Origin of the sequence: Steroidobacter denitrificans (assembly GCF_001579945.1) — a bacterium.
In the GTDB taxonomy this organism is placed as follows: Bacteria; Pseudomonadota; Gammaproteobacteria; order Steroidobacterales; family Steroidobacteraceae; genus Steroidobacter; species Steroidobacter denitrificans.
Window position 1 is genome coordinate 827,672 of the sequence record NZ_CP011971.1, and the last position, 57,671, is coordinate 885,342.

Sequence of the window (57,671 nt, forward strand, 5' to 3'; positions counted from 1 at the left end):
TACGCCCTGGTCGGCGACGCACCTGGGGCGAATCGCAAGCGAACATACCGAACTCCCCGCGGGGGTGCTCAATATCGTTGCCTCCGCCGATTCGCTCGTGGGTGAGGCGCTGGTGCGCGATCCGCGCGTCGACATGGTGTCCTTCACGGGCTCCACGGCGACCGGCCGGCGCGTGATGGAATGCAGTGCCGGCAATCTCAAGAAAGTCTTTCTGGAACTTGGCGGCAAGAGTGCCGCCATTGTGCTCGATGATGCCGATCTTGCGAGCGTGCTGCCGGGTGCCGCGGCCACTTGCATCCACGCCGGCCAGGGCTGTGCTCTCACAACGCGCTGGCTGGTGCCGCGCAGCCGCTACGCCGAGAGCATCGAGATCCTGCGCACGGCATTCCAGGCATGGAAGTACGGCGATCCGGAAGATCCCGTCAATCTTCAAGGTCCGCAGATATCGAGACGTCAACAGGAGCGTGTACTCGGCTACATCGAGCGCGGCCGCGCCGAGGGAGCTCGGCTCCTCGTGGGCGGCGGGCGCCCGACACGCCGCGGTTTTTTTGTCGAGCCGACCTTGTTCGTGGATGTCGATCCGCGCGCGACGATCGCGCAGGAAGAAATCTTCGGCCCGGTCTGCTGCGTGATCCCTTATGACGGTGATGAACAGGCCGTGCGCATCGCCAACGATTCCGTCTACGGGCTTTCGGGAGCGGTATATTCGCCGGATGAGGCGCGTGCGCTGCAGGTCGCGCGCCGCATCCGTACGGGCACCATCTCGGTGAACGGCGGACAGTGGTTTCAGGTCGATGCACCCTTTGGGGGTTATCGACAAAGCGGTATCGGCCGTGAGAACGGCGAGCAGGGCTTCGAGGAACATCTGGAGACCAAGGTGATCGCGCTGCCCGGTACACCGCCCGGTTGAGGTTCGTTTGTGCGTCGATCCGCCCTTCTGCCTGGGTGCAGGCAAGGAGAAAGAGATGTCATCGCCCGTGCTGCTCGTCGAGAAAAGTGGTGCTGTTGCCATCCTCACGCTGAATCGCCCGGATGCCATGAACGCACTGAGCATCGGGCTGCGCTGCGCCTTCAGCCAGGTATTTCGCGATATTCAGGCAGATCCGCTGATACGCGTGGCGATTCTCACCGGCGCCGGACGTGCGTTTTGCGGCGGTATGGATTTGAAGGAGCTGGCCGGTGGAATGAATCAAACGGGCGATGGGGATGCGGCCTCCGGTTGGGACATGATGGATGCCATGGCAGCCTTTGAAGGTCCGATCATCGGCGCCATCAACGGACCTGCCATCACGGCAGGATTCGAACTGGCACTTGGCTGCGATCTCATCATCGCCTCGAGCGAGGCGATGTTCGCTGACACCCATGTCCGCGTCGGGATGCTGCCCGGCTGGGGCCTGAGCCAGCGACTGCCACGCCTGATCGGTATCGCCCGCGCCAAGGAGCTCAGCTTCACCGGCAACTTCCTTACGGCTGAACGCGCCTGTGAGTGGGGTCTCGTGAATCGTGTAGTGGCCGCCGCCGACTTGCTGCCCGTATGCCGCTCATTGGCCGCCGAGATGGCTTCCACCGTGCCGGAGCTGCTCAAGGCTTACAAGAAGTTGATCGATGATGGCTATGGAATGCCGCTGGCGGAGGCCATGGGCTACGAAAGATCACTGGCGCTGGCTTACGCGCGCACTGTCTCGCCGGCCGTGATTGCGACGCGGCGGACGAGCGTACAGGCGCGTGGCCGCATGCTGAGCAAGGACGAGACGGATTAGAGATTCGTCCCGAAAGGGCGTCATTGACGCTGGCGGTTGCGGAAGTTGCTCGGCGTCTCACCGTAGGCACGACGAAAGGCGACCGAGAAACTGGCAGGGTGACGGTAACCCAGCTGCAAGGCGATGCGTTTGAGGGGCAGATCCGTTTTTGCCAGAAACACACGCGCCTGTGCCAATTGTTGTGCCGTCACATGCTCATGTACCGTCTTGCCGGTGGTGGCTTTGAAAGTACGCATCAACTGGCGCGTACCGATGCCACATGACGAGGCCAGTTCGGTCAGACTGGGGACGCCGGCAGCGAGATCGGCCAGGCGTTCCTCGATCCGTCGTAACTGCCAGGCGGCCAGCTGGCCCGTCCTATTCTCAGTGATGCCGTGACGCTCGATATGGCGTATCACATCGATCAGCACCGTGGCGAGTAGCGCTTCGATCAATGCTTCGCTGGCAAGTCCCGGTGCCTGCATTTCTTCCGCCAGACGTTGTAGGTTGACTCGGATGGAGGGATTCGACGACAGATCAGTCGCGGCCAGCAGTTGTCGTGCCGACCAGTCTCCTTGGAGGTGACCGGTAAGCCCATCGAAGTGTTTTTTCGGGATGTGGCAGCAGAGGAGGGATTGTGGGCCGCCGGCGTAGCGTCCAACGAAGGGCATTCCCGAGGGAAAGAGTGCCACCTTGCCGACAGTGGCAAATTGACCCTGCGGCCAGATACCTTCATAGCTGATGTGCGAAGGTTGCCTGGGCGCGGTCAGCGAGAAGGACAGGACATGTCTTTCTGGATGAAAGATGCGAATGTCCTGGCGCTTGGGCCACTCGGCATGGCCGATCTCGATGACGGCATTCCCGACAGAGTGGGCGGTACAGCTTGCGCGAAAAATTCTGCCTGTCATCACTGACCTGATTTCCTTCTCACGCCCTTCGTGTGGTCGTGCCATGTCGGTCTCTCTAAAGTCATGTCGTATTTGTCAGGCGATCCTGCTTGAGCCGTTCGGATCGGGCGCACTATGCTCGATGAAAGAATGAAGCCTGCAGCAGTCACAGGCAACTTTCGTGGGAGGCGCCAATGCCGCCTCGGGCATGGGGCACTACGGGGGGCGCGAGGGCTTTCTCGAATTCAGCCATGCTCGCACCATCTTCCGGGCCGGCTGGTGGGATCCGCGCCGCGCCCTGGGTCTCCACCCGCCCATTACCAGGAAGACGGAATTCCTGGCCGAGAGAGGCGTGAGGCGCTGATTTGGCTATGCGACATCGCGAGGCCGACGAGAAGGGCGGTGCAATATGACGAACCCTGCATTGGCGGCAGTCCTGAACGACAAGGAGACGCTCGAACTGCGAGAGTTGCCGCTGCCGCCCATAGGCGATGACGACGGTTTGTTGCGTATCGAGGCTTGCGGTATCTGCGGCAGTGACATTGCGCAGTTTCGCGGTGAACTTGCGTGGGGGCATGGTTACCCCGTTATCCCCGGCCACGAAATCGTCGGGCGGATCGATCAGCTCGGTCGCCATGCGGCGCGACGATGGAATGTTCAGGAAGGCGATCTCGTGACGGTCGATCCTTTCCTGGCCTGCGGTTGCTGCGATACCTGCATGAGCGGTCGTTATATCAACTGCACCAACAACTGGGGCGATAAGCAACAGTCTTACGGCTTCATCGGTACTGAGTACGCACCGGGGCTGTGGGGTGGCTATAGCCAATATCTCTACCTGCATCGCAACGCCCGCCTGTATAAATTCCCTGCGGGCGTCGCCGCCAATCAGGCGGTGCTGTTCAATACCCTGGGCGGCGGCATCCGTTGGGCGGTGACGGTACCGAAACTCGGCATCGGGGACACCATTGTCATCATGACCCCCGGCCAGCGCGGTCTGACCAGCGTCATTGCCGCGCGGGAGGCGGGCGCCGGCAAGATCATCGTTGCCGGTCGCAAGGACAGCTACAAAATGGCCCTGGCCCGCGAACTGGGAGCGGACGTCACCATCAATTTCCAGCGTGAAAATCTGCTCGAACGTGTCAAGGAGGAGACGGCGGGACGGCTCGCCGACGTGGTGCTCGATCTGACCCCGGAAGCGACCCAACCGGTGCTGGACGCCATCGAGATCGTCAGGCCCGGCGGCACCGTCGTGCTGGCGGGCTCGAAGGGTGCCCGCACGGTCGCCATACCGACCGATACCCTGATGTGGAAAGACATCACCCTGCGCGGCGTGGTGGGTGTGGGGCATCGTGAATACCGGCAAGCCATCAGCATCATCGCCTCCGGAAAATATCCTTTGCACCGCTTGATGACGCATCGCTTTCCCCTGCGTGAGGCGGAGACGGCGATACGCACGTTGGCCGGCGAGTCGCCCGTAGAGGAACCCATGTGCATCGCCATCGAGCCTTGGCTCGATGAGCGGCAACATCTGCAAGGAGATATGAAGTGAGCAGGATGAGTTATCGCGAATTGCTGGGCGAGCTTGGCAAACCGGTCGTCAGCGGCGAGATCTGGTCGGCTTTCGCCGAGGCCATCCGGCGGGCGGGCGAAGTCGTCACGCTGCCGCATGCGCCTGATTCACCGTACGATCGCGCCGAGGGCTACCGATATTTGACCAATCTGATCAATGCCGCGTTGATCATGCATGTCGAGTTCGCCGACAAGGACTATCCCGAGTTCGGCCGCTTCATGGATACATCGATCAAGTGGGGACAGGACAACACCGATTGTCTGTACTCGAAGTGCTCCATACGCGGCGATGCGACCTATCGGATTCGCGGCAGTGGCGGCAGTGCTCACTATCTCAGTCTGGTGGCAACCCACGGTAGTTTCGGCGACGAGACGGCCGAGGACAAGCATCCGGGCGGCTCCTGCGGCAAGATCACCAATCTGAATCTCGCCTACGAACCGGACGGCTCTTTCGAAGTCATCGTCAGTCCCGAGCCGCACGAGGGTAACTGGTTGCGCATCGACGCCAGGGCGGACGGTCTCGGTGTGCGCCAATTCTTCTACGATTGGGACCACGAACGGCCGTGGTATCTGGAAATCGAGCGCGTCGGCGCCGAGTATCCGCCGCCGCGGATGACGGCAGAACAGTTCGACAAACGCCTGCGCGGCGCCATGAAATTCATCAGCCCCGGCGCCCAGTATTGGGATCGGACATCGCGCGGGCTATACGCGCAGCCGGTCAATCAGGTGCCGATGATCGAGCGTGGACGCTCAGTGACCGATCCGGAGCAGCATTATGGTTTCGGCTGGTATCGAGTTGCCGAGGACGAGGCTTTGATCGTCGAGCTTACACCGCCGGCCGATGCGCATTACTGGGGTTTCCAGGTGTACAACTGGTGGCAGGCAAGTTGGGACTACACCTACCGACAATCCAGCCTCAACGGTCATCAGGCACGCCCGGATGCCGACGCCAAGTATCGCCTCGTACTGGCCCATAGCGATCCTCGCGTGCACAACTGGATCGATCTGATGGGACACATCGAGGGTCTGCAGACCATCCGCTACCTTCTGAGCGAAACCGGGCCGGAACCGGTCACCCGGCTGGTCAAGCTCACCGAGATATTCCAGCATCTTCCCGCCGGCACACCGAGGATCGATGCGCAGGCGCGCGCCGAAACGCTGCGCAGACGCCGCCAGGCGGTGTGGCGGCGTTTCAGGGGTTGAAGACATGTTTTTCTACTTCGATTTTGCCAACTATTTCACCTTGCTGCGGCTGGCGCTGCGCGAGCAGGGCCGAACGCGGCGGCGCCTGCTGCGCCGCTTGCTTATCCGCGTGCCGCTGGTGGCGCTGTTCCATGCCGTGTGCTTCTTCCTCGACGGCATTTTCTTTCCGCGCCTGCACCGGCTGGAGGTGCGCGCGCCGGTGTTCATCGTCGGCCATCCCCGCAGCGGCACCACGCTGCTGCATCGCCTGATGTGCGGGGACCACGAGCGCTTCAGCTACTTCATGCTCTACGAGCTGTGGTTTCCCTCGTTGATTCAGAAAAAAACTATCCGGTTCATTGCGCGTCTGGACGAGCGCCTGGGAGATCCGCTTGCCCGACGCATCCGTGCTTGGGAGGCGCGCAAGTTCAAGGCTACTCAGGGCATGCACACGATGGGCCTGACACTGCCGGAGGAGGATGATTTCGTGCTCACACCCTCCTGCGCCTCAGGGTGGTGGATGGTGATGTTGCCCTACCTCGATGAAATGGATTTTTATTACATCGACGAGCCGCCGCCGGCCCGCCGGCGGCGGCTGATGGCTCATTACCGCGAATGCGTCAAGCGCCAGCTTTATTTGAACGGTGCGGGCCGCACGCACCTGAGCAAGAACCCGGTGTTTTGCGGGCGTATCGAGAGCCTGCTGGAAGCTTTTCCCGATGCCCGCATCGTCGTCGCCATGCGTCATCCCTACGAAACCCTGCCGAGCAGTCTGAAGTTGATGAAGAACGCCTGGAAGTACCGCGGCTGGGACGAGGCACGCATCCAGCGCAATCTCGATAACCTCGCTGCGAAATCGTTTCACATGATTCGTTACCCGCTCGAGGTGCTCGCCCGCCATCCCGAGACGCGGCAGGTAGTGGTCGATTATCACGATCTTGTCGCCGAACCCAAACGTACCGTCGAGCAACTCTATGCGCAACTCGATCTGCCCGTGACGCCGGCTTTTGCAGCGACTCTCATCGAGGAACAGAGCCAGGCGAAGAAGCATAAAACCAGCCATACCTACAGCCTGAGCGAATTCGGCCTGGACGATGCCCGTATTCGCTCTGAGCTGGCAGATCAGTTTGCCCGCTTCGCCTGGGAGGTGCCGGCCGTGGCGCCGGCCGCTGGTGTAAATGCCGGCGTGCACACCGACTGAGAGACATCATCGCCATGGAAATTTTTGCTTCCACCCCGGAGCACTGCGGCATCGAGGCCATCGGTGACTTCGCGCGGCGCGCAGAGAGGCTTGGCTACAACGGCATCTTTGTTGCCGATGCAATTCATGACGGTCTGCTGCTCGCCTGCCAGGCGCTGGCGGCCACGACGCGCTTGAAGGTTGCCATCTCGGTGCTGGTGGCTTTTCCACGCAGCCCGATGAACGTTGCGCTTGCCGCCTGGGATTTGCAGAAGATGTCGGGTGGGCGATTCGAACTCGGGCTGGGTAGCCAGATCCGGCAGAATATCGAGGAGCGCTATTCTGCGCGCTGGCGGCCGCCGGCCGCCGGCATGAAGGATTACATCGGCGCACTGCGGGCTATCTTTCGCAGCTTCCGCAATCCGCGTGAACCGCTGAACTTCATTGGAGAGTACTACCGCTTCACACGTCTACAGCCCTTTTTCAATCCCGGTCCCATCGAGGCGCCCGACATACCGATTGCCCTGGGCGCCGTGGGGCCGAAGATGCTGCGCTTGGCAGGAAACGTGGCCGATGGTCTATACACCCATCCGACCAACACCTCGCCGCGCTATTTGCGCGAAGTCATCCTGCCTGGGGTGGCGGCGGGTGCGTTCGATCGAGACGCGGCGCTCGCGCCGCCCAAGATCAGCGTTTTGCAGTTGACGGCCATGGGGCCGGACGCAGGAGCGGTGGCTGCCGAGCGCCAACGTCTGCGCGGGCTGCTCGCCTTTCTTTTTTCCACGCCGGCCTACTGGCCCAGTCTTGCACTGTTCGGCTGGCAGGATGTGGGACCTGACCTGCAGCAGCTGACGCGCGAGGGGCGCTGGCAGGACATGGCCGCTGCGCTGCCGGAAGCCCTGCTCGATGAGTTTCTGGTGTGCGCGACATACGAAGACTTACCCGAGGCGCTGGCCGGGCGCTTCGCCGATCTGGCCTGTCGTATCACGCTGCCGCTACCCGACGATGTCGACCAGGATGCGGTATTGACGCGAGTCGTCGCGGCGATCCGCGCGCGCTGGGTTGCAAGGTAAGCGTTATTGCCAGGCCCATGCGATGCCTGGGCCCTCCGAGGCCGCCAGAATCGGGCCGTCGGATCATCATGAAACTTGGACGGTTGGGGCTCGGAGCGGATCGTACCGCACCGGGCCTGTAACAGTATTTGGCACCAGGGGGCTGCCGGAGGTTTTAATGACATCCGGCGCCGGAAATCCAGCGCCGGATGTCGTCCAGTCGGTCGCGATCAGAAATCCAACGATACGTCCAGGCCGTAGCTGCGCGGCGCACCGAACATGGCAGTGGGCACGATGTAGCTGAAGTGGAAGGTATAGTAGTTTTCGTCGGTCAGGTTCTTACCCCAGAGCGAGAAACGCAGATTGCCGCCGTTGACGGGGATATCCGTCAGACTGAGACGCGCATCCAGCAGTCCGTAGGTATCGATATAGAGACCGCGTTGATACGAGGCCACCATCTTGTGTAGATAGTTGTAGGTCACCGAGGCCGTGGGCGTACCGAAGCTGGTATGCGGCCATTCGTATCCGGCGGTGGCCGACGCCTTGTGCCTGGGCGCCTGATCGTAAACGAATTGACTCTTTACATCATCGCCCACGCTGTTTCGAATGCTGTCGAAATGTGCATCCAGCCAGGCATAGGACAGGGACAGATTGAGTGCCGGGATGGGTCGGGCCGTGATATCGACCTCGGCGCCATTCACCGTCGCTTTGCCGGCATTGAGCATATCCGTGAGGCTGGGGGTCACCGGATCCATCACCGACACCTGCATGTCCTTGCGGTCGGTGGTGAACAGCGCGGCGTTCACCCGCAGCCGGTTGTCCAGCCAGGTGGACTTGAGGCCGAGTTCATAGCTTTCAGCGAATTCCGGCTTGAAGCCCGCGGAAAAGCGTTGCGGAGTGGTCGCAGTCAGGTTGAAACCGCCGGTCTGATAGCCCTTGGTCGCCTTGAGATAGACATTCATGTCATCGGTGAGATCGTAGGCGATGACACCGTTCGGGCTGAATTCGCTGAAGTCGCGATCGCCGAACTCACGTGGAGCCGGTGTCGCTGCGCCCGAGACTGTGGTCGTCACTTGCCGGGTAGCCTTGCGCTCGTCCCAGGAGTAGCGCGCCCCGACCGTCAGGTGCAGACGCTGGGAGAACGCTGCCGGCGTATAGGTGGCCTGGCCGTAGACGGCATAGGCGGTGTTGTCCGCCGAGGTGTCGCGATCGATGTACATATTCGACATCGGTATCTGATTGATATCGTAGCTGGTGGCGCTTTCGTCAAAATAAAACAGGCCGCCGACATACTGCAGGCGCGAGTCCAGGGCTGTACCGATCAGTTGCAGCTCCTGTGAAAACTGCCGCTGATGGGTGTCGATGATGTTGACGAGCACCGGGTCTGGTCCAAGCACCCCAGGGTGGTAGGGCATATAAGTGAAATTGTCGAGTTCGCGATAGCCGGTGATCGATTTCAGCTGCAGCGAATCGTTGATGTCGAAAGTTGCCGTGAGGTTGTGGCCCTGACCGGTGATGTCATTGGGAATCAGATCCTTTACGGACGCCGAGCCTGTCTTGGGCCGGTGCGCTGTCACCGGATAAAGCGGCACCTGTCCCATCCAGACCGGGGTGTCTTCTATCTCGGAGCGATCGAAGCTGTAGCGCAGATCCAGGCGATCGTTCGGCTGCCACAGCAATGCGGCCCGCCAGCCGCGCCGATCCTTGTCGCCGAAACGATCGGCGCCGCTGCCGATATTGTTGATGTAGCCGTCCTCGGTCAGCCGCAGGTACGACAGTTCTGCCGCTGCCGTATCCCCCAGCGGAATATTGAGACGGGTCCGTGAATACTTGCGATCGCGGTTGCCGACCGTGAGATCCTGGCGAAAGTTGAAGCTGCCCAGCTGCGGGGCCTTGGTGATGAAATTGATCGCACCACCGGTCGAGTTACGGCCGTAGAGCGCACCCTGAGGACCACGCAATACTTCGATGCGCTCCAGATCCGCCGTTTCGGCGGATAATCCCTGGAAGCGGGCCATGTAGACACCGTCGACATAGATCGACACCTTCGGATCGTAGGTGATCTGGTCGTTGGCCTGGCCGATGCCGCGCATGATCAGGCGTCCGGTCGAGGCGCTGTTCGGGTGTTCGTTGATGATCAGTCCGGGTACATCGGTTTGCAGATCCGTGACCGCCTTGATACCGCGGTTCTCCAGGGCTTTGGTGGAAAACGCGAGGATGGAGATCGGCGTATCCTGGAGCGATTCTTCGCGCTTCTGGGCCGTGACGATGACTTCTTCAACGCCGGCGCTGGTATGCTGGTTCTGTGCTACGGCAGGTAGTGCGACAACAGTTGTCAGGGCCGCAGCGAGCGTCAGATTCATCAAGGAAGGAGAGGAGTGCATGAATTTATTTCCTTCAGCCTTGCAGGCAGGTTGTGACGTGTTGTGTATTAGCAACGATTAATGTAGCGATCTGTTATTTAATGTCGCAATTAAGCCAAGTCTAGGAAGCGACATTGTTTATTGCATCGTCCGAGCGGACTACGACCGTGAGACCTCGGCGGCGCTACTGTTGCGCCCGCCGCAAGCCGCGGTCGGTCATCCTATGAGCATGAGTCCCACACAGTCTGGAGTCGAGTCTTTTTTTCGCCACATCGAGACGATCTGGACGCTGGATCCCGAGGCGAGAGCCATCGAATTCGGCGGACAGACGTTTACTTGGGGCGAGCTGCGTTCGGCCGTGACGACCATCGACGAGATGCTTGCCGAGGCTGGTATCGGGCCGGCAGCCGCCGTCGGTGTGCTGTTGCGCAACCGCCCCGGCATGCTTGCGGCGCTTCTGGCACTGCTGCTCTCGGATCGTTGCATCGTCAGTCTGAGTCCCTTCCAGCCCGAGGGCGATTTGCAGAAGGAGCTGCGTGAGCTTCGTCCCGATGCCGTGATCGCCGACGCCCAGGATTGGAAGGACGGCACGGTGCGAGCTGCCCGGGAGGCCGGTATCGTCGGCCTGTGCCTGCCCGATGGGAGACTTGGACCGCTGCAGCGGGTGGGGCATCTCGGCCGATCCGAGAGCCGGCGGGGTAGGGAACTTGCCGGTACTGCGCTCGAGATTCTTACCAGCGGTACCACGGGAAAACCCAAGCGTATCCGCATCGGCCGGGCGACGATGGCCGATGCGATCCTGGATGGGACCAGGAGCGGCGGCCAGTCCGCGGCGCCTTCGCTCAAGACGACTCCCAGCGTGATGTTTGCGCCGTTGATGCACGTCAGCGGCATGTTCGGTGCGCTGCTCTCGATCTATGAGGGCCGTCCGATCGTGCTGCTGGAGAAATTCTCGGTCGAACAATGGGTGGCGGCCATCAAGCAGCATCGTGTGCGTTTTTCCAGTCTTCCGCCGACGCCGATGAGCATGGTGCTGGAAGCGGATGTGCCACGCGAGGATCTCGCCAGCCTCATTGCCGTGCGGGCAGGCACTGCGCCGCTGCCGCCGGAGACGCAGCGCCGCTTCGAAGCCACCTATGGCATCCCGGTGCTCGTGCAGTACGGGGCGACCGAGTGGATGGGCGGTCTTGCCGGCTGGACGCTCGAGGATCATCGCAAGCATATTGCCACCAAGCTAGGCAGCGTCGGCCGGGCGCGTGGCGATGTGCGGCTGCGGGTGGTGGACGCCGACAGCGGCCGTGAGCTGCCGGTTGGCGAGATCGGCGTTCTCGAGGTGCTGCCGCGCCAGCGTCTGGGCGCCGATGCGTCATGGACCCGTACCAGCGATCTCGCCTCGCTCGATGCCGATGGATTCCTTTATATCCACGGCCGCGTGGACGACACCATCATTCGCGGCGGCTTCAAGGTCGATACCACCGCCGTTGCCGCCGTGCTGATGCAGCATCCGGGGGTGAAGGATGCTGCCGTGGTCGGTCTTTCCGATGAGCGGCTCGGTCAAATACCCGTGGCGGCCGTCGAGCTGCGTCAGGGAGTGGCGGCGCCAACCGAGGAAGAACTGCGCGCACATGCGCACCAACATCTCAGTCCTTATCAGATTCCCGTTCGTTTCAAACTCGTCGCGGCCTTGCCGCGCACGGTATCGATGAAAATCAGCCGCCCGGATGTGCTGGCGCTATTTGCTTGAGGAATTCCATGGATATTACCTCCTACCCGGGGCTCAGCCTGACGCGCTCCGGACGCATCCTTACGGTGACCCTCGATCGGCCGGAGCAGCTCAACGCCGCCGATGAGGGGATGCACAGCTCGATCGCGCGAGTCTTCAGCGACTGCGCCGACGATCGCGACACCGACGTGGTGATTTTGACCGGAGCAGGCAAGGCGTTCTCCGCGGGCGGGGATTACAACGCGATGCAGCTGTCCATCGACAACCCGGCACGCTTCGATCGGCTGGCGGTGGAGGCCAAGCGCATCGTTTTCTCGATGCTCGACTGTCCCAAGCCCATCATTGCCAAGGTGAATGGACATGCCGTCGGTTTCGGCGCCACGCTGGCACTCTTCAGCGATATCGTGTTTGCCGCGAATCACGCCAAAATCGGCGATCCGCACGTGCTCGTCGGCTACGTGGCCGGAGACGGCGGCGCGGCCATCTGGCCGCAGCTGATCGGCTACGCCAAGGCCAAGGAATTCCTGTTCACCGGTAAACTCCTGACGGCGGTGGAGGCGGAAAAGATCGGCCTGATCAACTATGCGCTTCCGGCCGAGGAACTCGATGGCGCTGTCCAGTCCTTCGCGGAGCGCCTGGCGGCCGGCGCCGCGAAGGCCATCCAATGGACCAAGCTCTCGGTCAATGTCGGTCTGAAGGCGATCGTTCATCCGGTGATGGAGGCCTCGATGGCCTACGAATCGCTGTCGGTACGCACCGAGGATCATCGCGAGGCGGTCGCGGCCCTGCGCGAGAAGCGCTCGCCCGTGTTTCGCGGGTGCTGAAGCCGGGTGGCTCGCTGAGACCGCGGTGAGCACGACGTCCGTAACGCCCATTTGTCTCGATCCGTTCGAGACGGGCGGTTATCCCATCCATTGCCGCACACTCATCGTCGAGGTGTTTCAGGACGAGTCTGTTCAGGGTGAATCCGGCCGCGTGCGTGCATTGGCAACGATTCTCGATCTGCGCAAGCAGGGCTGGCTACCGACGGGAGGCGAACTGCAGACGGCGGGCATCATTCATCACATGTTGCTGGACGTGCTCGTGGATACGGTCAGCGGGCGCATCGAACGCTTCGAGCCGGGCCAGCAGGTGGTTGCCTTCGAGGCAAGCGAACGAACCGCGGGCGACAGTTGCCGCGATCCGATCCATCTGCTGCGCGGCATGGTCGGCGAGACGCTTGCAACCGGCAATACGCGGCGGTTGCGCGAGATTTTCGGCGGACCTCTCGGGTGCAGCCATCTGCTCACGCTTGCGCAACTGGTGGTGTCCTTCCTGCCCGAGGTGATCGAACGCGAAAGGCGGGAGGCAACCGCGCGGCAGCATTGCCGCGAACGGGGCGAGCGTATTGCCAAGCGCATCATCGTCATCGATGGATTCGAATACGGCGACGGAAATCAGGAGGCGGCGATCCAGCTGACGGATGTGCATACACTGCCGTTTGCAGCCATGACCGGGCCGCTGGATCGATTCGGCGCCCAACATGAGGTGCGCGCGATCATCCGGGTCGATGCCGCCGCGATGACGATCAGCGCCTTCGATGCGGCGGAGCGCATGCGGACGCGCACCGATCTCGGCACCGCGGGCTGGCAGAATCGGCACGAGGAACTCAGCTGGCTCGATGGGCACCCGGTGATGCAGGGACTTGCGCCGGCACTGCTGCACCGCTACGCCGCCGATACCTCTCGCGAGCCGTTGCTCGCCGCCCTGATCAACGTCGCTCCAAGTCTGGTACAGAGTCTGTCTGCGCGTGTTACGCGCATGATCGAGCTGGAGGCGCGCAGAGGCGGCCGTCTGAGCCTCGAGAAGGGGGCGGGTATCGGCGGCTTTCCGGATTCCTGCTATATCTGGCGTAGTGGTGGATGTATGACCAAGATGCGCCAGGCGCTTGAGCAGGCGAGCGATTGACGATGAGCACACCGCGCCGTTCACTGCGTGACGCGCTGCGATCCTCGCTACCGGTCTAGATTCACAAGACAGCCGTTCGCGAGGTCAAGATGTCCAGGCCGACCTACTTCGACAAATATGCCACCATCGCCTTCGAGCGGGACGCACAGGGCATCCTGGTGATGCGGCTGCACTCGGACAACGGTCCGGTGGTCTACACGCCGCAGCATCATGCCGATTGGACCGGCGCCTTCTACGACGTCGGTGTCGATCGCGATAATGCCGTCGTCATCATCACCGGCACCGGCGATACTTTTATCGATGACATCGCCTGGGACAAGGACGCCGCCCGTCCGCTCCAATGGGAGGACGTCCATGCCGAGGGCAAGCGTCTGATGCGCAACCTGCTCGATATCGAGGTGCCGGTGATCGGCGCGGTGAATGGCCCGGCCACCATCCACGCCGAGCTGGCGTGTCTGTCCGATATCACGCTGGCGGCCGAGGAGGCCACCTTCCAGGACAAACCGCATATTCCCTTCCACACCGTGCCGGGCGATGGCGTGCACATCGTTTGGCAGGAGCTGCTGGGAACGAATCGCGGCCGCTATTTCCTGCTCACCGGGCAGGTGCTCGATGCGCGCCAGGCGCTTGACTGGGGTGTGGTGAACGAGGTGCTGCCGAGGCAGCGCCTGATGCCGCGTGCCCTGGAACTGGCGCGCCAGCTCGCCGCCTTGCCGCCGCTCACACGGCGCTACGCGCGTACGGCCTTGATCCAGCGTTTAAAGCGTCTGATGGACGAAAATATCGGCTACGGCCTCGCCCTGGAGGGGTTGGCCGCCGTCGAGATGATCGCTGCCCGCAAGGAGATGGCTGCCAAATAAGCCGTTTCTTGTCGACTGCCAGAAGTATCCGGTATGTCGTCCTGTGCGTTCGTGCAAGTCGTGACGTAGGGCTACAGGCGGCGGCCAAGCCCATCATGCCTGACCGTCATGCCTCGATCGAATCGCGTGCCGCCGCGCGGTGTTCTGCGAGGATCTCCCGGGTCACACCGACTCGATCGATTTTGTCGCTAGGCGTGCGCGGCAGCGCTTCAGGACGAAAATAGAACGCTTGCGGCACCTTGTAAGCAGCCAGAAGTTTTTCGGTATGGGCGCGTAGTTCGTCGGCGTCTAGGACGTGGCCGGGCTGGGGAACCACTACGGCTATCGGCACTTCGCCCAAGCGGCTATCAGGAAGACCGATCGCCAGAACTTCCCGCACGCCCGGGTGTTCCACCAGCGCGCGTTCCACCTCGGCACAATAGATGTTTTCACCGCCGCTGATGATCATCAACTTCTTGCGGTCGGTGATGTAAAGATATCCCTGATCGTCGAACCTGCCGATATCCCCGGTGTGCATCCAACCGTGCTTGAACGTCGCCGCCGAGTCGGCCGGCAGTCCGAAATAGCCGCTCATCAACAGAGCGCCGCGGACCACGATCTCGCCTTGGGCGCCGGCGGGTAGATCCCGGCCATCCTCGTCGATCACCTTGACGTCGGCGATCGGCAGTATTTTTCCCACCGACTCGGGTCGCGCGAAAAAATCCTCACCGCTGACGCTGCAGACGGAACCATTGGTTTCCGTCATGCCATAACCGGTAGCGAAAACCACATGCGGCAACACCTTATGAACATCGCGCAGGAGATTGGGCGGAAAGAAGGCACCGCCGGTTCCCACCACGGCCAGGGAGGACAGGTCGTGTTTGTGAAAGTCGGGTGAGCGCAGTAGATCCCAAAGCATCGAGGGCACCGCGGATATGGATTGGACACCCTCGGCGCCGATCAGCCGCAAGGCATCTTCGGGATTCCAGCGATTCAGGATGACCAGCTTGCCGCCGGACGACAAGGCGGCGAGCACGCCATTGTGGCAACCGGAGACATGAAACATGGGCGCAACTATCAGGGATACCGCTTGGCGAGTCGCGAATGCGGTTGCGGCTTCCGGACCTGCCAGCGCCTGAAACTTGGCGAACGACAGCGCGGCGCCGAACGTGGTGCCGCTCAGGCCTGCCAATACGCTGCGCTGGGTGAGCATGACGCCCTTGGCGAAACCCGTCGTTCCGCTGGTGAACATCATCAGTGCGATGTCCGCGCCATCCACGGGTGCGCAACTGAGGCGTCCCGCCGACTCCCATCCGCGGATCAGCTCATCGAAGGAACTGTCCTTTGAGGAACGCAGCTGCTGCGCATCGTCGGTCAGCACGATCCTTGCCAATCGCTGACTGGCGCCATCGGCTGCCTGCAGGCGCTGGGCCCGCTTGGCATCGGCGATGATCAGGCTGCAATCGGTGTCGCCGATCGCACGATCCAGTTCCGTGGGTGCGCCGCGGCTGTTGACCAGGACGGCGACGGCACCCGCTGCGGTGACGGCGAGGAAGGCGATGATCCACTCGGTGGAGTTTTGCATCACGATCGCGACCCGCTGACCCTTGTGTACCCCGAACCGCCGCGTCAAGGCTTGGGCGAGCTGCTGTGCCTTCTTGAAGACTTCCTCGAAGGTGTGATGTTGGTCGTTCTCGACCGTGAATACGCGTTGCGCGAAGCGCTCGGCCTGCCGATAGAGTTCGGGCAGCGTTTGCGGACAGTTCCCAAAGATTCTGCAGGGCGTCCCGTCGATCTCGATGGTCGTCATTTCGAAGGGAGCGCCGGGAGCGGTCAATGCCGCCCTGATCGCGTCGTTGTCGACCTGTTTAGTCATTCGGAAAAGCCTCTCATGGGTCGATGGGATCCGGAACTCGACGATTCTCAAACGACGGACGTCGAAAGAGGGTGGGTCTCGAGATATTCAAGAAGAAAGTCGTTGAATGCCCGCACGCGGCGAGGCAGCTCGCGCGTGCCTGGCCGGATGATGTACACATAGGATGCGAGCGTGTGATACTGGGGCAGGACAATGACCAGGCGGCCTCTCGCCAGGTCCTTGTCGACCAGGAAGGTAGGGATGACACCGATTCCAGCCCCGGCACGGACAGCTTCCCGCACAAAAAAAATATCGTCGCAACATATAGGGCCCTGCGGCCGAAAAGTCGCTGAGCCTCTCTTGCTTTCCAGCCGGATGGAGGGCAGGCCGCGTTGCATGACCCATTTGTGGCCGGCCAGGTCGGCCGCCTGCCGCGGTACGCCGCTGGCCTGGAGATACTCCGGGGAAGCCATAAGTCTGGCGTGGATGGGGCAGGCCGGCCGTGCAATGAGCGATGAATCCTTCATTCGTTCGGGCCCCGCACGCAGGGCGACATCGAAGCCCTCTATTGCGAAGTCCATGGGCTGACTGTTTAGATAGAGATCGCAGTGCACGCGCGGATAGCGCTGGGTGAACTGCGTGACCGCATCGGCGAGGAAGGCGGTACCGAAGTAGTTCGGCGCCGAGATACGCAGTTCGCCGGTCGGCTCGCCGAACTGGTCCGGAGACTCAACGGCTGCTTCCTCCAGAGAAGCGATCAAGGTGGCGACACGCTTGTGAAGCGCAGCGCCTGCCGGGCTGAGCACGACCCGTCGCGTGGTACGGTGCAGAAGCGGCACACCCATGGCCGCTTCGAGTTCCGAGACGCGTCGGCTCACGGACCATTTCGGCAGATTCAGCTTTCTGGCCGCCGCCGAGAAGCTTGCCGCATCCGCCACGGCAACGAACATGCGTAAAGCATTGAAGTCGATTCCTGCTCCTTGAGTTTTCTTGGTATCCATCGCGGCGTTGATTTGAGATATCGCTTGCAGCGCAGAACCCACGAGGAGGGCGCCTGAGGGCATTCTGGAGCACAGGAGCAGCCCAGGCAAGGCGTTCGGATGCGTGGTCGGACTCCGGCTGCCGCGATAAATAGTCTGTTTGGCCGATGAGTCGTCAGCCCGCAGCAACGACAGTGGTATATTTCGACGCCCTGATGCTGGAGGAGTTGCAGATGAGTGGCGAGGAGACGGTTTCCGCAGAAGGCAGGATCACCGCGGAGGATATCGAGCGGGCGCAGGCGCAGATCGGGATACCGCAGTATGAGCGCAACCCGGTATTCAATCGGGTAGCGGGCAGCGACACCATCAGTCACTTTGCCTTCGGGATCGGCGACGACAATCCTCTCTGGCACGATCCGGACTATGGCCGCACGACGCGCTGGCGCGGTCAAATAGCATCGCCGTTGTACGCTACCACCGTCGGCCTGGACGATACGCCTCGCCCGACTCCCGAACTCAAGAAGCTTTTTCGCGGCTTGTTTCGCGGTGTCGGCAAATACTACTCCGGCGCAACCTGGGAATGGTACCGGCCGATCCGCCCTGGCGAGGTGATCTATCGGGAGTACACCACCTCCGATGTACAGGTAAAGGAGAACTCGAGTTTCAGCGGCGGATTGACCGTTATCGACAGTTACCGGTACTTCTATGTGAACGCCAACGGCGAACCGGTGGCGACGCATGAGTTGAGCTTCGTCAACGCCGAACGCCAGGCATCGAAGAAGCAGGGACGCAACAAGGACATCCAGCGGGCACGTTACACGCCCGAAGACATCGAGCGGATCGATGCGCTCTACGCGGCCGAGGAAGTTCGCGGTAGCAACAAGCGCTATTGGGAAGATGTGCAGGTCGGCGATGAACTTGCTCCGGTGGTGAAGGGACCGCTGCGCGTGACCGATGTCGTGGGTTTCCATATCGGCTGGGGATTCGGCCAGATGTATGGAGCCGGGCCGTTGCGCTATGGCTGGAAACAACGGCGGCGAACACCGGCGTTCTACACCACGGATGAGTTCGGCGTGCCGGATATCGTGCAGCGGCTGCACTGGGATCCGGCGCGAGCCCGGGAACTCGGGCTGCCGGCACCCTATGACTATGGCACGATGCGCACCAACTGGCTGGGGCATCTGCTGACGAACTGGATGGGGGATGACGGCTGGCTGGTGCGTCTCAAGACCGAGATGCGCTCCTTCAATTTTGTCGGCGACACCACGATCTGCTCGGGCGTGGTACGGGCCAAGTCCATCGAGGGTCCGCGCCGCCTCGTGGAAATCGAGGTTCGGACGACCAATCAGCGCGGCGAGGTCACAAGTCCGGGTACGGCTACCGTGCTGCTGCCCTCACGCGAAGCGGGGGCCGTCGCTTTGCCCGCACCGCCCGAGGCGCTGATCGCGCGTGGCGCGAACATGATGGCCGAAGCTGCGGATCGCGGCAGGGGTGGCGAGAGCAGCCGTTAGGGCGCAGTGACCGGCCAAGGCGCTCTGCGAGGTTTCCATAAGGCAACATGAAGGCAACATGCTTCCATCTCATAAGGAGCGTACGGCGTGCCGGCAGTGCCGATGCGGCCGAAGGTATCAAGGCGTTCCTGGAAAAGCGCAAGCCTGTTTCCGTGGGGGTCAATCAGGCGCTGGTGCATGTGAAATTTCACATATTCCATTCATGCCTCGCTCAGCCGTCCTGATCGGCTGGAAGCATTGCCGCCGTCAGCTGGACATCAGGGATTGAGACGGCTATTTTAAAGCGTTTACCCATGACGACGCTCAATGCCGGTACGGGGTAAACACGTTGGGCGGGGATCCGCGTGCCGGTACCGGGAAGCGTTCGAACAAACAGCGATCCGCTCCGGTGTCGGCGCATGCCGTACGGTCCTACTACAGTTCATCACTGTCGTGCATCCTGGATGCGGCAGCCACGCGAGCTCGTTCATGAAACGCAGCCGTATGGCTGTGCCTGTGTGTGCTGTTCGGCCTGGTGACTTGAACCCGCAATCCATTGCAAGAGAAATCCCTCCATGTACGACATCATCGAACAGCTCGAGGAGAAACGCGCTGCGGCACGTTTGGGCGGCGGCACCAAGCGTATCGATGCCCAGCATGCCAAGGGCAAACTCACCGCACGCGAGCGTCTGGAGCTGCTGCTGGACCCCGGCACGTTCGAGGAATGGGACATGTTCGTCGAGCATCGCTGTGCGGAGTTCGGCATGGCCGACAACAAGATTCCGGGCGACGGGGTGGTGACCGGCTACGGGATGATCAATGGCCGACTTGCATTCGTCTTCAGCCAGGATTTCACCGTTTTCGGCGGTGCGCTCTCGGAAGCGCACGCGGAGAAGATTTGCAAGGTCATGGATCAGGCCATGAAGGTCGGGGCGCCGGTGATCGGCCTCAACGATTCAGGCGGCGCGCGCATCCAGGAGGGGGTGGCCTCGCTGGGCGGCTATGCGGAGGTCTTCCAGCGCAATGCGCTGGCCTCGGGCGTCATTCCGCAAATCAGCCTGATCATGGGCCCTTGTGCCGGCGGCGCGGTGTATTCCCCGGCGATGACCGACTTCATTTTCATGGTGAAGGACTCGAGCTACATGTTCGTGACCGGGCCGGAAGTGGTGAAGACGGTGACGCACGAGGAGGTCACCTCCGAGGAGTTGGGCGGCGCCGGTACTCACAGCACCCGAAGCGGCGTTGCGGATCTGGCATTCGAGAACGACGTCGAAGCGATCCTCATGCTGAGGCGTTTTTTCAACTACCTGCCGCTCAACAACCGGGATAAACCTTCGGTGCGTCCGGGCAGCGATCAGCGCGACCGGGTGGACATGAGTCTGGATACGCTCATGCCCGATAATCCGAACAAGCCCTACGATATGAAGGAGCTGATCCTGAAAGTCGTCGATGACGGCGACTTCTTCGAGTTGCAGCCCACCTTTGCTGCGAACATCGTCATCGGCTTCGCGCGCATGGAGGGTGCGACGGTGGGCGTGGTGGCGAACAATCCGATGGTGCTGGCCGGCTGCCTGGACATCAAGAGCAGCATCAAGGCGGCACGCTTCGTGCGTTTCTGCGATGCCTTCAATATTCCGGTGATCACCTTCGTCGATGTGCCCGGCTTCCTGCCGGGTACCGCTCAGGAATACGGCGGCATCATCAAGCACGGCGCCAAACTGCTCTACGCCTATGCCGAGTGCACGGTGCCGAAGGTCACGGTCATTACGCGCAAAGCCTATGGCGGGGCGTATGATGTGATGAGCTCCAAGCATCTGCGCGGTGACGTCAACTTCGCCTGGCCGAGCGCCGAGATCGCAGTGATGGGCGCCAAGGGAGCGGTCGAGATCATTTTCCGCGATTATAAGGGCGATCCGGCCAAACTGGCCGCCCGCGAAGCCGAGTACAAGGCACGCTTTGCCAATCCCTTTGTCGCCGGCGCGCGCGGCTACATCGACGATGTGATCCAGCCGCATGAGACGCGCAAGCGCATCTGCCGCAGCCTTGCGATGCTCAAGGACAAGAAACTCGAGAACCCCTGGCGCAAGCACGGAAACATTCCACTCTGACAGGGGTACGGAGAAGACTCGATGTTCAAGAAGATTCTTATCGCCAATCGGGGCGAGATCGCCTGCCGCGTCATCAAAACGGCGCGCCGCATGGGCATACGGACCGTGGCTGTTTATTCCGAGGCCGACGCCGACGCGCTGCATGTGTCGCTCGCCGACGAAGCCGTTCTGCTCGGCCCGCCGCCGAGCCGCGAGAGCTATCTCGCGGCCGACAAGATCATTGCAGCATGCAGGGCGACCGGCGCTGAGGCGGTACACCCGGGCTACGGCTTTTTGTCCGAGAACGAGGGCTTTGCCAGGCAGGTCGAGGCCGAGGGTATCGTCTTCATCGGACCCAAGCACGCGAGCATCGCGGCGATGGGCGATAAGATCGCCTCCAAGAAGCTGGCTCAACAGGCCGGCGTCAACACCATTCCCGGTTGGAACGACGCGATCGAGTCCGCCGAGGCGGCAGTGAGCATCGCTGGCAAGATCGGCTATCCGGTGATGATCAAAGCCAGCGCCGGCGGCGGCGGCAAGGGCCTGCGCGTCGCCTGGAACGATGCGGAAGCCTTCGACGGTTTTACCTCCTGCCGTAACGAGGCCAGGGTGAGCTTCGGTGATGAGCGGGTCTTCATCGAGAAGTTCGTCGAGCAGCCGCGCCACATCGAGATCCAGGTGCTGGGCGATGCGCACGGCAATGTGGTCTACCTCAACGAGCGCGAGTGTTCGATCCAGCGCCGGCACCAGAAAGTCATCGAGGAGGCGCCGTCGCCTTTCATCAGCGAGCAGACCCGCAAGGCAATGGGCGAGCAGGCGGTGGCGCTGGCCAGGGCAGTCGCATATCAGAGCGCCGGGACGGTCGAGTTCGTGGTCGGCAAGGACCAGGGTTTTTATTTCCTGGAGATGAACACACGGCTGCAGGTCGAGCATCCGGTCACCGAGTGCATTACCGGCATCGATCTTGTGGAGCAGATGATCCGCATCGCCGCGGGCGAGAAGCTGGCATTCACGCAAGCCGGCATTCCGCGCCGCGGCTGGGCGATAGAGTGTCGCATCAACGCCGAGGATCCTTTTCGTAATTTTCTGCCCAGCACCGGACGGCTCGCCCGGTATCTGCCGCCGGCGACCACGATGGAAGCCGCGGCGCCGGTGCCCGAAGGCGGCGGTGTGCGCGTCGATACCGGTGTCTATGAAGGCGGCGAGATCCCGATGTATTACGACTCGATGATCGCCAAGCTCATCGTCCATGGGTCCGACCGCGATGAGGCGATACAGCGCATGCGCGAGGCCTTGAACGGCTTCGTGATTCGCGGCGTCGCCAGCAATATCGCCTTTCAGGCCGCGCTGCTGGCGCATCCGCGGTTCATTGCCGGTGACTTCGATACCGGATTTGTAGCGCAGCACTACGGCGGCGGTTTCAAGGCCGAGGATGTGGCGCACGATGACCCTGACTTCCTGGTCGCACTGGCTGCGGCCACCTATCGCCGCTACCGCGAGCGCGCGACGCGTATCAACGGTCAGTTGCCCGGCTACGAGATGCGTATCGGCGAGGATTTCGTGGTCGCCATCAAGCACGAGGGCGGCGCGCATGAGGATGTGCCGGTGCGCGTGCGCGTCGAGGGCGCGACCCTGGTCGAGGTGCGCGGCAAGACTTATGCGATCACGCAGGAGTGGAATTTCGGCAGCATTCGCACCAGCGGCAGCTGCAACGGCCGGCCATTCACCGCACAGATCGAGCGCAACGGCCTGTGGTCCCATGTCACGCACAACGGCTGCCGCATCGAAGTGCTGGTGATGTCGGCGCGCGCCAGCGAACTGTTGCGCGTCATGCCCTTCAAGACACCGCCGGATATGAGCGGTTTTCTGCTCAGCCCGATGCCGGGTCTGCTGGTGGAAGTCGCGGTTGAGCCGGGCCAGACGGTACGGGCCGGAGAGCGCCTGGCGGTGGTCGAGGCGATGAAGATGGAGAATGTTCTCGTTGCCGGCCGTGACGGCAGGATCAAGGAGATCCTGGCCAGCGAGGGCGCCAGTCTGACCGTGGATCAACCCATCCTGAGTTTCGAGTGACGGCTGGCTCGCGACTTCCGACATCCCCACGACCGGTCACACGGCGCTATGCCAACTACGTGCTGGCGCTGCTGTCGCTGGTATACGTGTTCAGCTTCATCGATCGCCAGATCCTGGCGATGCTCATCGAGCCGATCAAACAAGAGTTCGGTGTCTCGGACACCGAGATGGGGTTCCTCACCGGCATTGCCTTCGTGCTTTTCTACACGCTGGCCGGTATTCCCATTGCGCGCTGGGCCGATCGGGCGTCCCGCAAGTTCATCATTGCTGCATCGCTCACGATCTGGAGTGCAATGACGGCCGCTTCAGGCCTGGCACGCAGCTTCGCCGAGCTGGCGATCACCCGCGTAATGGTCGGCATCGGCGAGGCAGGCTGCAATCCTTCCGCGCATTCCCTGATCTCCGACTATTTCCCGCCGCAGAAGCGTGCCACGGCGCTGTCGGTGTACGCCTGCGGGGTGTATCTGGGCTCGGCGCTGGCCTTCCTGGCCGGCGGCTGGCTGGTGACTCGTTATGACTGGCGCACAGCCTTTTATCTCGTGGGGCTACCGGGCGTCGCACTCGCCGCCATCGTGGCGCTCACCGTGCGGGAACTCCCGCGCGGCGCTTCCGAGCAGCGCACCGTCGAGGAGGCCGCACACGTGCCGCTGCGCGAGGTGCTGCGGTTCTTGCTGCGCCAACGCGCTTTCGTGCTCATCGCGGCCGGTTCATCGATCCAGTCGCTGTCGGGCTATGGAGTGATCACCTGGGGACCGACCTTCCTGGTACGCGTGCATGACCTGTCCCTGACCGAGATCGGCATGAGCATGGGCTGGATCGTCGGCGTGGCAGGATGCGGTGGTGCGCTCACCGGCGGGTGGCTCGCCGATCGCATGGGCCGGCGCGATGTGCGCTGGTACATGCGGCTGCCGGCGCTGCAGTCGGTGATCGCGATTCCCTTTCTGGTCGGATTCGCGCTGCTGTCGCAGCCGGCCGCTTCACTTGTGTGCTTCATCCCTTTCTATGCACTCGGTGCGATGTATGTGGGGCCCATGTTCAGCATGGTCCAGGGACTGGTCGAACTGCGCATGCGCGCGACCGCCGCGGCGATCCTGATGTTTCTTGTCAATATGATCGGCCTTGGATTGGGGCCCTTGCTGGTTGGATTTTTGAACGATCATGTCTTCGGCCCGCTGCATGGAAGTGGAGCCATCCGCTATTCCATGCTGGTGGTTGGCGTACTCGGCGGATTTGCCAGCGTGCTCTTCTGGCTGGCATCGCTGCGGCTGGGCAATGAACTCACGGACGGCCCTGCTTCGCTTCTGCCGGCAGGCACGGCGGTACCTGATGATCATTGCAACGAGCCGCGTGAAGTTCGTGGCACGTTGCACTAGCCAATCGGCAGGATGACATTCGAATTCCGTACAGGAACGGGTGCTACATCGTATCGCTTATATCGCTGTGCGATCAGGCGTCGTACTTTATCAATGCCGCCTCAAGTGAGGTTATTACATATTCAAACGTCTTTTATTCTAGGTGAAGAAAAATACTATCGGGGCGAATCACTGGTTAGTGTGTATAACCTGCCAGTGACTAAGGCTCGGGTACGAGGAGAGGCGAGTTTTGTCCAAGGGGAGGCTGCCTGAGGATCGGCTGGGATGGCGCGCTCTAGTGCGCCGTGTGGGGTGGGCAACCCGTAGGCCAGGACAAGCCGAAGATCTACTGCACTCGGCATTTTTACGCCTCGAGGAGTACCGCTCGCGTCATACAGTTGAGAATCCAGCGGCCTTTCTGGTGCGGGTGGCGGTCAATATGGCCATTGATGAGCGTCGGCACGAGCGGATACGCGCCGAGACTCCTGAATCGATTCACGATTTGGTCGATCTTTCAGACGACCAACCGCTCCAAGATGAGGTTTTGGCCGCTCGAGAACGTCTGGAAAGAGTGAAGGACGGACTTGCAGAGCTGAGTCCGCGCACCCGTGAGATTTTTCTGATGCATCGGATCGAAGGGCTGAAATACCGAGAGATTGCCGCACAGCTTGGTATTACTGTCAGCGCAGTTGAGAAGCACGTTGCCCGAGCCGCACTATTCCTGATCGAATGGATCGAGGGTTGGTGAGGTGAGCAACATACAATCGAGAAGAATTTCTCCGGCTGTTAAAGCCGAGGCAGCTGTATGGTTCGCACGTCTACGCTCTGAAGAGCGCAGGCGCGAGGACGAGGTAAGCTTTCGTGCATGGCTATCGGAAGATGTTCGTCACCGGGAAGCCTTCGAACTCGTCACGATGGCGTGGGATACAGCCGGTGAACTGGTTGTTCCTATACGGCTCTATCGGCACTCACAACGACTACAACTGATGAGTCGGCGTGCGTTGACGTTGGGTGGCGCGGTGGCCTTAGCATCGTTCGCTGGCGTCGGACTATGGCGAATAGTAGCTGCTGATGCGTATGCTACGGGGGTCGGTGAACAACGCCGTATAGCTCTCGACGACGGCTCTTATGTAATTCTCGATACGAACACCCGCATCCGCGTGGCATTCACCAAGACACGCCGGGATATCGAACTGATAGAAGGTCGGGCCTACTTTGAAGTTGCAACTGATCCGCTGCGACCGTTCCTTGTGCGCGCAGGAGATAGACAAGTTATCGCCATCGGCACGGCCTTTGACGTTGCTTTTGAGGAAAGTCGATTGGCCGTAGTGCTCGTGGAAGGCCGTGTGGCGGTGCAACCTATTACGCTGTCACCGCAGCCGGTGACCCGAGTGTTGTCACCTGGTGAACGAATCGTTTTTGATCGCGCTCGTGAGATCATTAAGGATCAACCCGATCTTGCGCAGGTGACTGCGTGGCAGAGCGGCCGTGTAGTCTTCGACGATCAGACGCTTGCTGAAGCAGTGACTGAGATGAATCGCTACAGTCGGCGGCCTATTGTGATTGCCGATGAACAGCTGGCGGCCTTCCGTATCAGTGGCGTCTACAGCACTGGGGATCCCGAGTCCTTCGCCCGCTCCGTGTCCATCCTGCTGCCGGCGCAAGTGGAACTCACGCCAATGCAGATCGTGCTTCGTGCTGCTGAGGAAAGTTAGTCTTGACTCGTCATCTTTATTATGAAGGGTCATTCGGGTGCGATAATTAAAAAGAGGGTGGTTCATGAAAATCGACCGTATGATGTCGCGCTACATGTCGGTTACAGTGGGGATCGCTCTTGTGGTGCTTTTGGCTGGGAGTCCAGCTAGGGCGCAACAGCCGCTGACAGCTGTCAATATTCCAGCCAAACCGGTCGCTCTGGCGCTGACCGAACTCGCACAGGAAACGGGCGTCAACGTGCTGTTCTCGCCGGAAGCAGTACGCGGTTTGCAATCCGTCTCCGTCAACGCAAAAGTGCCACCCGATACGGCCGCACGACTGTTATTGGCCGGCACTCGGCTTGATGTTTTACAGGATCAGACTGGTACGCTCATTGTCCGTGGTCGTGCGGCAGTTCGTAGCGAACCGGCTTTGATGATGGCTACGGTAGTATCGGAAGGGGCGAATGCAGATTCGGTTGTCCTGCCCGCTCCGCGGTCCTGGCAGCTCGCTAATAATGATGAGCAGCAAGTGGTCGAGCACATCCATAACACAGGTGATCGTACGCAAGAAGATAACTCGACCACATCGGTACGAGCTGGTCTGGAAGAAGTAATCGTGACTGCGCAGAGGCGAGAAGAACGCTTACAAGATGTACCGATTGCTGTCACCGCGCTCTCCAGAGCAGAGATCGAAACACGCGGTATTAGTAATGTAATTGATCTGAAGTCGATCGCGCCGAATCTTCTCGTGAGTTTGATGCCGAATAGTAACGTTGTTTCTCAGGTCTCGCTACGCGGTGGGGTAACTATCAACGGTGGATTGTACTGGGAGCCGAGCACTGGAATGTATCTCGATGGAGTGTATCTCGGCAAGGCGGTGGGATCCGTCTTTGACGTGGTAGATCTGGAACGTATTGAGGTGCTTCGAGGTCCCCAGGGTACTCTCTACGGGCGTAATACTATGGCAGGAGCCGTAAATTTCGTCACACGTAAACCATCGGGTATATTCGGTGGCTCCGCAAGCGTAGAGTTTGGTAACTACGGCGGGCATGTCGAGAAGCTATCGCTTGATTTGCCGCGTTGGGGTATCGCACGCCTGTCGCTTGCTGCACGCAAGGAGGATCGTGATGGATTGGTAAAGCTCACCGATGGAGGGGAGCTCGACAGTCGCAATAAACTCGGCGCGCGCGCGGCTCTTGGCCTTGATTTTAGTGATAACTTTATAGTCGACTATCGCTTCGACTACACGAAAATCGATCAGGCACCGCCACATAATCAGCTCTACTATGTCACTCCCCAAGGGCCATTATTCACTGCTGCCGCTGCCTATGCCTCTCGGGATCGTCTCAGCACGGTGAGTACCAATTGGCCAAGTTATGAACAACTGGACCTCCACGGACACGCCCTCACCCTCACCTGGGACGTAAACGAGCGCAACCAACTAAAGTCTATTTCTGCTCGGCGCACTCTTCGAAATGATGACTCGGTAGATCTCGATGGCGTTCCGATCACCATTTCTACAGCCAAACGGATTTCGAACTTGGAGCAAAAATCTCAGGAACTTCAGTGGGTGGGACGCACGGAGAGACTCGATTACGTAATGGGCCTTTATTACTATGAAGACGACGGTCAAACGATCAATCCACATGAATTCTTTTTTGGCAGTGACAACTCGCAATATGGCTTTGGTGTTGAAGCAAAGTCGGCCTATGGTCAGATCGATTGGCGTGTAACGGACGCCTTAACGCTTACTGCTGGCCTCCGCCGCACAAAAGAGGACAAGACGACGTGGCGATTCAAGTCGGCAACACCAGTGTCACTCGGCCCCATCCCTTGGGTTAGCGCTGAAGCGTCATTTGCAGCAACGACACCACTAGCAACTATTGCCTATAAAGTTAATGATCGCTTGAATATTTATGCGAAATATTCAGAAGGCTTCAAGAGCGGTGGGTTCCAGGGTGAGGCAGGCAGTGCAGACGAAGCAGTGATTCCCTATGATCCTGAGGATCAGAAAACCTTCGAAGTTGGCGCCAAGTTTACCTCCGAGAATGGACGGTTGCAGTTGAATATGGCGGTGTTCCACAACAATATCGAGAATATGCACGTTAATCGCTTTACCGGAATTCCCGGCGTATCGGTGATCCGGAATGCAGGTCAGGCTACCACCAAGGGCTTCGAACTCGAAGGTATGTGGGTACCGAGCGAGGCACTACGTTTGCAAGTAAGCTATGGCTATCTTAAAGGCGAGTATGACGAGTTTATGGAGGCGGCAGCTCCAGGGCAACCGATCACTAACGTTGCGTATAACCGCTCCTTTCCACATGCGCCTGAGCACACTTTTAACGTAAACGTGAACGCGCGTTTGGCACAGACTGTCTGGGGAGAGTTGCGCGGTTCTGCAGATTATGGCTACACAGCTTCCTTTTACGCTTATCCGTATCAGATCGTGACCGTCGATCCATCGAGAGCAACAGCCGGTAATACGAAGGTGGATAGCTGTGGACTACTCAATCTACGTCTCGTACTTGCCGATATTCCTTTAGGTGGATCCGGGCAGGCGGAAGTAGCGCTATGGATACGTAATGCAGCGGATGAGGACCAGCCCGTAAACTTCATTGACTTTGGGCCTGGTTTCTTCGCTGACTATACGCTGGCGTACTATCCAGAGCCGCGTACTTACGGCGCAACCTTCACTTATCGTTGGTAAGGAACGCTGGCTGATAGCGCATCTAGCCAACTGCGCCGTAATGCTTTTGAGGTGATTTAATAGTCATGTTCTCGGTATCCGTAGTCATATCGCATCCTGAATTCTCGGTGCTCGAAGCTAGCGTAGTTGGTGAAGTATGAGCCGAGTTCTACGAGATAAAAAGGCCACATTGGTCGCCTATGGACCGATGGATACGTTCCCTGCCGTGGTGGCCGACCGTGCACAACGCACGCCGGAGAAGACCTTACTGTATGAGATTTCGGGGCGCTCGCTGAGTTGTATTGCTTTCCAGGATACTATTCTCACCTGGGCGGCAGCGCTGAGACGCTTGGGAGTTAAAGAAGGATGTAAGGTAGCCGTCATGCTGCCCGATCCGATCGATTCACTCGCCTGCTGGCTTGGTCTCGCGTGGCTGAGGGCAGTGGAGACACCTATTAATTTGCAGTTCCATGGCAGGATGCTTACTTATGTCATCAATGACGCTGCCGCTTCCTTTGTCGTGACTGCCGAACGATTCCTACCAGTAATTGCTGCGGTAGCGGCAGACTTAAAGGAGGTGTGCGCGATTGTCGTACCAGATTTAACTGAACCGGTCAGGGTACCGTCCGTCCCACTTGTGGGCGGCGTAGACTTCTTTCGCGACGTCGAGCCAGCCTCCGACCTGACACCGCCATTGCGACACGATATTTCTACTATGATTTATACATCCGGAACGACCGGACCGTCGAAAGGTGTGCTTATCCCTTGGGGATTGTGGGCGGACTTACAGGAGACAACGGGGTCTCATCTGAATGAGCAAGATATAACTTATGATCCGTTTCCGATGTTTCACGGTGGAGGCAAGTCACTAGCACAGATAGCAATCAGATCCGGCGGTTCCGTAGTACTACGCGAGCATTTTCGTACAGATGCGTTTTGGGAAGATATTAAGCGCTGGGAGTGCACCTTCACGGCACTTCTTCCGGCGATGGCTGAATGGCTACTTGCGCGTCCGCCACACTCCGAAGACGATAAGAGTTCATTGCGGCGTGTCGGGATGGTACCGATCATTCCAAAGATTGAGGAGTTCAAAACACGCTTTCGAGTGCAGGTACAGACAAACTTTGGTATGACTGAGGCTGGCGTGCCGATCGGTACTGCTCCATTTACGTCTGATGTCACTGGAAATTATCGTAGTTGCGGCCGTATTGGACCTAGCTATGAAGCACGCATCGTCGATGCCTACGATTACGATGTGGCGGATGGGGATGCGGGTGAACTTGTGCTGCGCTCCAAACTTCCTTGGGGCCTCATGTGCGGATATTTCGGCCGACCTGAGGTTACAGCAAAGGCATGGCGCAATGGCTGGTTTCATACTGGAGATGTATTTTGCCGTGATGCTGACGGGAATTTCTACTTTGTAGACCGGATGAAGGACGCGTTACGGCGACGTGGTGAGAATATTTCTTCTTTCGAAGTTGAGGCGCTGGTTAACGAACACTCAGATGTACTCCAGTCCGCAGTCATTGGTGTACCGTCTGAGTTTGGTGAAGACGAGATCAAAGTCTATATCGTTCCGCGTCCTGGTGTATTGCCGAATCCCAAGGCGCTACTCGATGAACTTGCCGAACATATGCCGCGATTTATGGTGCCACGCTACCTTGAGTTTATCGAACAACTGCCCCGTACTGAAGCCACGTTGCGCGTGCAAAAAACAAAGCTCAGGGAGGAGTGGCGGAATGTCCGTACGTGGGATCGGCAGATAGGTCAGTTCCTAGGTACCGATACTTCAGCGTAAGCTCTTCTATCGAGGCAGCGGTCTAGTCAGCTACCTAAGATAATCTCTACTTTATTGGAGAACCCTTCGCGAAGGATCTATCTTGCGTACTGTGTTATCCGGGTGCGTTTCTACTTCGGGTAGTGGTCTATACAGCAGCCAGGAGATTGATGCGGTACGCATGAGTCGCCATGGCTGCAGTGCGGATATGAGGAAGAAAGCGAATGCGGGTAGAAACCGCGCTGCAAGGCGCGTTTGATGCGGGTGGACCGATCCATCGAAAACTTGACGATCTGGCGAGGACCGCCCGGTTCATCGAAGAGGCGGGATTCGACGGGTGCACGGCGGCGGAAGTCGGCCACGATCCTTTCCTGCCGCTGCTGGTCGGCATCGAGCATACGACGCGCCTGACGTTCTGTCCCAACGTGGCTGTCGCCTTTCCGCGCAGCCCCTTCGTCACAGCCCAGATTGCCTGGGATCTACAGCAATTCTCGGCGGGCCGATTTCATCTGGGCCTCGGCAGCCAGGTCAAGGCGAACAACGTGCGTCGCTATTCGACCGCCTGGCCAGGACCGCCGGGTCCGCGCATGCGCGAATACATACTATGCCTGCGCGCCATCTTGCAGAGTTTCAATGCGGACAAGCCTACGTTTTTCGAAGGCGAACATTATCAGTTCACGATGCTCCAGCCGATGTTCAATCCCTATGTCCATCATGGGCCGTCCGAGCATCCGCATATTCCGATATATATCGCTGCAGTCAACCCTTACATGGCTCGCCTTGCCGGCGAGCTCGCCGACGGTATTCGTCCGCCCGGCTGGGTCACTGCGAAGTACTTCAAGCAGGTGCTGTTGCCGGCGATCGAATCGGGTTGCAAGAGCGCCGGGCGAACGTTGGCCGATATCGATCTCGTGGGCGGCGGCGTCACCTTGACAGGAAAAGATGCAGCGGAGATCGAAGCGAAAAAAAAGACCATGAGGGAATTCATCGCCTTCTTCGGCTCGACCCGCAGCTATCATGGCGTGTTCGCAGTCCACGGATGGGAGGATCTCGGTCTGCGCCTGCACCAGATGTCGCTCGAAGGCAATCACTGGGAAAAGATGGGCGAGTTGATCACCGATGACATGATCGAGGAGTTCGCCATCGTTGCCACCTACGATGAATTGGTTCCCAAGCTCAAGGCACAATGGGACGGCCTGTGTACAACCCTGAGCCTGCCCTATCATCTGCCCGTGCCGCAAGAGCAGTTGCAGTCGATGGTCGCCGAACTGCAAGGTCGGACGGTTTGACAAGCCGTCTAGATGACTCTGCGGATTCGTGAACGCCCGCCAGGCAACTTAGTCTGGTCAGACGATGTGGCCGCCGGACTGCGGCTCCTACTCTTTTCGACAAAGCCTTTACTTGCGGTTCTTGATGTCCAGCAAGCGAAAACGAGCGTGGCCCCAGCGACTCATGGTAGTCCGTTCTGGAGATCCAATGGAGAAGAACCATCGGCCGATCGCTGCCGCGCCGGATGCGCTTTCCTTGACCTGGGACGAGCCGGGCAACGGCGAGATCGAGTTGACGGAACTCAAACAACAGATTGCCGAAATGCTCGACCGTGAGGCCATCCGTCAATTGCCGATTTCCTATGCTCGTTTTGCCAGAACCAAGGACGTCGATGCGCTCGTCGGACTGTATGCGAAGGATGCGACGCTCGATGTGGCGGAGAACATGAGCATGCAGGCAGGTCCGTGTTCCGGCCTGGAGGCTATCCGCAAGACCTTGCGCGCCGACCTGCCGAGAATGGACTCCTACCCCTTCATCCACAGTCACCACTTCGAGATGCTGGGGAATGGCAGTGCCCAGGGCTTCGTATATATTGAGCTCCAGATATGCGTGGAGGGGCTTGGTGTATCGTATATCGGCTGCTACCAGGACCAGTATGTGAAGGAAGACGGCGTCTGGAAGTTTCGCTCGCGCAAGCTTTGCGCCATCCCCCTGCCGGCGCCGGCAGCGGGGCACGATTGATTATGAGGAGGATTCGTGTCGCTTTTTGGAATTCGCTTTGATCTGCGCAACCCGTCGTTCAGCGGGACCTCCATGGCCGAGCGTGTCGCGGCCGCACTCGAAATGGCGGAATGGGCCGATCGGCTGGGCGCACGCCAGATCGTGCTTGCCGAGCATCATGGTTCCGAGGACGGCTATCTGCCCAGCCCGCTGACCATGGGTGCCGCGATTGCGGCCAAAACGCGCCAAGCGGTCATTCGGCTGTTTCTGGCCGCCCCCTTCTATGACCCTTTGCGTCTGGCCGAGGATCTTGCGCTGCTCGACCTGATCAGCAAGGGACGCATCGATGTGAATCTCGTGGCCGGATACGTTCCCAGCGAGTTCGCCATGTTCGATGTGCCGATGTCCGAGAGGCCGGCGCGTATGACCGAGGTCGTCAAGACCCTCAAGCAGGCATGGAGCGGGGAGCCATTCGAGTATCGAGGCCGAACGGTGCTGATTCGCCCGGCGCCGTTTCGCCGCGGCGGCCCGCCGATTACGCTCGGCGGCAGCAGTGAAGCCGCCGCTCGCCGGGCGGCGCGCATCGGTGATGGTTTTGCTCCCGGCCTGCCGACGCTATGGGATTTTTACCGAGATGAATGTCTGAAGATCGGCAAGCCCGATCCGGGTCCGCCGCGGCGGGCCACGCCGGCCGTCACCATTTTGTCCCTGAATCCTCAGGAGGCCTGGGAGACACTGGCGCCGTACTTTCTCCATGAGACCAACGCCTATGGCGCCTGGGAGGCCACACGAGGCGGTGAAATCCTGCATCAGCAGGCGGCGGATGCCGCGGCGCTACGCAAGATGGGTACCTACCGCATCCTGACTCCTCAGGACTACCAGGAGGAGTTGCGCGCCGCTGGGGCAGCTGCCTTCACCATGCTGCATCCGATGGTGGGAGGGATTCCGCCGGAGCTTGCATGGGAGCATCTCCGCTTGTTTGAGCAGCATGTGCTCTCGGGAGGCGGTTGAGAGAGAGAAACTCTTTAAACGATGCGGATTGCTGTTTTCAACTCGGTCCGCTCGATATTTGCATACCCGCCAACCCGAAAAAAGTGGACAATCGGACCGTTGCGGGTCGTGCCGCGCCAACCGGCGGTGACGAAATGACGATACCAGGAGGTTTGGAGCGTATTGCGCACTATGCCGGGCAGGTAGAGAGTCAGGATCTGGCGCAGCTGCTTGCCGGGCGCCAAATGTCCATCGAGCGATTCTGCGAGCTGCTGGAGCTTATCTATCAGGGTCCGACCGAGATCATCCCCTGCAGTAGCGCCATGATGCAGCTGCGCAGTTGGCTGCAGGCCAACGAGAGCGTTCTGGTCCTGCGCCCGCCCGGAGCCGATGCGATGGGCCTGGTCATGCGCGATGGGAATGATGGCTCGCAACTTTACAACTATATTTATACCCAGTTTCCGATTTTCTCGCTGGATCCGTTCCTTGGTCTGCCGGCGGATCAGGTGGTGACGCTCGACGAGGTCATCAATCACGAGACCTATGTCAAGGGCGAATTTTTCAAGCAATACGTCGAACCTCGTCAGGTGCGCTACATTCTCGCTGCCGATATTCATGGAGGGCAGGGCCGAGAGTTCCGGCTGCGCTTCACACGTCCGCCGGAAGCGCAGGATTTCTCGGCAAGCGACAAGGCGTTCGTGCAGGTGCTCGTCCCGCACTTCAAGCGAGCATTGGATCTCCACACCCGGCTTGGACAGGTGGAAGCCGAGATGCGTCTTTATGCCGATGTCATGAGCAGCATGCTGGTGGGTTCGGTCATTCTTGACGAGACGGGAACGGTGCTACGCACCAATAGCGTTGCACAGGCGATTCTCGCCGATCGCGACGGCCTCACTCTGGTGCAGAACACCCTCATCGCCGGATATCGCACCGAAAATCGGGAGTTGCGGCGCCTGATCCGCCAGGCTCTGGAGATGCCGCCCGGGCAGCCGGCCGTCGCCGAGGCGCTCTCTATTCCCCGCCCCTCGGGACGCGCGGCGCTGAGTCTGCTGGTTCGTCCCATACCGCTTTCGGAGCGTCTGGATGGGGTGAAACGCCCGAGTGCCGCTGTTTTTATCCGCGATCCGGAAAGAAACCTTCATCCCTCCTTTGAGCTTGTGCAGCGGCTTTTCCACTTCACTCCCGCGGAAGCGAAACTCGCTCTGCTGCTCACCGATGGGCTTTCGCTCGACGAGGCGGCCGAGGAGATGGCGATCCGCAAGAATACTGCGCGAGCGCATCTTCGTTCGATTTTCTCCAAGGCGGGCGTGAAGCGCCAGATCACTCTGGTGCGGCTGCTGTTGAACAGCGTTGCCTCGATCAGTTGAGGATTTCTTCCACATCGTGCGCAAGGATTGCGTCGCCGCGTCGGGATTGTTGCAATAACACGATTAGACTGTCGCAGTTTTGATTATTGTCATTGCTTGGAGTTGCTTCTTAGACTTCATCTAAATTGATTGCACCCACCGGAGAGACATGAAATGGAAATGAACGACATGGTGATCGTCAGCGTCGATGACCACATCATCGAACCGCCGACGATGTGGGATCAGCATCTGCCTGCCAAGTACCGCAGTATCAAGCCGCAATGGAAGGAGCGTGCCGACGGTTCGCAGTACTGGGTGATGGAAGGGCGGATCCTGCAGAATTTCGGGCTGTGCGCTGCGGCCGGGCGGGTGCGCGAGGAATTGGGCTCCGAGTCGGAGCGCCTGGACCAGATGCGCCCCGGTTGCTGGGATATCAAGGCCCGCATCGAGGACATGAATGCCAACGGCATCATGGCGGCAGTGAATTTTCCCACCTACGTGGATCTCGACGGCTCATTCTTCCAGACGTTGCCCAACCAGGAAAATGCCCTGGTTCTGCTGCGTGCCTACAACGACTGGCATATCGATGAGTGGTGCGGAAGCTACCCGGGCCGCAATATTCCGATGGCGATCATCCCTTTCTGGAATATGGATGCCGCCGTGGCTGAGATCAAGCGAGTGGCGGCCAAGGGCTGCCGCGCCATCAGCATGTGCGATAACCCATCATTGAAGGGCTGTCCCAGCATTCACAATGCCTACTGGGAGCCTTTGTGGCGCGCCTGTGCCGAACACGACATCGTCATCAATCTTCATATCGCATCCGGTGCGCGGGCACCGCATGCCTCCATGGAATCGCCGATCGACTGCTGGATCATCAGCATGCCCATGGCAATCGCGAATTCTGCGGCCGACTGGCTGTTTCTGAGCGCACTCGATCGCTATCCCAACCTCAAGATCTCGCTCGCCGAGGCGGGCATCGGTTGGATACCCGCGCTGATCGAGCGCGCGGACTTCGTCTACAATCACCATCGCGCCTGGACGCATGCCGATTTCGGACCCGGCCGCCTGCCGAGCGATCGTTTTCGCGAGCATTTCCTCACCTGCTTCATCGAGGATAACTTCGGCCTGCGCAATATCGATGCCATCGGCGAGAAGAACATCGCCTATGAATGCGACTATCCGCATTCGGATTCGGTATGGCCGCATACACCCGAACGGCTGTACGACAGCGTCAAGCATCTGCCGGATGCCACCATCGACCGGATCACTTACGCGAATGCGCTCGAGGTGTTCAAGTTCGATGCCGTCGGCATGCTCGGCGGCCGGCAGAACTGCACGGTGGGTGCGCTGCGTGCCCAGGCGAAGCATGTGAATACGGAGCCGGTATCCTTCGGCGGCATACACCCGCTGGCGCCCGGTGAGAAGCCGCGCCCGGTGACTTCCGGGGATGTGGCCCGGGTTGTCGAGGCGCTCAACAAGTCGGCTGCCTGAGCCGACGGGCACGCCGGACGGTCCGCCCATCTGCTGGGCCGATCCGGCGCTGCTCTCAGCCGGCATTGTTTTTCGGCGTCGCTCGGGTTCGCCTCTGCCGCGTTCTTCGCGGATAGTCCGATCAGACGATTTCGCAGCCGGCCGTTCAAATACAGTGGCATACCTTTGTAACCGGTACGCCCGCGATTTCAACGCGGCCGACGGTAAGAGGGAGCTGCATGCATTTCGAGCCCAACTCCGGCGACGGTGCCTTTCGTGCCGAAGTGCGCGAATTCATTCGGCAGCATCTACCCCCCGACATGGCTCGCCGCAGCTATATCTGTTCCCAGCCCCCGGATATCGAGGACTTTCGGCGCTGGCAGGGCATCCTGCACGATCGTGGCTGGGGTGCGCCGCATTGGCCGCTCGAGTACGGCGGCACCGACTGGACGGCGATGCAGCGGCATATTTTCATGGAGGAAATCTATCGCGCCGATGCCATCGACTATGGCTGGCAGGGTACGCACATGATCGGCCCCGTGCTGATCGCTTTCGGCTCGCAGGCGCAGAAAAAGCGCTTTCTACCGCCCATGCTGCGGGGCGAGGAAATCTGGTGTCAGGGATTCTCGGAGCCGAATGCCGGTTCGGACCTCGCCAGCCTGCGCACCCGCGCCGAACTCGTGGGCGATGAATGGGTGATCCACGGACAAAAGATCTGGACCAGTGATGCATCGGAGGCGGACTGGGGATTCTTTCTGGTGCGCACCGATCCGGAGGCCAAACCGCAGCGCGGCATCTCGATGCTGCTCGTGCCCATGAACGCAGCAGGAATCCGCATTCGTCCGATCGAGGCGCTGAACGGCGGACGCGATCTGAATGAAGTGTTTCTGGACGGGGTGCGCGTGCCATGCGAGAACCTGGTCGGTGAACCGGGGAAAGGCTGGACCTATGCCAAATATTTGCTGGAAAAGGAGCGCACTGCCAGCGCCTATCTGTATCGCAACAAGCGCGAGCTGGAGAAGGCGAAACAGATCGCCCGCGCCGAGCACACCGCGGGGATGCGGCTCATCGACACGCCGGAATTCGCCCGCAAGATTGCCCGCGTGGAAGCCGATTTATTGGCGCTGGAATGGTCGGTGCTGCGCATCCTGGCCGGAGAGAAGAACTTGCATGATGCGGACGCCGTGGTCTCGGCGCTCAAGATCCGCGGCTCGGAAATGCAGCAGCGTGTCGCCGAACTGCAGCTCGATGCGCTCGGTCCGCGTGCACTGCGGGTGTTCGATCAGCAGGATCGCAGTGCCGAGGTGATCGAAGGCACACCGCTATGGCCATCGTATGTGCCGGGCCGCCTGGGCCAGTTCCTGTACGCACGCGCAGCGACCCTTTATGGAGGTACGCGCGAAGTGCAGAAAAACATCATTGCCCGCCGCGCGTTCGGACTGTGAGTTGCACGATGGATTTCAATCTCACCGATGAACAGGAGATGCTGCGCGAGGGTGCGAGACGATTCCTGCGTGAGCATTACGGCTTCGAGCAGCGCCGCGCAATATCGGCGCATCTACCGGGTTTTTCCGTCGAATGCTGGAACAGCTATGCCGAACTCGGCTGGCTTGCGCTCGGCCAGCCCGAAGATGCCGGCGGCTGGACATGCTCATTCGTGGAAACGGCGATTCTCATGGAGGAATTCGGCCGTGCGCTGGCGCTCGAACCCTATGTTTCCACCGCCGTGCTGTGCGCGCGTATCCTTGAGCGCTGCGGCAATGTCGAGGCACGACGCTCGATGCTCACCGCGGTGGTGGAGGGGAAGGTCCGTTTGGCGCTGGCACATCAAGAGCCGGGCGGTCGTTACGATGCTCGGCCGATTTCCGTCGTCGCCACGCGCAGCGGCGATGACTTTGTGCTGCAAGGCTGGAAGAGCGGTGTGCTCGATGCTCCGGCGGCGGATCACTTGATCGTCTCGGCGCGGCTCGAAGGCGAGGAGAACCCGGCACTGTTCCTGATCGATGCCGCCGCTCCTGGCCTGCGCATGAATGCCTACCCTCTCATCGACGGCACCCGGGCCGCGGATGTCGGGTTCGAGGCGGTGCAGGTATCCGCCTCGTGCAAGCTGGCCGAGGGCAGCGTCGTGGACGAGCTTTTGCAGGAAGCGCTGGATCGTGCGACGCTGGCACGCGTTGCCATGGCTCTGGGCGCCATGGAGAGCGTAGTGCAGCTGACGGCGGAATATCTGCAATCGCGAGTGCAGTTCGGGCAACCGATAGGGCGTTTCCAGGCGCTGCAGCACCGTCTGGCGGAAATGTTCGTCGAGGTGCAGGAGACCCGCTCCATACTGTATTGCGGACTGGCACATGTGGACGCGGAAGCCGCACAGCGCAGCGCCATGGTTTCCGCCGCCAAATACGTCACGGCGAATGCGGCGCGAATCGTCGGCAGTCAGGCGATCCAGCTGCATGGCAGCATCGCCATGACGGCGGAGTACGCGGCCGGCCACTACTACAAACATTTATTCGCCTTCGAGAAGATCCACGGCGATGCGGATTGGCATCTCGATCGCTTCGCCCGTCATGCCGCCGTCTAAGATCGTCTGGTTGCGAGAGACCCATGCAGCTGTCGTATACGCCTGAGGAAGAACAATTTCGTCATGAAGTGCGTGCCTGGCTGCGGGCGAACGTGCCGCGCGGCAAGCGTCCGCGCACAGGGCTTGCTCTGCGTGAATACGATCTCGCCTGGCAGCGCCGCCAATACGAGGGCGGCTGGGCGGGTATCTCCTGGCCCACCGAATACGGCGGACGAGGACTGTCGCTCACACAGCAGGTGATCTGGTATGAGGAGTGTGCGGCTGCTCATGCGCCCGTGGGCGGCTCGACCTTCGTGGCGCTTTCGCACGCCGGCCCGACGCTGATCGTGCGCGGTACCGAGGAACAAAAGCGTTTTCATTTGCCGCGCATCCTGAAGGGCGAGGCGATCTGGTGCCAGGGTTTTTCAGAACCGAATGCCGGTTCGGATCTCGCCGGTCTCAAGACCCAGGGGAGAGTCGAGGGTGATCACCTGGTCGTGAACGGCTCCAAGATCTGGACTTCGTATGCGGCGATGGCCGATTGGCAGGAACTGCTGGTGCGCACCGATCCGGGCGCGCAGCGTCACAAGGGCCTTACCTGGGTGATCTGCGATATGCACGCTCCGGGCATCACCATCCGAAAGATTCCCACCATGTCCGGCACCGGTAATTTGTGCCAGGTGTTCTATGATGAGGTACACATTCCCCTCGCCAACGTGGTCGGGGAAGTGAATGACGGCTGGAACGTGTCCATGACCACGCTGGGCTTCGAGCGCGGCACAGCCTTCATCGCCCATCAGATTCATCTCGCGGCGACCCTGGAGAAACTGTATGCGCTGGCTCACAAGATCGGTGGGCCGGATGGCCGCGGCCGCGCCATCGAGGATGGCGCCGTGGCCGAGCAGTTGCTGAAGCTGCGGGCCGAGGTGGCTGCGTTGCGCGCCATGACCTACCTCAGCGTCTCGCGCGGTGCGCGCCAGGCGGTGCCCGGTCCGGAGGGTAGTATCATTGCACTCTGCTACGCGGAACTGTCCAAGCGGGTCTACGCCTTTGCCGTGGAGTTGTTGGGTAACGAGGGATTGGAGATGCACGCCGAGAATCCGGATTGGCTCACCGACTACCTGGATGCGTTCAAGAACACCATCGCCGGGGGCACCTCCGAGATTCGTCGCAATGTGATCGGCGAGCGCTTCCTGGGACTGCCGCGCGGCGGGCGCTGAGCACGAGAATTGCCATGATCGATCTCCTTCCTTCCGAAGAGCAGCAACAGATCGTCGACAGCGTCGTCGCCTTCCTGACAGAGGAGTTGCCTCTGGCTCGGCTGCGTCCGGGTCCCGACGGTGAGCGGCCGGCCGATATCGGCATTTCCACCGAGCGATGGCGCCATATCGCCGGCTTGGGATGGTTCGCGCTGGGTGTGCCGGAAATTCAGGGCGGCGCCGGATACAGCGTGGTCGCGGAAATGCTCCTGGCCCGCGAGCTAGGCCGTTATGCGGTGTCGCCGTCGATCGCCGCGACGATCGCGGCGGTACATCTGGCCGCGGCCACCGGCAGTGAACTCCTGACGGGTTTCATGGCCGGCGATCTACGCGTCGCCTTCGCCAACCGTTTATGCGCCGACAGCGACGAGTATCACTTGATCGATGCCTGCGGCGCCGATCATTTCCTGGTGCTGGACGGCATGCAGACGCGGCTCTACGAGGCAGCCGTTTTCAACGATGCCAGATCCGTGATCTCCCTGGACGATGCCGTCACCCTCGAGCGTGCGCATCTGGCCCCGGGGGAGCGAGCGTTGTTGCAGGAGACCGATGGTGGTATTGCGCAGCGGGTTTCATTGCTCAACTCCGCGCAGCTGCTTGGCGTGGCCGAGGCTGCATTGCAGCTGACCGTGGACTATGCCAAGGTGCGTGAGCAGTTCGGGCAGGTCATCGGTTCGTTCCAGGCGATCAAGCATGCCTGCGCCGACATGGCGGTACGGGTCGAGGCCGCCTATGCGCAGGTTTTTTTCGCTGGCCTGTCGCAGGCGAGCCTCCAGCCCGATACGGCTTATCAGATTGCCGCGGCGAAGCTGATCAGCGCCGAGGCGGCATTGACGAATGCGCGTTCCGGTATCCAGATCCATGGCGGCATCGGCTTCACCGCCGAGTGTGACGCACACGTCTTCCTGAAGCGTGCCCATTTGCTGGGCCGGTTGGGCGGCGAGCGGCGTTGGATTCGTGAAACGCTCCTGGCGAACACCGCGGAGGCCGAGTGACCATGAGTGAGATGGAGTTGCCGCGCAGCATCCCGCACGTCGTACTGCGAGCGGCGCAGCTCCATGGCGATAAACCGGCGATCGTCGATGGCGCACGGCGTATCAGCTATCGGCAGCTGCGGCAGCTGATGCTGCAAGCCGCCGCTGCCTTTCGTGCGCTGGGGCTGCAAAAAGGCGATCGGGTCGCAGTCTGGGCGCCGAACCAGGCGGAGACGATCGTCGCGGCTCTCGGCGCGCAGGCGGCCGGCGGCTGTATCGTGCCGCTCAATACGCGCTTCAAGGGCGGCGAAGTCCAGTACATCCTGAATCAGAGCCGGGCACGCATCCTGGTGATGACCGAGGTCTTCCTCGGTCATTCCTATCCGCAGATGCTCGAAGGTGTCGATCTGCCTCATCTCGAACATCGTGTGCTGCTGCCCTCGGAAGCAGGCGACGGTGACTGGGATCGCCTGCTCGAGGATGCCCAAGCCGGTAGCGCCGCAGCTGCAGCCGCCCTCGAGGGACTGACGGGCGAGGAACTCTCCGACATCATGTTCACTTCGGGCACCACCGGCAATCCCAAGGGAGTGATGACCACGCATCGCCAGAACGTGGCGGTGTATCGCGCCTGGTCGGACAGCGTCGGACTGCGCGAGGACGATCGCTTCGCCATCATCTATCCCTTCTTTCACTGCGCCGGCTACAAGGCCGGCTGGCTGGCGACCTTCATCTGCGGCGCCACCATCTACCCGGTCGCGCAGCTGGAGGTGAAGCCGCTTTGCGAGCTGGTGGCCGCGGAAAAGATCAGTTTTCTTCCCGGACCGCCGACACTGTTCCAGACCTTGCTCAGCACACCGCCGGCAGACCGCGCCGGCCTGCGCTCCCTGCGCGCCTCGGTCACGGGCGCGAGCATGGTGCCGCCCTCCATGATCGAGCGTATGCGCAGCGAACTCGACATTGCCACGGTGATCACCGGCTATGGCCTGACGGAAGCCTGCGGCACGGTGACCATGACCAGTGCCGGCGATCCCGCGGAGCTGATCGTGCGTTCCTGCGGCAAGGCGATTCCCGGCGTCGAACTGCGCTGCGTGGATGAGCGGAATCGCGAGGTTCCCGTGGGCGAGGCGGGAGAGGTGGTGGTACGCGGCTACAATGTGATGCTCGGCTATTTCGAGGATCCGGACAACACCGCCAAGGCCATCGATGCACAGGGCTGGCTGCATACCAACGACATCGGCGTTCTGGACGAGAACGGCTACCTGCGCATCACCGATCGCAAGAACGACATGTTCATCGTCGGCGGCTTCAACTGCTATCCGGCGGAAATCGAGCGCATCATGTGCGGCAATCCGGACTACATGCATGTAGCCGTGGTCGGGGTACCCGACGATCGCCTGGGCGAAGTCGGCAAGGCCTATGTCGTGCCCCGATCCGGGGCTGTCGTGACGCCGCAAAGCGTGATCGCCTGGTGCCGCGACGCCATGGCGAATTACAAGGTGCCGCGCTATGTCGAAGTCGTGGACACGTTGCCCACCAATGCCATGGGCAAGGTGCAGAAGTTCAGGCTGCGGGATGATGCCGGCTCACAGAGCTCCGGGGGGGAGCCGGAAAAATAATACGGATGTCGTTGGAGCGTGTAAGGTTTCACGCAGTGAAGCTTTGACACGAATGCTCGTGGTAATGAACAAGCAGGTTTGACGGTTCGACGTCAGACCAGGAGGTGGCGACATGGCATTATTGCAGCATACGGTTGCCTGCTTTAAAGAGCTGATCCCTCCGCTTGATAGTGATGAGATCTGGACGGACAGGCGCGGCGTCCTACTGGAGATGAAAAGTGTTCCCTGGCCCAGTCCCTGGGAATGTCGAACATGTTATCCGGATGAGCATGTCATCGTATATTCGGTGACACCGATGCCCGAGAGGACAGAAGTCAACTATGAGGGCGTCTGGCCGAAGAATCAGTTTGTAGCTCACGGCACTGTGGCGTTCTTTCCGGCGGGCTTGCCCTTCGTAGGCCGCTCCGTCGGCGGTTCGAACTGTCTATTACGCTGCGGAATTCCCACCAATTACTTCGAGGAATTAATACAGCTTGATGGGCGCTGGACGGCAAGACAACTGATGGCGACAGCCGATATCACGGCTTTGAGTGTGCAGTCGACATTACGGCGTATCGCAGAAGAGATAGTGAATCCCGGGCTGGCGAGTGCATTACTAATCGAGGGGTTGATCAATACCTTGCTGGTCGATATCACCCGTCATCTCGACGGCTGGGCGCATACAACGCCAGAGCGCGTCGGTAAACTTGCGCACTGGCAGATGCAGCGTATCGAGGAACGATTAGAGAACCTTGCTGGAGGGCTACCGAACCTGGAAGATCTGGGGGACTTGTGTGGTATCGGATCGCGGCAGCTCATGCGTGCCTTTCAGGCAACTACCGGTACGACTGTCTACGAGCATATCAGAGCACTGCAATTGGTGCGGGCACGTCGGCTTCTTGTGCGCAGTGATCTGCCGCTCAAGCAAATTGCATATGAACTTGGCTATGCACATGCCGCGAGTTTTTCGGCTGCATTCCGCCGAGAAAGTGGCGAAACCCCAGGGAATTTTCGCCGTCGGCAGCGCGGTGTTTGAAGTGGAATCTCATCGGCACCGGCACGGATGACCCGGTATGAAGTGGCAGTAGATGAAAATTTGATACAACAACTAGTTGGTATCAAACTTGATTATGACTACATGGATCAGTAATAAAATATCGGTTGTGGACTGTAGCAGGATCATTAGTGGGGCAGACCTGGTGATCGGTATCTCATAATATTTTTGTAATGACCTAGTACTTCTTGCACCGGTCAGGGCGCCAAAGTATACGCTTGTGCGGGTGTTTTCATCGCCAGCGTCTGATGGAGACACTGAACGTTGTAGAATTGAATCCAGTCGGCAATCATGCGGCTTGCATGCTGCAGACTCTCGAACCGGTGCCAGTGAATGCACTGCTCCTTCAGGGTGAGTATTATGCGCTCTACCATGCCGTTCTGCGGCGGGCTGGGGGCGTGATGAGCTCCTGCTTCAAGCCATGGCTACGAACCAATCGGGTGTAGTTCCGCTCTGGTAAATACCAGAGCGTTGTCAGAACGTAGCAAAAACGGTACTGGCACACGTCCCGGCGTACCATAGCGTCTGTTCGAGCGCTGCCATCGCCGTCGTTGCTTGCCCGCTGCGTGATAGTTACCAATCCAGAAGCTCACGCGTATAACAATCGATCACCAAGGCCAGGGCTAACCAACCATCGCGACCATCCCATACCCGACACAGATCGCTCGCCCAGCCCAGATCCGTAGCGTGTGCAACTGGGGGCAACGATCCGACCCTGGAGTGCCGTCCTACGACACGCTTGCGTACCTGCCCTCTTGATCTGAAAGATGCGTTGTACCGTGTACTTGTTCATCTCGAGCAATCCAGCCACAGTACGATAGCCGAATGAGGGATTCTCCTCGATCAGCTCATTGATGGACCTGTACAGCTCCTGCCTGACTTTCAGTGGTGCCTTGATCGGCGGCATCACACCTATGCAGCGGCTAGCCATGGCCGCATAGTCCTACTTCTCAGACCTACGGAAAGGGGGAGGAATTACCAAACCACCGACTATTAATGTGTTTAAATTCTAAAGAAATAACTGGCCGTTTATCGTTATCTTCGTGTTATACCGCTCGTTCATATAGTCGTTTTCTCTCGGTGAGGACCCATACATGTAGGTGCGATTATTCATGTCGCTGCTTCGATATTATGACGCCGGGAGCTAATTAGCTTAGATTGAATTTCTGTCGAAGACTGAGCTATCTTCTTTAGCAGATCTCCGTTGAGAGGCTCAATTGATTTGTGTAGTGATAGTCAATCCGTCCTGGCAGAGGCTCGGCTTAACGGTCATCCGATCGGTAGAGTGTGGGGTTGATGTGGTTTGGTAAACCACACTCATACGTGCAACCATCAATTATTCGTAATTTGAGCCATAGGTTGCTTCGTTCGCGCAGGTCCCAGACAGATCCTGAGGTAGAAACGTTAGTCAGTATCGAACTTATCAGTATTAAGGCTGCTGGCTGAATCTAAAGAGACCATTGCTACTTATCCTATGTTCTAACCCATTGGGCCATACGACAAGGTCGAAGGTTCTACCCATTATGCATCTAAAGAAACATAAATCTTACTGGACTGCAGATGACGATTTTATAGGGGAAGATATCAATGAATAATCGAGTATATGACGCATCAAATCTTGATTTGCGTACGTCGCTTCTTGCGGGAGTATCAGTACTTACGCTCATGCCGCTGGCACAGGCGCAGCCGCAGGCTGTCGATCAGCGTCCGGTACTCGAAGAAATTATAGTCACCGCTCAGAAGCGAGAGCAAAGTCTACAGGATGTGCCTGTTGCAGTAACTGCAATCGATTCTGAAGCAATTGTCGTCAATCGTGTCGAGAATGTTAGCGATCTCAGTGCGCTTGTTCCAAGTCTTACCGTACGACAAGGCGCTGGCGGCAGCCAGATTCCTCAGTATTCGATGCGTGGCATATATACATTTGGATCTGCAGTTGGTACCGATAAGGGTATATCACTTTATATCGATGGGGTGTACGTGCAGAACGCAGCAGGATCACTCGTAGATCTTGCGGATATCGAGCGGATCGAAGTGCTTCGTGGCCCCCAAGGCACGCTTTTCGGTCGCAACTCCACGGGTGGAGCCGTCAGCATCATCACGCGCAATCCAACGGGTGAATTTGGTATCCGCCAGGAGCTCACTGGTGGCAACTATAATCAGTTTCGTTCCAAAACGCGTATCGACTTCTCGCAAATGGGGCCGCTCAGTCTGTCACTATCCTATCTATACTCTGAACGTGATGGCGATACGCGCAATCTTGGTGCGGGTACCGTTTGGGATCATGGTCCAGCAAGTGGCAACGCGTACGGACTACTAAGATCGCCAGACCGCCTCGGTGATAAAAAGGTCAAAGGTGTATTCGTTGCTGCCAATCTAGATCTGCATCCGGATTTTGACCTGTCGTACAAGTTCGATCACTCTGATACAGATCACACACCAACCGCGGTAGGAACGGCATATTTAGCGACACCGGCAACAGCAGGCTATGGTGGTGTGCCGCCTTCGAGCGTTCCTTATACTTTTTACAATGCCAGCCCAAACCCACTCACACCGATCACGAACAAGCGACCAAAGGCAGTAAATAATTGGTATACAACAGAGTCTTTCGCTAAGACGTACGGTCATAATCTGACCGCTCATTGGCAGCTTAGCGATGATCTGGCACTGAAAAATATTCTCGCTTACCGAAAGACAAATCTCTACGCGAATAATCAGCTCGATGGGCTGGGTGGGTTGGTGGTCCCCGGTGCCGGAATACCGTTTGTCTTCGTTGCCTCTAATGCCGGAGCTACCGAGAAGCAATGGAGCAACGAGCTGCAGCTCAATCTAACAGCAAATCATTTCAATCTCACCTCAGGTATTATTTATTTTCAGAACGATCAGGAAACCGCTGGTATTCCTGGCGAATTTAATACCTTGGCAGGCGCTGCCATTACCGGCCAAGGTACTGCCACGCCTGGTCCGTTCGTAGTACCTGCAAACACGGGATATTTCCTGCCGAATGTAAAAGCGAAATCCCAGGCCTTATATGTTCAGCCTGAAATTCATCTGCATGATAAGGTCGATCTCGTTCTTGGCTATCGCATTACGAAAGACAAGAAAAATGGTACAGAAGTGGTGCCTGGCTCGGTGCAGCCATATGAACCTTCCCTCGGGCGTTCATCACCTATTCGTTATAAGGATGATCGCAGTACCTATCTTGTAGGACTGAACTATAAGCCCACGCAGGATATGCTGGCCTACATCAAATATGCAACTGGCTATATATCTGGTGGACAGCTCGCTACGATCACCTTTGCACCGGAGACCGCTAAGTCTATTGAAGGCGGCCTGAAGACAGAGCTTTTCGATCGTCGCTTACGCAGTAACGTTGCTGTATATCGCGTCAAATATGGTGCTATCCAACAAGCAACACTTGGGTCTCTTACCGGTATTCCTTCAGCTACTGATTTTGGCCAAGCTATCGTACCGAGCGCTGATGCCACTGCATACGGTATCGAATGGGAAAACACATTGGTACCGGTAGATCGTATGCTCTTGGGGGCTAATGTCAGCTACATGCGTTTCAAGTTCGATCAAAACACTATATTTAGTGGCTTTAAGTATAACGGTGGCGTACCCGGTCACAATGAGTTCAATCGCCCCAAGTGGAGCGGTAATCTCTTTGCACAGTATGACAGTCCAGAAGTCATAGGTGGGGGTTATCTGTCTGCGCGTATCGATGGGCGATTCATTAGTAGTCATCTAATGGCATTTGATACCTCGCCTGGCAATGGTCCTGATGCTATGGAAGATCCCTTGCTTCGACGTGCTGACACCGCACCATCACGGTGGTTGGTAAACTCACGTTTAGCTTTGCGTGATCTCGACTTTAAAGGCTCCAAGATCGAGTTAGGACTCTGGAGTAAAAATCTTTTTGATGACAAGAGTGTAATACAAGCAACGAATTTAGGTTTTGCCACTGCAGTGATTTATCAAGATGCACGAACTTATGGGTTAGATATAAATGTGGAGTTTTAGGAACTACTGGGCGATCTACAAGGTATAGATAATGGCTGTGGGGAGGGATCCCCAGTAAGGTGAGTCACACAAGTGACCCAACAACGTGGGTGCTCGTTTGCGGTGAGATTCTTGAAGTGTGGGCCAGTAGATGAGCTTTGCCAGCTGCAAAGCCCAGCCGATATGATTCTATTGTTGTAGATAACGCTCTAACTCTAACCTAAGGTCTTCGGTGATATACGGCTTGTGTCCTGGTGTAATCAGTCGTTGTGTGAATTCTATTTCTATATAGATGCACCAGTCATATGCTCGTGACACCGATCAGGCTGCACGGCAGAGTGGATATCCATGTGCTAGAGCTCTATGGATTGAGCCGGTAGACAGACTTCTACATTGCACAAGCATTTCAGAGTGTATTCATTACATAAACGCCGAGATAGCCGGGTATTCAGCAGTCGGTGGAGGAGCTACATAATGAAATTATCGGTGCGATATTGAGTGGTCTGATACATCGTTTTTTGACTCGTTGATAACTCGCATCCGATGCAAAATTCTTCTAGTTTGCGAAGACAGACAGGCATATTCCATGGATGGTGGATCGTCGGTGTCGCTTTGCTGGCACAGGCAATTACAACCGGGCTGGTTATCTACTCCTATGGCTTGTTGGTAATGCCGATCGGCACTGAATTCGGTGCGAATCGTTTCGAGATGATGTGGGGAAAGACTGGCCTGTCACTGATGACAATATTGGTGTCACCGTTCTTCGGTACATTACTTGATCGTTACTCTGCTCGTCTACTGATGACTCTCGGTGTTCTCGCCTTGAGTTCTACTTTTATTTGGATCTCAATTTCGAGTACGCTGTGGGAGTTTGTGTTTGCCTTTGCCGCGCTGTCTGCCGTCGCCATGGCGCTGCTCGGGACGCTTGGAACCAGCGTGTTGGTGACGCGCTGGTTCCGTAACAAGCGTGGCCGTGCGTTGAGCTTGACCGCGCTAGGAAGCTCTATCGGTGGACTATTTATTCCTTATCTGTTTCAAGTTCTTATCGATACTTTCGGTTGGCGTACAGCCTGTGCATGGTTTGGGGCTGGTACCGCGGTCCTTCTGTTACCCTTGGTTTTCATCTTGGTCCGTAATCGACCTGCAGACCTCGGACTATATCCTGATGGTACAGTAACAACGACAGAAGTTGCCGCTCAGGCGCTATCTGAACCTACGTCGGTAGACGGCCTACTGCTGAGTAAGCGATTCTGGCAACTCGCCATTGCTATAGGTGCAGTGTTTGCCGTAAGTGCGGCTTTACTTGTGAATATTGTTCCATATGCTCAAGGACAGGGCATTGTTTCCCAACACGCTGCTCTCTTGATATCTGCTTACGCCATCAGCGGTATCGGCGGTAAATTATTGTTCAGTCTTATCGCTGACCGTGTTGATCTGAAGATGTCACTGCAGATCGCCATGGCTTTGCTGGTGCCACCTATCGTCACGCTGACACAAACAGATACATATAAAACAATGCTTATTTGTTCTGTACTCCTAGGTATGGTCTCTGGGGCCCTCATGCCCGGTTGGACTGCACTGCTAGCTCACCTGTACGGGCCGATACACTACGGCAGGGTGATGGGACGTATGCTACCAGTCACAGGCGTCATGGCTACCGTAATCGTTCCTCTCGTGGGATATCTATTCGATCGTAGCGGTAACTACAATACTGCTTTCTTTTGTCTCGCGACGTTCGTGATTATAGCGATCGTATTGTTGGTATCGATGCGAGAAAAGTAAATATATCGACGTTTTTGTTTACTCGGTTGCCATCCTAGCAGGGTAAAGACCAGTGATTTCTGCTTGTCGATCTTAGTCGCCTTCCGTTAAACCTAGCGCTGGTATTTGATGGAAAGGAATATGATATGAATTCCATTGGTGTCAAGGTAGAAAATCGCCTACTCCCTTTCTCTCGTTCTATCAGTCAATCTGCTCGTATAGCCTTAGAGCAATGTGTTTCTCCAGACGGTACACCACTTAATAAAAAAAACTATCCTGATCATAATGATTTTGTCGGCTGGCAATGCTTTATTAAAGCGCTCGACGTAAATCTAGATCACATGGTACAGAGGTACTCTGCTAACCTTACAGCCGAAATAAAAACAACTGAAATAGCTGGTTGTACAGTACATATAGCGACCCCTAAAAATTTGATTTCAGGGACAAAAATCTATCTTGATATTCATGGTGGAGCACTAATTAGCGGATCAGGAAATTTCTGTAAGTGGGGTGCACGTCGTATAGCGGAAACTCATGGAGTGCGATGCTATGCGGTAGATTATCGTATGCCTCCGACTTATCCTTATCCAGCACCACTTGATGATTGCCTTGCTGTATATCGTAATTTGATTGGGCAATTTGGCGCTGAAAATCTAATAGTCGGAGGTGCCTCCGCTGGAGGCAATCTTGCTGCAGCACTGATGCTTCGTGCTCGAGATGAAGGATTGCCTCTGCCCGCATCTCTGGTTCTACTGACGCCTGAATTAGATTTGACAGAGTCCGGTGATAGCTTCGAGGTCAACGTTTTTGCAGATGTCATCCTTTGTGGAAGCTTGATGCCGGCTAATCAGCTTTACGCTAATGGATATGATTTAGGGCATCCACACGTCTCTCCCTTATTCGGAAGTTTTACCAAGGGATTTCCCCCAACGTTTCTTCAAACGGGTACGCGTGATCTATTTCTATCCAACGCTGTACGTATGCACCGGGCGCTTCGAAGAGCTGCTGTTACCGTAGAGTTGCATGTATTCGAGGGGATGCCACATGGAGTTATTTTTGGGTCTCCAGAAGCTGAAGATTTAGAAGAAGAGTTAAAGCGATTTGTCACGGATGCTTGGATGTGATGCGTGCCAGATAATATTTGCTGACTAATAATTGTTGGATTAAAGAAAATGATGAATGAGCAGGAAATCATCGAACATGGTCGAAAGATGTTCAAGAAATGCTATAACGGAGTCATTCCACTACCCGAGTCGGTTGCACCCGACAGCTTTGGCGAATTGAATCTGAAGTTGTTTCACGAGGTCTGGGGAGATGATCGTCTGAGCTTCAGAGACAAGCGCCTCCTCGTCATCGGTGTGATGGGTGGCCGTGCCGGTTCGCCTGATATGTTCGCCATTCATGCACGTTCGGCGTTGAAGAACGGAGAACTCACGATCGATGAGCTTCGAGCCTCGATGAAGGTACTCCTGAATTATGCGGGTGCACCAGCGACGTCACCGTTGTATCTAGCTCTTGAAAATATTATCAAGGAAAATGGAGGATAAAGTCGTCAAAGAATGGCGCTTTGGACAAGGATCAGTCGAGCGAGATGGGCATAGAGTGATAAGAAAATTACAAGAAATAACCTGATCGCGTTACCGTTCAGGTCATTCTTGAATCCTGATGTTCATTAGGATTATTGGCCACTGCGCGAAAAGTCTGAGAGAGCCCAGCTCCTGCTGTTCCAGTGGGAACTGGGTCTAGGTATCACCAGAAACTCTATACAGAACTCTCTATCGAGTTTGTGATGTCGTTAGCTCGATATTACGACATCTATAATTAAGTAATCGGAATTGAGTCGTATTCATAGGTTGAGCTAACCTCATCCTCAAAGATGTCTTGATCGCTCAGAATGACCTTTATGATAGTGCGCTAGACTTACCTCGCTTTTTGGAGATTTGTCATGACCGTCCTCCAAGATTATTCCGGTCCCTTCAATCCCGACCTTACCCTGGATGATTTTTCGCGAAACTTCTTGTGTCATCTTGGACGCGAGTACATGTTGCTCGGTATCCTGGTGGGGCGTACTGCTCATCCACCAGGTGCGGTTAAGGACAGTTATGCTCGCCTTGGAATCGAATCCTATATGGCAGCAAGTCCTATCTATTCGAAGCGTATGCAGCGATTAATGAATTTTGAAGGGGATGACGTCGGTACAGCTTTCAAGAATATGCAACTGGATATCGGCGCAGCACATCAATATATGGATTTCAATTTTCGTCTCGATTCACCCAACTATGGAGAATTCTGGGTGCATTGCGGATCGTTGTTGGAGGCTGAATTGGGCGGACCTCAGCGAGTCAAGACGATGTGCCATGACATTGAGGATCCAACTTTCGATGCAACGGCCGCGGCAATTAATCCGAGCATGATGATGCGAGCGATTCATCGTCCACCACGCAATTCAGATGGCAATGGTGAAGGGCGCTATCCGCACTGCCGCTGGAAGGTATTGATTGCAGATGGTACTAATGCCTTCGAGCAACATCCTAATCTTGCGGTAGTGCAGAAGGCGAAAATTGCATCGATTCCACTCGTCATGCCCAAGAAAGATCGGGAACCAGGTGGTTGGCAAGATTACTCCGGACCGTTCGAGCCACACGCCCAGCTGGAGGATTATTCTCACAGTGCTCTGGTCAAACTGTGCCAAGAATTCGGTGCTCAGATTCAGCTATTGGTGCGTGGCTACCTTCTGAGCGAAATGAATCACAAGGGAGCTGAAAGCGCCGCCGCGATGAGTCGGAGCATGTGGATCGGCCACGCCTGTATGGGCGCGTATCGGTTGCATAACTTTCTTGGTATCGAAGGTGATGATATCCAAACGATTGCTAAGATCGTCCAGCTACACCCTGATTTTCAACCACGTACCTACCTGGATCTACGGGTAGAAGTGATCGGTGATCAGCGTGCCAGGATCTCGGTCAATGACTGTCCAGCTCTACAGGAGGGTGACTCACTCAACTGGTTTGCTCAGATGTCATACGAGCCACATCCGGCGCTGAATGCTCTGGTGCGTATGATCAATCCGCGAGCGAGCTGCCGTGCGGTAGACGATCCTGGAGGCGCCCGTTACGCTTGGGACGTAATGATCGATCCAGCAGCTGAACCGCTTGCGCCACCAGCGGAGTTCGAAGCCGTAAAGGCTGGACGTTCACTCGCTTTTCAGTTTGAGCAGAGACGGCTATTGCGAACTTGACGCGATTACTAATGGAAGGATTCAGAATATGACTTACAAGGTGGTGCAATGGGCGACCGGTGGCGTCGGTATCGAGGCTCTGCGTGGAATCCTGCAGCATCCAGGACTGGAACTCGCCGGACTGCTAGTCCATAGCGAGGCCAAGGATGGAAAAGATGCCGGAATGCTCTGCGATATGCCGCGGGTTGATGTGATCGCTACCCGAGATAAGGAAGCCATCTTTGCGTTGGAAGCGGACTGCGTATGCTACACGCCGCAGCAACCCAATCTAGATGATGTTTGCCGCTTACTAGAGTCTGGAAAGAATGTTGTTACGACTTCTTTTCTCTTTCATCCAGCGTCGATGGAGACCGATAGCCTGCAGCGGCTCGAAGCTGCCTGCCGGCAGGGTAATTCATCGGTGCATGGAACAGGTATCAATCCAGGCTTTATCGCAGATGAACTGGTACTGGCTATGAGCGGACTGTGTCGCCGTATCGATCGTGTGAAAGTCATCGAATACGCAGACTGGTCTCAATACGGGTTGTCAGCACCGGAAATTACCTTCGATCTGTGTCGTTTTGGTCATGCGCCACAAGATGCAAGGGATCATCCATACACCCGGTTCATGGGTGATCTATTCCTGCAGTCGGTTCGTATGGTAGCCGAAGGCATTGGTTTGCGCCTTGATGACACACTGACCTCGCTCGATTTTGAGCTAGCCGAGCGAGATTTCAAGGTTGGAGATAGGACGGTCGAGACCGGAACCGTAGCAGGCCAACGCTACCGCTGGCAAGGTGTGCATGACGATAAGCCAGTGGTGGAGATCGAGACTCTGTGGACTATCGGACATATCAAACCGAAAGGCTGGCCGACGGCCCCCGAGGGCTGGAGCGTCATCATAGAGGGAGATCCTCCGATGCGCGTGACGTTCAATTTCGATCGTTCAAATGCCCGGTGCTCGGTCATCGCTACCGCCATGCATGCAGTCAATTCGATCGTACCCTTATGCCAGGCTGAGCCAGGCATAAGAACTTTCCTCGATCTACCCTTGATCCGCGGCGCCCACGTTGGAACTCAGATATAACCGATGCCAGAGGTGAATGATTACCGTCTTCGGAAAGTTTTCGGTTTGGCGGGTAAGACTGCAGTCATCACCGGAGCCTCATCCGGCATCGGTACTGCAGTTGCAAGTCTTTTTTTAGCTGCTGGAGCACGGCTTGCGCTTACCGCCACTACCCCGAAGAAGTTGGAAGCAACGGTGGCTCGACTGCACACCGAAGGTAAACAAACCGAAGATGTCTTTGGAGTCCCAACCGACATCTCCCAGGAATCCCAGGTCATAGCGTTTTTTGATCAGGTCGCTACACGCTATGGTCGAGTGGATATTCTTGTCAACTGCGCAGGCATCTTTCCTGTCGTGCCCTTCTTTCAGAGTAGCGTCGAATTGTGGGATCGAGTGCATGAGATTAATACGCGAGGTACCTATCTCTGTATCCGAGAGGCACTCAGAAAAATGCTGATTGATGACCAAGGCGGCGCCATCGTTGCAGTTTCTTCTCTTGCCGCCAAGAGAAGCATGATCTTTGGGCACGCCCACTATGGCTCCAGCAAGGCGGGAGTTAATATGCTGGTCCGGACAGTGGCGTTAGAATATGCCGATAAAAATATTCGTGCCAATGCGGTGATGCCGGGTACGATAAGGACCGCAGGTCTGACTGCAGCGATCGAGGAACATAAGATTTCTAGCAATATCGGACCAACAAAGGACTTGAGCCGTTTTCCGATGGGCCGTATCGGTCATGCAGATGAAGTCGCTTCGGCCTGTCTGTTTCTTGCCAGCCCTGCGGCGAGCTTCATTACTGGTGAGTGCCTGGTGGTTGATGGCGGACTTTCGTTAAGCTGAGAGTTTCTGCGTCGCAAGGGATGCACCACAATCTAGTGTATCGCTTGGATGAAATTGGAACCTCCGAGTGGACGAGCATCGATACACAGCACAGTCTATGATGGGAAGATGAGTGCCTTAGCCTCGTGCTGAAAGTTATGACGGTTGGGGAGTAAACTCTGTACTGTCACGATCCAGAACCTTGAAGCTGCAGCTGCCATTACCTTGATTGATAACGAAGGAGAGTTATGGATTTGCAGGCGCTCAGCGACAAGCTGGAGATCCAGGAGGCCCTGGCCCGTTACGCACGGGCGGTGGACGACAAAGATTGGGCGTTGTGGAAGACGGTCTTCACGCCCGATGCACATATCGATTACCGCAGTGCCGGAGGTTCGGTGGGCGGCCGTGACGAGATCGCCAATTGGCTGCGCGACTCGCTCGAACACTTCTCGATGACGCAGCACTACATCACCAATATCGAGATCGAGCTCGATGGCGATGAGGCTCGGGTCATCGCGCTCTTCTACAATCCGATGATCTATCCGGGAGCCACCGGACTCAGCTATTGCGGCGGCCGCTACCACCATCGGTTCGTCCGTACCCCGGAAGGCTGGAAGAGCCGAAATCTTCGCGAAGAGAACCAGTGGTTCGTCAAAGCGCCGGGCGATGCGAAGGAGCAATGATCGCAGCGGACGCAGGCCACCGCTGTGAAAGTAGGAGGGGCAGGGCCATGAGTGCATCCGTATCGAGTCATCTACTCGCTCCGGGAACGATCGGGCGCCTGTCGTTGCGCAATCGCATCGTCGTCACCGCCATGGGGGTCAATCTCGCGGAACAAGACGGTAGCTGCGGCGAGCGAATGATCGCCTACCACGCGCAGCAGGCGCGTGGCGGCGCAGCGCTGATCATCACCGGCGCCACCGGTGTCGCGTTGCCGACCGGAACCTGCCTGCCCAGGCAAACGTCGATTTCCGATGATAGCTGCCTGGCCGGTCTGTCCGCCCTGGTGCAAGCCGTACATGCCCATGGCGCCAGGCTTGCGCTGCAATTGCAGCATGCCGGTTTGAATTCGGTGGTGGATATGGCCGAGGGGCGGCCTCTTTGGACACCGTCGCTGCCGGCCGCGAGCGCCTCGGATGCACAGAGCATGTTTTTGCCGCAAGAACTGGCCGAGCTGGCGCCAGCGACGGGCAAGATGCCTGCAGTCACTTTCAAGATTCCGACGATCGACGATATCCGTCAGGTCGTCGCTCTCTTTGCGGCTGCGGCGGTGCGGGCCCGGAAAGCCGGTGCCGACGCCGTTGAAATTCACGGCGCGCACGGCTACCTGCTGGGCTCTTTTTTATCGGCCTACAGAAATAAGCGAACCGACGAATACGGCGGTTCACTGGAAAATCGGGCGCGCTTCCTGCTTGAAACGATTCGGGCCGTCAAGGCGGCCGTGGGTGACGATCTGGCCATCCTGTGCAAGCTGGATTCGCGCGAGGTGGGATCGCCGGGAGGCATTACCCTGGAGGACGCGCTTGTCACCGCCCGCATGGCGCAGGAGGCGGGTGCCGATGCCATCACCGTGACCGCCTATCACAATACCGACCGTGGCATTCTTCATTCGGCTTCACATACCCCCCACGAGCTGGCGGTGAACCTGCCGTTCGCGGCCGCCATCAAGGCGGCAGTGCGCATACCCGTCATTGCCTCCGGCCGTGTCGAGCCTGAAGTCGGCGACGCGGCGATCGCCGCCGGCAAGCTGGATTTTTTGGCCATGGGGCGCAAGCTGCTGGCCGATCCCGAGTTGCCGAACAAGCTGGCGGCGGGACGCGCCGAGGACATCCGGCCCTGTATCTATTGTTACACCTGCATCTCGGCCATCTATCTTCGTCAGTCGGTGCGCTGTGCCGTCAATCCACGCACCGGACTGGAGTATCGTGATCCCGATCCCTCGATTTCGGAACCTAATACCGGTCCCAGGCACATGGTCGTAATCGGAGGGGGACCCGGCGGCATGGAGGCGGCTCGGCGCCTGGATCTGGCCGGACATCGCGTCACGTTGCTGGAGCAGGGCAATCGACTGGGTGGAACGCTGTTTCTTGCCTCGCTGGCCTATGCAGCCAATGAGCGGCTGCTGAATTGGCTGACCCGTCAGCTGGCGGCTTCGCGGGTGCAGATCCGTCTCGATACTCCAGCCACACCTGACTTGATTGCCCGCTTGCGGCCGGACGCCGTCATCGTCGCCACCGGCGCGGTGCGTTCGATGCCCCCGATCCCGGGAAGCGATCTGCCGCATGTATTCAGCGGTGATGACATGCGCAGGTTGCTGCTGGGATCGGCTGGAGCGATGACGAAGCGGCGGTTGGGTGCCGGCAAGGCAGCCGCCGTCAGACTTGCAGCGGCGCTGGGGCTGACAAGCAATCTCGGGTTGATCCGTCGTACCACCCGTACCTGGATGCCTTTCGGTAAAAATATTGTGATCATCGGCGGCGAGTTGGTGGGGCTGGAACTGGCGGAGTTTCTCGGCGAGCGCAAGCGCCGGGTATCGATCGTGGACGAACCGCCGGTCATGGGAGCGGGGCTCGCGTATGTCAGGCGGATACGTCTGTTGACGGAGCTGCGCGAGCATGGTGTACAGATGTTCCCGGCGGCTGCCAATCTCCGCATCGACCGGCATGCCGTTCTTTTCACCGATAGTGACGGCGGAGCGCGGGAAATTTCCGCGGATCAGGTCATCGTCGCCAAAGGCGCCACTGGCGATACACAACTCGCCGACACCCTGCGCCGTGCCGGTTTCAACGTCAGGGCGATCGGCGATTGCACGGGCGTAGGCTATATCGAGGGTGCCATGCGCACTGCGGCAGAGGCGGTCAGGGAGCTTCTGGCTTAAACGATCCTACAACCCTTCGAAGCTTCCGTAGGTATCCGGCCCGCCGCCGCCATCCCCGCCATCCGACCTGAAAAGGTGGCATCGCCGACCGAAAGTCCGCTGGCGTAATGCTCGGTCGAACAGGGAACGCCACTCGCTGTGCGCCCCGCTGTATAGAGCCCTGGAATCACCTCACCCCGAACGTTGAGAACTTCCCCGGACGGTGCGGTTTCAAGACCGCCA

At 58.4% G+C, this 57,671-nt stretch carries 44 protein-coding genes and 1 pseudogene (2 of these 45 running past the window's edge); 39 read left to right on the plus strand and 6 right to left on the minus strand.

Annotated features, from left to right (window positions below; translation table 11 throughout):
• Positions 1-910: the 3' portion of an aldehyde dehydrogenase family protein gene (locus ACG33_RS03585; protein WP_066918758.1), read on the plus strand. The gene continues 563 nt to the left of window position 1, outside the view; 910 of the gene's 1,473 nt are visible here — the last part of the coding sequence; the start codon falls outside the window, past its left edge; it ends in the stop codon at positions 908-910.
• A gap of 55 nt (positions 911-965) precedes the next feature.
• Positions 966-1,760, plus strand: coding sequence for an enoyl-CoA hydratase (locus ACG33_RS03590; protein WP_157071657.1), 795 nt, complete (start codon positions 966-968; stop codon positions 1,758-1,760).
• A 20-nt stretch (positions 1,761-1,780) separates the two neighbouring features.
• Here ACG33_RS03590 and ACG33_RS03595 read toward each other — a convergent pair whose 3' ends face one another.
• Positions 1,781-2,692, minus strand: coding sequence for a helix-turn-helix transcriptional regulator (locus tag ACG33_RS03595; protein WP_083536411.1), 912 nt, complete (start codon positions 2,690-2,692; stop codon positions 1,781-1,783).
• Between the two features lie 121 nt (positions 2,693-2,813).
• Between ACG33_RS03595 and ACG33_RS17005 the strand changes: the two are divergent.
• The 5 genes and pseudogenes from ACG33_RS17005 to ACG33_RS03615 all read left to right on the plus strand — a co-directional run.
• Positions 2,814-2,990, plus strand: a pseudogene (locus ACG33_RS17005) (coniferyl aldehyde dehydrogenase); the annotation flags it as partial.
• 45 nt (positions 2,991-3,035) lie between these two features.
• Positions 3,036-4,175, plus strand: a complete 1,140-nt coding sequence (locus ACG33_RS03600; RefSeq protein WP_066918761.1) for a zinc-dependent alcohol dehydrogenase — start codon at positions 3,036-3,038, stop codon at positions 4,173-4,175.
• A 5-nt stretch (positions 4,176-4,180) separates the two neighbouring features.
• A complete protein-coding gene (locus ACG33_RS03605; protein WP_066918763.1) occupies positions 4,181-5,398 on the plus strand; it encodes a DUF1214 domain-containing protein in 1,218 nt (405 codons plus the stop codon).
• Positions 5,399-5,402: 4 nt separating this feature from the next.
• Entirely contained in the window at positions 5,403-6,578 is a 1,176-nt protein-coding gene (locus ACG33_RS03610) for a sulfotransferase family protein (RefSeq protein ID WP_066918765.1), read from the plus strand.
• Positions 6,579-6,592: 14 nt separating this feature from the next.
• Positions 6,593-7,630: a TIGR03617 family F420-dependent LLM class oxidoreductase gene (locus ACG33_RS03615; RefSeq protein ID WP_066918767.1), complete on the plus strand. Its 1,038-nt coding sequence runs from the start codon at positions 6,593-6,595 to the stop codon at positions 7,628-7,630.
• A 209-nt stretch (positions 7,631-7,839) separates the two neighbouring features.
• Here the strand turns inward: ACG33_RS03615 and ACG33_RS03620 are convergent, their stop codons facing one another.
• On the minus strand, positions 7,840-9,993 hold the full coding sequence (locus ACG33_RS03620; RefSeq protein ID WP_210399163.1) for a TonB-dependent receptor: 2,154 nt from the start codon (positions 9,991-9,993) through the stop codon (positions 7,840-7,842).
• Between the two features lie 202 nt (positions 9,994-10,195).
• Between ACG33_RS03620 and ACG33_RS03625 the strand changes: the two genes are divergently transcribed.
• The 4 genes from ACG33_RS03625 (at position 10,196) to ACG33_RS03640 (ending at position 14,502) form a co-directional block, all read left to right on the plus strand.
• The gene (locus ACG33_RS03625) at positions 10,196-11,716 is read left to right on the plus strand and encodes a class I adenylate-forming enzyme family protein (RefSeq protein WP_066918772.1); all 1,521 of its coding nucleotides are present in this window, start codon (positions 10,196-10,198) and stop codon (positions 11,714-11,716) included.
• Between the two features lie 8 nt (positions 11,717-11,724).
• Positions 11,725-12,519, plus strand: coding sequence for an enoyl-CoA hydratase/isomerase family protein (locus tag ACG33_RS03630; protein ID WP_066918774.1), 795 nt, complete (start codon positions 11,725-11,727; stop codon positions 12,517-12,519).
• A gap of 25 nt (positions 12,520-12,544) precedes the next feature.
• Entirely contained in the window at positions 12,545-13,642 is a 1,098-nt protein-coding gene (locus tag ACG33_RS03635) for a DUF2889 domain-containing protein (RefSeq protein ID WP_066918777.1), read from the plus strand.
• 89 nt (positions 13,643-13,731) lie between these two features.
• On the plus strand, positions 13,732-14,502 hold the full coding sequence (locus ACG33_RS03640; protein WP_066918779.1) for an enoyl-CoA hydratase/isomerase family protein: 771 nt from the start codon (positions 13,732-13,734) through the stop codon (positions 14,500-14,502).
• A gap of 106 nt (positions 14,503-14,608) precedes the next feature.
• Here the strand turns inward: ACG33_RS03640 and ACG33_RS03645 are convergent, their stop codons facing one another.
• Both ACG33_RS03645 and ACG33_RS03650 read right to left on the minus strand, forming a co-directional pair.
• A complete protein-coding gene (locus tag ACG33_RS03645) occupies positions 14,609-16,357 on the minus strand; it encodes a class I adenylate-forming enzyme family protein (protein ID WP_066918781.1) in 1,749 nt (582 codons plus the stop codon).
• 47 nt (positions 16,358-16,404) lie between these two features.
• Positions 16,405-17,337, minus strand: a complete 933-nt coding sequence (locus ACG33_RS03650) for a LysR family transcriptional regulator (protein ID WP_066918783.1) — start codon at positions 17,335-17,337, stop codon at positions 16,405-16,407.
• 146 nt (positions 17,338-17,483) lie between these two features.
• Between ACG33_RS03650 and ACG33_RS03655 the strand changes: the two genes are divergently transcribed.
• From ACG33_RS03655 to ACG33_RS03755, 19 genes are all read left to right on the plus strand, one after another.
• Positions 17,484-18,827, plus strand: coding sequence for an FAS1-like dehydratase domain-containing protein (locus tag ACG33_RS03655; RefSeq protein ID WP_210399164.1), 1,344 nt, complete (start codon positions 17,484-17,486; stop codon positions 18,825-18,827).
• 554 nt (positions 18,828-19,381) lie between these two features.
• Complete coding sequence (locus ACG33_RS03660; protein WP_066918785.1) at positions 19,382-20,914, plus strand: acyl-CoA carboxylase subunit beta; 1,533 nt, start codon at positions 19,382-19,384, stop codon at positions 20,912-20,914.
• 21 nt (positions 20,915-20,935) lie between these two features.
• The gene (gene accC / locus ACG33_RS03665; protein WP_066918787.1) at positions 20,936-22,963 is read left to right on the plus strand and encodes an acetyl-CoA carboxylase biotin carboxylase subunit; all 2,028 of its coding nucleotides are present in this window, start codon (positions 20,936-20,938) and stop codon (positions 22,961-22,963) included.
• Positions 22,960-24,336, plus strand: a complete 1,377-nt coding sequence (locus tag ACG33_RS03670; RefSeq protein ID WP_083536415.1) for a spinster family MFS transporter — start codon at positions 22,960-22,962, stop codon at positions 24,334-24,336. Before accC ends, ACG33_RS03670 begins: the two co-directional genes overlap by 4 nt.
• 286 nt (positions 24,337-24,622) lie before the next feature.
• Positions 24,623-25,063, plus strand: coding sequence for an RNA polymerase sigma factor (locus ACG33_RS03675; protein WP_210399165.1), 441 nt, complete (start codon positions 24,623-24,625; stop codon positions 25,061-25,063).
• Between the two features lies 1 nt (position 25,064).
• Positions 25,065-26,030, plus strand: a complete 966-nt coding sequence (locus ACG33_RS15595) for a FecR family protein (protein WP_083536416.1) — start codon at positions 25,065-25,067, stop codon at positions 26,028-26,030.
• Between the two features lie 64 nt (positions 26,031-26,094).
• Positions 26,095-28,719, plus strand: coding sequence for a TonB-dependent receptor domain-containing protein (locus tag ACG33_RS03685; protein ID WP_066918796.1), 2,625 nt, complete (start codon positions 26,095-26,097; stop codon positions 28,717-28,719).
• 136 nt (positions 28,720-28,855) lie between these two features.
• A complete protein-coding gene (locus ACG33_RS15600) occupies positions 28,856-30,496 on the plus strand; it encodes an AMP-binding protein (RefSeq protein ID WP_083536417.1) in 1,641 nt (546 codons plus the stop codon).
• A gap of 203 nt (positions 30,497-30,699) precedes the next feature.
• Positions 30,700-31,764, plus strand: a complete 1,065-nt coding sequence (locus tag ACG33_RS03700; protein WP_066918802.1) for a TIGR03617 family F420-dependent LLM class oxidoreductase — start codon at positions 30,700-30,702, stop codon at positions 31,762-31,764.
• Positions 31,765-31,951: 187 nt separating this feature from the next.
• A complete protein-coding gene (locus ACG33_RS03705) occupies positions 31,952-32,485 on the plus strand; it encodes a nuclear transport factor 2 family protein (RefSeq protein ID WP_066918804.1) in 534 nt (177 codons plus the stop codon).
• A gap of 15 nt (positions 32,486-32,500) precedes the next feature.
• A complete protein-coding gene (locus ACG33_RS03710) occupies positions 32,501-33,475 on the plus strand; it encodes an LLM class flavin-dependent oxidoreductase (RefSeq protein ID WP_210399166.1) in 975 nt (324 codons plus the stop codon).
• Positions 33,476-33,609: 134 nt separating this feature from the next.
• Positions 33,610-34,821, plus strand: coding sequence for a helix-turn-helix transcriptional regulator (locus ACG33_RS03720; RefSeq protein WP_083537145.1), 1,212 nt, complete (start codon positions 33,610-33,612; stop codon positions 34,819-34,821).
• A gap of 153 nt (positions 34,822-34,974) precedes the next feature.
• Positions 34,975-36,291: an amidohydrolase family protein gene (locus ACG33_RS03725; RefSeq protein WP_066918812.1), complete on the plus strand. Its 1,317-nt coding sequence runs from the start codon at positions 34,975-34,977 to the stop codon at positions 36,289-36,291.
• A gap of 218 nt (positions 36,292-36,509) precedes the next feature.
• Positions 36,510-37,715, plus strand: a complete 1,206-nt coding sequence (locus ACG33_RS03730; RefSeq protein ID WP_066918813.1) for an acyl-CoA dehydrogenase family protein — start codon at positions 36,510-36,512, stop codon at positions 37,713-37,715.
• Between the two features lie 8 nt (positions 37,716-37,723).
• Positions 37,724-38,848, plus strand: coding sequence for an acyl-CoA dehydrogenase family protein (locus tag ACG33_RS03735; RefSeq protein ID WP_066918815.1), 1,125 nt, complete (start codon positions 37,724-37,726; stop codon positions 38,846-38,848).
• 23 nt (positions 38,849-38,871) lie between these two features.
• Positions 38,872-40,047, plus strand: a complete 1,176-nt coding sequence (locus tag ACG33_RS03740) for an acyl-CoA dehydrogenase family protein (RefSeq protein ID WP_066918817.1) — start codon at positions 38,872-38,874, stop codon at positions 40,045-40,047.
• Positions 40,048-40,061: 14 nt separating this feature from the next.
• On the plus strand, positions 40,062-41,081 hold the full coding sequence (locus ACG33_RS03745) for an acyl-CoA dehydrogenase family protein (protein ID WP_066918819.1): 1,020 nt from the start codon (positions 40,062-40,064) through the stop codon (positions 41,079-41,081).
• 2 nt (positions 41,082-41,083) lie between these two features.
• Positions 41,084-42,676 (plus strand): FadD3 family acyl-CoA ligase, encoded by a 1,593-nt coding sequence (locus tag ACG33_RS03750; protein ID WP_066922773.1) that lies wholly within the window; start codon positions 41,084-41,086, stop codon positions 42,674-42,676.
• Between the two features lie 112 nt (positions 42,677-42,788).
• On the plus strand, positions 42,789-43,691 hold the full coding sequence (locus ACG33_RS03755; RefSeq protein ID WP_066918821.1) for a helix-turn-helix transcriptional regulator: 903 nt from the start codon (positions 42,789-42,791) through the stop codon (positions 43,689-43,691).
• A 215-nt stretch (positions 43,692-43,906) separates the two neighbouring features.
• Here the strand turns inward: ACG33_RS03755 and ACG33_RS16435 are convergent, their stop codons facing one another.
• Positions 43,907-44,083 (minus strand): integrase core domain-containing protein, encoded by a 177-nt coding sequence (locus ACG33_RS16435; protein WP_066918823.1) that lies wholly within the window; start codon positions 44,081-44,083, stop codon positions 43,907-43,909.
• A gap of 1,213 nt (positions 44,084-45,296) precedes the next feature.
• On the opposite strand from ACG33_RS16435, the gene ACG33_RS15610 reads away from it, so the two are divergent.
• From ACG33_RS15610 to ACG33_RS03810, 9 genes are all read left to right on the plus strand, one after another.
• On the plus strand, positions 45,297-47,729 hold the full coding sequence (locus ACG33_RS15610; protein WP_083536419.1) for a TonB-dependent receptor: 2,433 nt from the start codon (positions 45,297-45,299) through the stop codon (positions 47,727-47,729).
• A 522-nt stretch (positions 47,730-48,251) separates the two neighbouring features.
• Positions 48,252-49,490 (plus strand): MFS transporter, encoded by a 1,239-nt coding sequence (locus ACG33_RS03775; protein ID WP_083536420.1) that lies wholly within the window; start codon positions 48,252-48,254, stop codon positions 49,488-49,490.
• A gap of 125 nt (positions 49,491-49,615) precedes the next feature.
• Positions 49,616-50,593 (plus strand): alpha/beta hydrolase, encoded by a 978-nt coding sequence (locus ACG33_RS15615; protein WP_083536421.1) that lies wholly within the window; start codon positions 49,616-49,618, stop codon positions 50,591-50,593.
• Positions 50,594-50,641: 48 nt separating this feature from the next.
• Entirely contained in the window at positions 50,642-51,016 is a 375-nt protein-coding gene (locus ACG33_RS03785; protein WP_066918833.1) for a carboxymuconolactone decarboxylase family protein, read from the plus strand.
• Between the two features lie 398 nt (positions 51,017-51,414).
• Positions 51,415-52,707 carry a cupredoxin domain-containing protein gene (locus ACG33_RS03790; protein ID WP_066918835.1) on the plus strand — a complete coding sequence of 431 codons (1,293 nt, stop codon included), beginning with the start codon at positions 51,415-51,417 and terminating at the stop codon, positions 52,705-52,707.
• Between the two features lie 28 nt (positions 52,708-52,735).
• The gene (locus tag ACG33_RS03795) at positions 52,736-53,773 is read left to right on the plus strand and encodes an NAD(P)H-dependent amine dehydrogenase family protein (RefSeq protein WP_066918837.1); all 1,038 of its coding nucleotides are present in this window, start codon (positions 52,736-52,738) and stop codon (positions 53,771-53,773) included.
• 3 nt (positions 53,774-53,776) lie between these two features.
• Positions 53,777-54,592 (plus strand): SDR family NAD(P)-dependent oxidoreductase, encoded by an 816-nt coding sequence (locus tag ACG33_RS03800; protein WP_066918839.1) that lies wholly within the window; start codon positions 53,777-53,779, stop codon positions 54,590-54,592.
• A gap of 227 nt (positions 54,593-54,819) precedes the next feature.
• Positions 54,820-55,254, plus strand: coding sequence for a nuclear transport factor 2 family protein (locus ACG33_RS03805; protein WP_066918841.1), 435 nt, complete (start codon positions 54,820-54,822; stop codon positions 55,252-55,254).
• Between the two features lie 47 nt (positions 55,255-55,301).
• The gene (locus ACG33_RS03810; RefSeq protein WP_066918843.1) at positions 55,302-57,449 is read left to right on the plus strand and encodes an oxidoreductase; all 2,148 of its coding nucleotides are present in this window, start codon (positions 55,302-55,304) and stop codon (positions 57,447-57,449) included.
• On the opposite strand, the gene ACG33_RS03815 is transcribed toward ACG33_RS03810, so the two are convergent.
• A protein-coding gene (locus tag ACG33_RS03815; RefSeq protein ID WP_083537147.1) for an FAD-dependent oxidoreductase crosses the window boundary here: on the minus strand, positions 57,446-57,671 show its final stretch. The gene runs 1,322 nt beyond the window's last position; the window shows 226 of its 1,548 coding nt (coding positions 1,323-1,548); its start codon lies off the right edge, out of view; the stop codon is at positions 57,446-57,448. The two genes, ACG33_RS03810 and ACG33_RS03815, sit on opposite strands and share 4 nt — an antisense overlap.

Excerpts from the sequence above, each read along its gene's own strand:
- ACG33_RS03590 (WP_157071657.1), top strand. The coding sequence starts at position 966 with ATGTCATCGCCCGTGCTGCTCGTCGAGAAAAGTGGTGCTGTTGCCATC.
- ACG33_RS03595 (WP_083536411.1), bottom strand. The coding sequence starts at position 2,692 with ATGGCACGACCACACGAAGGGCGTGAGAAGGAAATCAGGTCAGTGATG.
- ACG33_RS03600 (WP_066918761.1), top strand. The coding sequence starts at position 3,036 with ATGACGAACCCTGCATTGGCGGCAGTCCTGAACGACAAGGAGACGCTC.
- ACG33_RS03605 (WP_066918763.1), top strand. The coding sequence starts at position 4,181 with ATGAGTTATCGCGAATTGCTGGGCGAGCTTGGCAAACCGGTCGTCAGC.
- ACG33_RS03610 (WP_066918765.1), top strand. The coding sequence starts at position 5,403 with ATGTTTTTCTACTTCGATTTTGCCAACTATTTCACCTTGCTGCGGCTG.
- ACG33_RS03615 (WP_066918767.1), top strand. The coding sequence starts at position 6,593 with ATGGAAATTTTTGCTTCCACCCCGGAGCACTGCGGCATCGAGGCCATC.
- ACG33_RS03620 (WP_210399163.1), bottom strand. The coding sequence starts at position 9,993 with ATGCACTCCTCTCCTTCCTTGATGAATCTGACGCTCGCTGCGGCCCTG.
- ACG33_RS03625 (WP_066918772.1), top strand. The coding sequence starts at position 10,196 with ATGAGCATGAGTCCCACACAGTCTGGAGTCGAGTCTTTTTTTCGCCAC.
- ACG33_RS03630 (WP_066918774.1), top strand. The coding sequence starts at position 11,725 with ATGGATATTACCTCCTACCCGGGGCTCAGCCTGACGCGCTCCGGACGC.
- ACG33_RS03640 (WP_066918779.1), top strand. The coding sequence starts at position 13,732 with ATGTCCAGGCCGACCTACTTCGACAAATATGCCACCATCGCCTTCGAG.
- ACG33_RS03645 (WP_066918781.1), bottom strand. The coding sequence starts at position 16,357 with ATGACTAAACAGGTCGACAACGACGCGATCAGGGCGGCATTGACCGCT.
- ACG33_RS03650 (WP_066918783.1), bottom strand. The coding sequence starts at position 17,337 with ATGGATACCAAGAAAACTCAAGGAGCAGGAATCGACTTCAATGCTTTA.
- ACG33_RS03655 (WP_210399164.1), top strand. The coding sequence starts at position 17,484 with ATGAGTCGTCAGCCCGCAGCAACGACAGTGGTATATTTCGACGCCCTG.
- ACG33_RS03660 (WP_066918785.1), top strand. The coding sequence starts at position 19,382 with ATGTACGACATCATCGAACAGCTCGAGGAGAAACGCGCTGCGGCACGT.
- accC (WP_066918787.1), top strand. The coding sequence starts at position 20,936 with ATGTTCAAGAAGATTCTTATCGCCAATCGGGGCGAGATCGCCTGCCGC.
- ACG33_RS03685 (WP_066918796.1), top strand. The coding sequence starts at position 26,095 with ATGAAAATCGACCGTATGATGTCGCGCTACATGTCGGTTACAGTGGGG.
- ACG33_RS15600 (WP_083536417.1), top strand. The coding sequence starts at position 28,856 with ATGAGCCGAGTTCTACGAGATAAAAAGGCCACATTGGTCGCCTATGGA.
- ACG33_RS03700 (WP_066918802.1), top strand. The coding sequence starts at position 30,700 with ATGCGGGTAGAAACCGCGCTGCAAGGCGCGTTTGATGCGGGTGGACCG.
- ACG33_RS03705 (WP_066918804.1), top strand. The coding sequence starts at position 31,952 with ATGGAGAAGAACCATCGGCCGATCGCTGCCGCGCCGGATGCGCTTTCC.
- ACG33_RS03720 (WP_083537145.1), top strand. The coding sequence starts at position 33,610 with ATGACGATACCAGGAGGTTTGGAGCGTATTGCGCACTATGCCGGGCAG.
- ACG33_RS03725 (WP_066918812.1), top strand. The coding sequence starts at position 34,975 with ATGGAAATGAACGACATGGTGATCGTCAGCGTCGATGACCACATCATC.
- ACG33_RS03730 (WP_066918813.1), top strand. The coding sequence starts at position 36,510 with ATGCATTTCGAGCCCAACTCCGGCGACGGTGCCTTTCGTGCCGAAGTG.
- ACG33_RS03735 (WP_066918815.1), top strand. The coding sequence starts at position 37,724 with ATGGATTTCAATCTCACCGATGAACAGGAGATGCTGCGCGAGGGTGCG.
- ACG33_RS03740 (WP_066918817.1), top strand. The coding sequence starts at position 38,872 with ATGCAGCTGTCGTATACGCCTGAGGAAGAACAATTTCGTCATGAAGTG.
- ACG33_RS03745 (WP_066918819.1), top strand. The coding sequence starts at position 40,062 with ATGATCGATCTCCTTCCTTCCGAAGAGCAGCAACAGATCGTCGACAGC.
- ACG33_RS03750 (WP_066922773.1), top strand. The coding sequence starts at position 41,084 with ATGAGTGAGATGGAGTTGCCGCGCAGCATCCCGCACGTCGTACTGCGA.
- ACG33_RS03755 (WP_066918821.1), top strand. The coding sequence starts at position 42,789 with ATGGCATTATTGCAGCATACGGTTGCCTGCTTTAAAGAGCTGATCCCT.
- ACG33_RS16435 (WP_066918823.1), bottom strand. The coding sequence starts at position 44,083 with ATGGTAGAGCGCATAATACTCACCCTGAAGGAGCAGTGCATTCACTGG.
- ACG33_RS15610 (WP_083536419.1), top strand. The coding sequence starts at position 45,297 with ATGAATAATCGAGTATATGACGCATCAAATCTTGATTTGCGTACGTCG.
- ACG33_RS03775 (WP_083536420.1), top strand. The coding sequence starts at position 48,252 with ATGCAAAATTCTTCTAGTTTGCGAAGACAGACAGGCATATTCCATGGA.
- ACG33_RS15615 (WP_083536421.1), top strand. The coding sequence starts at position 49,616 with ATGAATTCCATTGGTGTCAAGGTAGAAAATCGCCTACTCCCTTTCTCT.
- ACG33_RS03785 (WP_066918833.1), top strand. The coding sequence starts at position 50,642 with ATGATGAATGAGCAGGAAATCATCGAACATGGTCGAAAGATGTTCAAG.
- ACG33_RS03790 (WP_066918835.1), top strand. The coding sequence starts at position 51,415 with ATGACCGTCCTCCAAGATTATTCCGGTCCCTTCAATCCCGACCTTACC.
- ACG33_RS03795 (WP_066918837.1), top strand. The coding sequence starts at position 52,736 with ATGACTTACAAGGTGGTGCAATGGGCGACCGGTGGCGTCGGTATCGAG.
- ACG33_RS03800 (WP_066918839.1), top strand. The coding sequence starts at position 53,777 with ATGCCAGAGGTGAATGATTACCGTCTTCGGAAAGTTTTCGGTTTGGCG.
- ACG33_RS03805 (WP_066918841.1), top strand. The coding sequence starts at position 54,820 with ATGGATTTGCAGGCGCTCAGCGACAAGCTGGAGATCCAGGAGGCCCTG.
- ACG33_RS03810 (WP_066918843.1), top strand. The coding sequence starts at position 55,302 with ATGAGTGCATCCGTATCGAGTCATCTACTCGCTCCGGGAACGATCGGG.